This is a genomic window from Bradyrhizobium sp. STM 3557, from assembly GCF_045571465.1.
Classification (GTDB): domain Bacteria; phylum Pseudomonadota; class Alphaproteobacteria; order Rhizobiales; family Xanthobacteraceae; genus Bradyrhizobium.
The window spans coordinates 227,892-284,062 of the sequence record NZ_CP120697.1 but is presented as its reverse complement, the minus strand read 5'-3'; the positions used below and the strand labels follow the sequence as shown (position 1 = coordinate 284,062).

Genomic DNA, 56,171 nt, shown 5'->3' with positions numbered 1-56,171 from the left:
CGACCTCATCCGAAGTGCCGGGCCTGGCGGCGCGGCGGATCGCGGCCGACGTTGTCGACGGCGTCCTTCACAAGCGTCGCACCCTGGACGATCAGCTCGACGGCGCCGGCGCACATCCCGGGCTGAAGCAGCTTGCAGATCGCGACCGCGCGCTGATGCGCCGGCTGGTGGCGACAACCTTGCGTCGTCTCGGAACGCTCGGCCACGTGCTCTCGCGGTTGCTCGATCGTGGTGTTCCGACCGATGCGCCGCGGGCGCAGAGCGCACTCTTGATCGGCGCCGCACAGATTCTCTGGATGGACGTGCCGGACCATGCGGCGGTCGATCTGTCGGTGCGACTGGTGCAGGCTGATCGGCGTGCGGCGAAATATGCCGGGCTCGTCAACGCCGTGCTGCGCCGCTGCGCGCGCGAGGGCGCAAGCCTGGTCGAAGAGGTGAAGGGCCACGCGCTCGACATCCCTCCCTGGCTGCTCAAACGCTGGGTCGCCAACTACGGCGAGGCGACCGCGCAAGACATCGCCGCCGCGCTCGGCCATGAGCCGTCGCTCGATCTGACCGTCAAGTCCGAGCCCGCACAATGGGCGAGCCGCTTGCACGGCGAGGCATTGCCGACCGGAACCGTGCGGACGCTGCTGCACGGCTCGGTCACCATGCTGCCGGGCTTCGCCGAAGGCCAATGGTGGGTGCAGGACGCCGCCGCAGCCCTGCCGGCGCGGCTGTTCGGCGACATTGCGGGCAAGGCCGTCCTCGACCTCTGCGCGGCGCCCGGCGGAAAGACCGCGCAGCTCGCCCAGGCCGGCGCCCGCGTCACCGCTGTCGATCGCTCGCCGGCGCGCATGGCGCGGCTCAAGGACAACATGTCCCGGCTGCAGCTCGAGGTCGAAAGCGTCGTGTCCGACGCCGCCGAATGGCAGCCGGTGGAGAACGGCGGCTTTGACGGCATCCTGATCGACACCCCCTGCACCTCGACCGGCACCATCCGCCGCCATCCTGATGTCGGCTGGCTGCGGCAGGAAGCGGATGTCACCACGCTGGCGACGCTGCAGAAGCGGCTGGCGCGCAAGGCCATCTCGTTGCTGAAACCCGGCGGCATGCTGGTCTACTGCACCTGCTCGCTGGAGCCTGAGGAAGGCGAGCAGATCGTCGAGGGTCTGCTCGCAGACGAGATCGGTCTGCGGCGCGTTCCGGTCAGCGCAAGCGAGGTCGCAGGCCTGTCGGAGATCGTCACCGCGGCGGGCGATTTGCGCACCCTGCCCTGCCATCTGCCGCATCAGGATCCCCGCCTCGGCGGTCTCGATGGCTTTTATGCCGCCCGTTTGGTCCGGCAAGGCTGATTCCCGTATCACCCCGGGGATGACCGAGAAGCCGATGCCGCCGGTGAATAAGCCTTGCGCCGCGCTGGCGGTAACAAGGTGGGAGTGCTAGAGTGATCCCATTAGTTAATTCCTGATTTTACACCAGATTTTGCTCCGGGGCTGATGCTGCGCGGAGATTGAAAATGGTGTATCGGCGGCATTACCCGATTCACTTAAGGGTTCATTGGTGAACCCATCACAATCCAAGGCAAGGCGTGTCCGCCGCTCAACGCAGACGCATTTCGACGCTGGTCATGGGGCGCTTCGCGCGCTCTACGGTCGCGCATGTCAGCGGGGTCACCGTCTCGGCGGCCGGGCTGTGGCCGGGCCGCGCCGACCGGCTGGTGATCGCGCCGCACGACCTGCGAACCGCCGATGCCACCCGCGCAGCGGAGATCTATGCCGGCCGGTTCGTATTCGCTGGCAAGATCGTCACCTGCCACGGCCGCTCGATCTTCGATCTGGAGCCGCCTTCCGAGGACTGGGAGGTGGCGCTGCTCGGTTTCGGCTGGCTGCGACATCTGCGCGCCGCCGACACCGCCCTGACCCGCGCCAACGCCCGCGCGCTGGTCGATGATTGGATCACCAACCAGATCGGCCGCCATCCCATCAGTCGCCGCGCCGACGTGCTGGCGCGCCGCGTGATCTCGCTGTTGTCGCAGGCGCCGCTGGTGCTCGCTGATTCGGACGGCAAGTTCTACCGGCGCTATCTGCGCGGGCTGACGCGCGAGATCCGCTATCTGCGCTATGCGATGATCGACATTCCGGACGGCGTGCCGCGGCTGCAGGTGCTGATCGCGCTGTGTTATGCCGCGCTCTGCCTCGCCAACCAGACCAAGCATATCCGCAGCGCCAGCCGCAAATTGTCGGAAGAGCTGCAGCGCCAGATCCTGCCCGATGGCGGCCATGTCTCGCGCAACCCCGGCGCGCTGGTCGAGCTCTTGATCGACCTCTTGCCGCTGCGCCAGACCTTTGCCGCGCGCAACATCGCGCCGCCGCCTGCGCTGCTCAACGCGATCGACCGCATGATGCCGATGCTGCGCTTCTTCCGTCATGGCGACGGCGCGATGGCGCTGTTCAACGGCATGGGCAGCACGCCTTCCGATCTGCTGGCCACGTTGCTGGCCTATGACGACACCCACGGCACGCCGATGGCGAGCATGCCGCATTCCGGCTTCCAGCGGCTCGATGCCAACACCATGACCGTGATCATGGATACCGGTGCGCCGCCGCCGCCGCATTGGAGCCATGAGGCGCATGCCGGCTGCCTTGCCTTCGAGCTCTCCTCCGGCGCGTGCCGGATCGTGATCAATTGCGGCATGCCGTCGACCGGCCGCGACAATTGGCGCGCCTTCGCCCGCAGCACCGTCGCGCATTCGACGCTGACCTATCACAACACCTCCTCATGCCAGTTCGTCGAGATGTCGGCGATGAAGCGATTGCTGCACGGCGCGCCGATCGTCTCCGGGCCAAGCCGGGTGGAGAATTTTCGCGAAGTGGTCCCCGATGGCACCGTGCTCTCTACGTCGCATAATGGCTACGCATCGAAATTCGGGCTGATCCATCGTCGCATCCTGGTGGCCGCCAATGACGGCACGCGGCTCGACGGCGAAGACACCGTGACGCCGGCACAAGGCGCCCGGCTGCGTGGCGCAGGCTCCGACTACGCGCTGCGGTTTCATCTACATCCGGCGGTCAAGGCGAGCGCGCTCGGCGACGGGCGCGGGGCCATGCTGGTGCTGCCCAATCGCGAGGTGTGGACGTTCGAGACGCTCGACGACAAGGTCGATCTCGAGGACAGCGTGTTCCTGGCCGGCAATGACGGCCCGCGGCGAAGCACCCAGCTCGTGATCCGGCAGGATGCCCGTCAGGCCGCCTCGATCCGCTGGAGCTTCGTCCGCTCCTCGGCTGCGGATGCCAACAACCGGCGCAACCGGCGCGATTCCGAACCGCCGCCGTAAAGCGTTCACCCTGAGATATCGGTCAATATTGTAGCGTCCGCCAAAAGCTGCTAACCAGCGGCGGTCCGCGCGACTGGCGACGACTTGGATGGAGCACCATCGGGAAGCGCGGAATGATCCGCCGCGCGCCTGGGCATAGATTTCCCTTTTGAAAAGAGGACTCTGCCCGATGACCAATCAGCTACGCCACGTCACCCGCGCTTTGCTGTCCGTCTCCGACAAGACCGGCCTGGTCGAATTCGCCCGTTCGCTCGCCGCGCGCGGCGTCGAGCTGGTTTCGACCGGCGGCACCGCAAAGGCGATCGCGGCCGCCGGCCTCAAAGTAACCGATGTCTCCGATCTCACTGGCTTTCCCGAGATGATGGACGGCCGGGTCAAGACCCTGCATCCGAAGGTGCATGGCGGCCTGCTCGCGATCCGCAGCAATGCCGAACATGCGCAGGCGATGAAGACCCACGGCATCGCACCGATCGATCTGCTCGTGGTCAATCTTTACCCGTTCGAGGCGACCGTTGAGAAGGGCGGTGATTTCGACGATTGCATCGAGAATATCGATATCGGCGGCCCGGCGATGATCCGCGCCGCGGCGAAGAACCACGAAGACGTTGCCGTGGTCGTCGATGCGCAGGACTACCCAGCCGTGCTCGACGAGCTCGCCGCCCATGATGGCGCGACCACGCGGGCGCTGCGCCGCCGCCTCGCCGCCAAGGCCTACGCGCGCACGGCCGCCTATGACGCGGCGATCTCCAACTGGTTTGCCGATCAGCTCAAGACCGATGCCCCAGACTATCGAGCCTTCGGCGGCCGGCTGATCCAGGCGCTGCGCTATGGCGAGAACCCGCATCAGCATGCGGCGTTCTACGCTCTGCCCGGCCGCCGGCCCGGCGTCGCGACGGCCCGCCAGCTGCAGGGCAAGGAGCTGTCCTACAACAACATCAACGACACGGATGCGGCCTATGAGTGCATCGCCGAGTTCGACCCCTCGCGCACCGCGGCCTGCGTGATCGTCAAGCATGCCAACCCATGTGGCGTGGCCGAAGGACCTGATCTCGTCTCCGCCTATCAAAAGGCGCTGGCCTGCGATTCCACCTCGGCCTTTGGCGGTATCATCGCCATGAACCGGACGCTGGACGCCGACACCGCGCGCGCCATCACCGGGATCTTCACCGAAGTCATCATCGCGCCGGATGCGACCGAGGAGGCGATCGCGATCATCGCCGGCCGCAAGAATCTGCGCCTCCTGCTCGCAGGCTCGCTGCCCGACCCGCGCGCGCCAGGACTGACCGCGAAGACGGTCGCCGGCGGCCTGTTGGTGCAGAGCCGTGACAACGCCGTAGTCGACGATATGACGTTCAAGGTCGTGACCAAGCGTGCGCCGACCGATGCCGAGATGCGCGATTTGAAGTTCGCCTTCCGCGTCGCCAAGCATGTGAAGTCCAACACCATCGTCTACGCCAAGGATCTTGCGACCGTCGGCATCGGTGCCGGCCAGATGAGCCGGGTCGATTCGGCGCGGATCGCGGCGCGCAAGGCCGAGGACGCGGCCAAGGAGTTGAAGCTCGCCGAACCGCTCACGAAAGGCTCCGTTGTCGCATCCGACGCCTTCTTCCCATTCGCCGACGGCATGCTCGCCTGCATCGAGGCCGGCGCCACGGCCGTAGTGCAGCCCGGCGGCTCCATGCGTGATGACGAGGTGATCAAGGCCGCCGACGAGCACGGCATCGCCATGGTGTTGTCAGGCGTCAGGCATTTCAGGCATTGAATTAGTTCGCTGTCGCCCCGGCGAACGCCGGGGCCCATGGCCACCGGCCGTCGTTGTTACGAACAGCGTCTGCCATATGGGCCAATCGACAGATCACGCGGTATGGGTCCCGGCTCGCGCTCGTTTCACTCGCTTGGCCGGGACGACAGTGGAGTTTTCACCCGCGCCAGCAACATCAGTCCCACCACGAAGAACAACACCAGCACGGCCATGCCGGCCTTTTGGCTCGCGGTGATCGAGGTCACGACGCCGATCAGCAGCGGGCCGATGAAGGACGTGACTTTTCCGGTGAGTGCAAACAGTCCGAAATATTGCGCGATGCGATCCTTTGGGGCCATTCGCACCAGCAGCGAACGTGAGGCGGCCTGCAGCGGCGCGCCGCAGGCGCCGATGACGCAGCCGAGCACGAGATACGCGCGCTCGGCGCTGGAGGCGAACAGCGCGCCACCGGCTTGCGCCGGGGTCACTGGAATGAACAGGATCGAGTCCGTGTTCACCAGCAGGATCGCGATGATCGCAAGCAGCAACAGGGTCATGGTGCCAGCGATGACACGCTTCGGCCCGAAGGCATCGTCGAGCTTACCGCCGATCCAGCCGCCGAACGTGCCGGCGATCGCCAGGATGATGCCGAAGGTGCCGAGCTGAATCGTATTCCAGCCGAAGATGCCGGCAGCATAAATGCCGCCGAATGCATAGAGCGAGATCAGGCCGTCGGTGTAGATCATGTTGGCGATCAGGAACATCATGATGGATCGCTGCTCGGGCAGGCCACGCAGCGTCTCCTTCAGCTCGGCAAGTCCTTCGCGCAAGGCCGCGCCGAGCCGATGCCGTGCCGGGTAGTCCGGTGTGAACAAGAACATCGGCAGCACGAACACGATAAACCACAGGCCGGTGAGCGGCCCGGAGATGCGATCGCCTTCGTGCATGACAGGATCGAGCCCGAACAAGGGCGATAGGCCGAACAGCGTGCGGCCGCTGTCCGGGCTCGCCGCGAGAAAGCCGAGCACCAGGATTAGCGAGACAATGCCGCCGATATAGCCTGTCGCCCAGCCGGTGCCTGACAAGCGCCCGATCCGCTCAGGCGGCACCAGGGTCGGCATCATCGCATTGTTGAAAACGGTCGCGAATTCGACGCCGATGGTGGCGAGCACGTAAGATCCAAGCAGCGGCGCGATCAGTTCGGGGCGCTGCGGCGCGCCGATCCACATCAGACTCGAACCGATCACCAGCATGGCGCCGAACGCCGCGATCCACGGCTTACGGCGGCCGGTGGCGTCCGCGATGGCGCCGAGCACCGGCGAGAGTAGCGCGATGACGATGCCGGCCAACGCGGTGGCAAAGCCCCACAATGCCTGGCCGCTTGCCGCATCCGGCGCCACATGGGTGGCGAAATAGGGCGCAAACACGAAGGTCGCGATCAGGGTGAAATAGGGCTGCGCCGCCCAATCGAAGAAGATCCAGCTCACCACTGCGCGGCGTGGCGGATAGCTCCGCGGCACGACTGCGTCGCATGAGACAATCGATGTCACCGTCATTCCGAAATGTCCTTCACGATCACGCTGTCATGTTTGGCTTTCGAGCCTGCGCCCTATAGCATCCGATGCGCTCAACTTGATGTCGGTCACGGTGAATTTGATGAACCCGTCTCGCTTCACACGGCGGCAGCTCTTGGCCGTCCTCGCGCTGTCTGTCGCTGTGCTGCTGCCCGCGACCGCGCAGGATCTGCGGCGCGGCGGTTACACGCCACCGGCGCAGGAGAGCATCCATGCCATATCTGCCGAGCAGGGCATGGTGGTGGCGCAGGAGAAGCTCGCAGCCCGCATCGGGGCCGAGATCTTGCGGCAGGGCGGCAATGCGGTCGATGCAGCGGTCGCCACCGGCTTCGCGATGGCCGTCACCTATCCGCGCGCCGGCAATATCGGCGGCGGCGGCTTCATGGTGATCCATCTGCGGGAGCGCAACGAGGACATCGCGATCGATTATCGCGAGACCGCGCCCGCCGCGACCACGAAGGACATCTTCCTCGGCGCGGACGGCAAGCCCGATAGCGCCAAGTCGCGCAACTCCGCGCTGGCGGTCGGCGTGCCCGGCACGGTCGCAGGGCTGGCACTTGCGCTCGAGAAATACGGCTCCGGCCATTTCAGCCTCAGTCAAGTGTTACAGCCAGCGATCGGATTGGCGCGTGACGGCTTCGTGATGGCCGACGACATGGCCGACAGCCTGCCGGAATCCTACAAGCGGCTGGCGAAATGGCCGGTGAGCGCGCGACTCTTCTCGCGCGATGACGGCACGCCGCTGCACGAGGGCGACCGGCTGGTGCAGCCCGATCTCGCAGCCACATTGACCGCGATCGCGGAGCAGGGGCCGCGCGGCTTCTACGAGGGACCGGTCGCGGAGAAGCTGGCCAAGGGCATTCAGGACGCCGGCGGCATCATGACGACAGATGATCTGAAGTCCTATCAGCCGGTGATCCGCGCGCCGGTGCGCGGGACCTATCGCGGCTACGACATCGTCTCGATGCCGCTGCCCTCCTCCGGCGGCACGGTGCTCTTGGAGACGCTGAACATTCTCGAAGGCTATCAGCTCCGCGATCTCAGGCAGGGCAGCGCCGCCTCGCTGCATCTGTTGATCGAGGCGATGAAGCGCGCCTACGCCGACCGCGCCCGCTATCTCGGCGATCCCGCCTTCGTCGATGCGCCGGTCAATGTGATGCTGTCCAAAGATTACGCGGCGAAGCAGCGCGCCAGCATCGATCCCGACCGTGCCACCGCGGCCGCCGATGTGCTGCAGCTCAAGCCGCTGCGCGAAGGCAGCAACACGACACATTTCTCGGTCGTCGACAGCATGGGCAACGCCGTCAGCAACACCTACACTCTGAACTTTCCGTTCGGCGTCGGCCTGATTCCCGAGGGCACCGGCGTGCTGCTGAACAATGAGCTCGACGATTTCACCGCCGCGATCGGCGCGTCCAATGCATTCGACCTGGTCGGCTTCGAAGCCAATCTGCCCGGTCCGGGAAAGCGGCCGCTGTCGTCGATGTCGCCGACCATCGTGCTGAAGGACGGCAGGCCGGTGCTGGTGACGGGATCGCCGGGCGGCAGCCGCATCATCTCTACGGTGCTGCAGGTGATCGTCGACGTGCTCGACTATCGCATGGACATCGCGGCCGCGGTGGCGGCGCCGCGGCTGCACCACCAATGGATGCCGGATGAGGTGCGGATCGAGCGCGGCTTTCCGAGCGAGGTGCTGGCGGAGCTGAGCGCGAAGGGCCATCGCATCGTTCAGCCGATGGGCGAGACCTCCGCCAACTCCGTCCTGGTGACATCAAATGGACTGCTCGGAGCACCGGACCCGCGCACACGAGGTGCTGAGGCCGCGCCACAATGAGTTGACGAGAGGTTGCTTGTTGTCCCCACCGGAATAGATTGCACAGCATAGCAAGACGAGCTGCGGGCTTTGCCCGACAGCACGCATATTCCGGGAAGGAAACCAGATGTCCGCCGCCGAGCCTTCACAGGCCATCGAAACTGCTGCGATCGAAGACACCAGCCTGCTCGCCTTCTATCGCGACATGAGCCCGTCCGAACGGCACACCTTCTGGGCCTGCGCCGCCGGCTGGGCGCTCGACGGCATGGACTTCATGATCTACCCGCTGGTGATCGGCACCATCATCACGCTGTGGAAGGTCGATGCCGGCTTGGCCGGCCTTGCCGGCACGGTCACCCTGCTCTCCTCGGCGGTCGGCGGCTGGCTCGGCGGCTATCTCGCCGACCGCGTCGGACGGGTCCGGACGCTGCAGTTTACGATCCTGTGGTTCTCGTTCTTCTCGCTGCTCTGCGCGCTGGCGCAGAATTTCGATCAGCTCCTGATCGCACGCGCGGTGCTCGGCCTCGGTTTCGGTGGCGAATGGGCCGCTGGCGCGGTGCTGATGGGCGAGGCGATCCGGCCGCAATATCGCGGCCGCGCCGTCGGCTCGGTGCAGTCGGGCTGGGCGGTCGGCTGGGGCCTCGCCGTGCTGGCGCAGGCGATCCTGTTCTCGATACTCCCAGCCGAAAGCGCGTGGCGCTGGATGTTCGTGATCGGTGCGCTGCCGGCGCTGCTCGTGTTCTATCTCCGCCGCTATGTCAGAGAGCCCGAGATCGCGGCGGCCACCCGCGCGCAGCAGGCAGAAGCCGGCGACCGGCCGCAGCTCTGGGAAATTTTCTCAGGCCCGATCCTCAAGACCACGATCCTCGCCTCGCTGGTCGCGACCGGCTGCCAGGGCGGCTACTACGCCGTCACCTTCTGGGTGCCGCGCTTCCTCACCACCGAGCGCAAGCTGTCGATCGTCAGTTCCACCGGCTATCTCTCGACCCTGATCATCGGCTCCTTCGTCGGCTATCTCGTCGGCGCCTGGCTCGCCGACCGCATCGGCCGCCGCAATCTGTTCCTGATCTTCTCGCTCGGCGCCATCGCAGTGGTGCTGCTTTATACGCAGCTGCCGCTCTCGAATGAGATTCTTTGGGTGCTGGGCTTCCCGCTCGGCTTCTTCGCCTCGGGCTATTTCTCCGGCATGGGCGCGTTTCTCACCGAGCTCTATCCGACGCGGCTGCGCGGCTCGGGCCAGGGCTTCTGCTACAATTTCGGCCGCGGCATCGGCGCGCTGTTCCCCTATCTGGTCGGCGCGCTCTCGGTCTCGACCTCGCTGGCCAACGCGATCGCGATCTTCGCCGTCGTGGCCTATGCCGTGTTCTTCATTGCCGCCTATTCCCTGCCGGAAACCCGCGGCCGCGTGCTGCACGCAGGTGGGTGATGGTGCCGATACTTGCGGGTAAATTTGAATCTAGTGTGCCCGCGCCGACGCCGCTTTCACCCTCTCCCCTTGTGGGGAGAGGGTAAGACCGCTCTCACAGGTGCTCTCGTTGCCTCTCAACGGTTCACCGTATACGGGCCGCCCTTCTCCATCGCACGCTGATAGGCGGGCCGCTTGTCGATCCGTTCGAGAAAGTCCATCGCGCGCGGATGGCCCTGCTCGAGCCCGCCGCGCGCGGCAGCCGCCTGCAACGGAAAGCTCATCTGGATGTCGGCAGCGGTGAATTCATTCCCGGCAAACCAATCGCTCTTCTGCAACTCGCTTTCCCAGAACGCCATGTGCTGCTTGAGCTGCGGATTGACGAGCGCGGTCAGCGCCTGAGTCGACACCTTGCGCACCAGGGGGCGCAATAATCCGGGCGCACGCCGCGGCATGACGCTGAACAACAGCTTGAGCAGCAGAAGCGGCATCGCCGAGCCCTCGGCATAATGCAGCCAGTAGGTATAGCGCAGCCGCTCCGGCGTCCCCGGCGGCGGGATCAGCCGGCCGCCGCCATAGGTCTCGACCAGATATTCGATGATCGCGCCGGACTCGGCGATCACGTTGCCGCCATCGGTGATGACCGGCGATTTGCCAAGCGGATGGATCGCGCGCAGCTCCGGCGGCGCCCGCAAGTCCGGCTGCCGCTCATAACGAATGATCTCGTAGGGCACACCGAACTCCTCGAGCAGCCACAGCACGCGTTGAGAGCGGGAATTGTTGAGGTGATGAACGGTGAGCATTGGATCCCCTGCCCTGATCGATTGGGTCGCGCCATTCCGTAGCAGGCCGATCCTGGCCGCGCGATGCGGCCAAGACCACAACGGCGTTAAATATTTACCCGGACGATATAGACGAGCCAATAATATCCGGGTATAAACCGCACAATTGTACCGGAACTGTCGCTATGACCCAGACCTTCACTGCCTTTGCGGGCCCGCAGCGCTTGGCCAGCGGCGCGCTTGCTGATGTCGCGCTCGCGGTAAAGCGCGCCGGTATGATGCCTGAGCCGATCGCGATCTTCGACGACCGCACGGGGCGGGCGATCGACCTCGATTTGCGCGGCACCGATGCGGACATTCTGGCGCGGCTGCCGCAGCCGGCTGGCGGCAATACCCAGCCGGAGCCGCCGGTGAGCGAGCCTCGCGGCCGCGGCCGGCCAAAGCTCGGCGTCGTGGCGCGCGAGGTGACGCTGTTGCCGCGCCATTGGGAATGGCTGAACGCGCAGCCGGGCGGCGCTTCGGTGGCGCTGCGTAAGCTGGTTGACGAAGCCCGCCGCGCGAGCGGCGACCGGGATCGGACCCGCGAGGCCCGCGATGCTGCCTATCACTTCATGGCGGGAATGGCGGGCAACCGCCCCAATTTCGAAGAGGCGGTCCGTGCGCTGTTTGCGGACGACCGCCGCCGGTTTGCCGAGCTGATCGCCGACTGGCCGGTGGATATTCGCGATCACGCCATCGCGCTCGCCTATCGCGACCGCGCGGACTGAACGACCCGCGGACCGAGAATCAAGGCGTCCGCGCGCTCACCTCTGCTCTTTCAACGCAACCGCGCGCGACGCATGCATGCGCGCCGCGGCCGACAGGATGCAACTCGTGTCTACTCTCCCGCCGCTCCGCAAGCCGTTCCTAGCCTTCCTGACGCCGATGATGCTCAGCAACATCCTGCAGGCGCTGTTCGGCACGATCAACAACATCTATCTCGGCCAGATGATCGGCGTCGACGCGCTCGCCGCGGTTTCCGTGTTCTTTCCGGCCATGTTCTTCTTCATCTCCTTCGTGCTGGGTCTGGCGTCGGGCGCGGGCGTGCTGATCGGCCAAGCCTGGGGCGCACGCGAGATCGGCAAGGTCAAGACCATCGCCGGCACCACGTTGACGGTGACCCTGCTGATCAGCGCCGTGATCGCGGTGCTCGGCGGGTTGTTCAGTGACGAGCTCATGATCGTGCTCGCGACGCCGGACAACATTCGCGGCGCGGCCGCTGCTTATGCACGCATCATGATGCTGACGATGCCGCTGACATTCACCTTCATCCTGATCACCGCATTGATGCGTGGCGTCGGTGATACCGTGACGCCGCTGCTGGCGCTGGCTGTATCCACGGTTATTGGACTTGCGGTGACGCCGGCCCTGATCCGCGGCTGGTTCGGGCTGCCGCAGCTCGGCGTCGCCAGCGCAGCCTGCGCGTCCGCAGTCTCGAGCCTGCTGACGTTGATCTGGCTCCACGCGCATCTGCGCCGCCGCAAACATCCGCTTGCCTTCGATGCGGCGTTCCTGCACGGCATGCGCCTGGACGCGTATCTGCTGCGGACTGTGCTCCGCCTTGGCATTCCCGCGGCCATCAACATGATCGTGATGTCGACTGCCGAGATGGTGCTGCTTGGGCTGGTCAACAGCTTCGGTTCCGGCGCAACGGCAGCCTACGGCGCCGTCAACCAGGTGCTGAGCTATGTGCAGTTCCCGGCGATATCGATCGCGATCTCGGTCTCGATCTTCGGCGCCCAGGCGATCGGCCGCGGCGAAGCCAAACAGATCGGCCGCATCGTCCGCACCGGGCTCGAAATGAACGTGGTGCTCACCGGTGGGCTGGTGGCGATCGCCTACCTGTTCTCGCGCACGCTGATGGGCTTATTCATCACCGATCCGGCTGTGATCGAGCTTGCGCAGCGCTCGCTGCAGATCGTGCTGTGGAGCTCTGTCATGTTCGGCATGGCGACGACGTTCTCGGCGGCAATGCGGGCCAGTGGCACAGTCTGGGCGCCGCTCTCGATCTCGATACTCACGATCGCGCTCGTTGAGGTGCCCTCGGCGCTCGTGCTCAGTCACGTCTTCGGGATCGATGGCGTCTGGCTCGCCTACCCGATCACCTTCTCCGCCATGCTGCTGCTGCAGATGAGCTTCTACCTGCTGGTCTGGCGCAAGCGGACGATCGTGCGGCTGGTCTGACCGGGCCGCGCGGCTTGCCGCCGCGCGCAATATGATGACCATCATAAAGAACTGGACGCGGCTGCCGGGCTGGACCACAATGGAATGAAATTCCAGGGAGACCGCCCGTGAGCCCCGCCCCCGAGTTCCTGTTCGATTTCGGCAGCCCCAATGCCTTTCTCAGCCATGAGGCGATTCCGGCGATCGAGAAGCGCATCGGCGTGAAGTTCGTCTATGTGCCGGTGCTGCTCGGTGGCATCTTCAAGGCCACCAACAACAAGTCGCCAGCCGAGACGCTCGCCGGCGTCAAGAACAAGCGCGAGTTTCACGCCGTCGAGACCGAGCGCTTTATCAAGCGCTTCCAGGTCGAGCCCTACGTGTGGAACCCTTATTTTCCAGTCAACACGCTGAACTTGATGCGGGCCGCGGTCGCCGCACAGATGGAGGGTGTGTTCGAAGCCTATGTCGAGGCTGCCTTTCACCACATGTGGCGCGAGCCGAAGAAGATGGACGATCCGGAGGTCGCGATTTCAGCGCTCAACTCGTCCGGGCTGGACGGCGCCAAGCTGCTCGCGCGCGCGCAGGAGCCGGAGGTGAAGGCGAAGCTGCTGAACAACACACAAAGAGCAGTCGAGCGTGGCGCATTCGGCTCGCCCACCTTCTTCGTCGGCAACGAGATGTTCTTCGGCAAGGAGCAATTGCGCGACGTCGAGGAGATGGTGCTGGGCCAATCGAACGCGTCATTGCGAGGAGCGTAAGCGACGAAGCAATCCAGCCCGCTTTCAGGATTCTGGATTGCTTCGCTTCGCTCGCAATGACGATGTGGCGAGAAGGGAGACCACCGATGCAGAAGCGCAATGCCACCGTCGCAGTCGTCGGCGCCGGCGATTATATCGGCGCCGAGATCGTCAAGAAATTCGCCGCCGAGGGCTTCACGGTGTTCGCCGGCCGGCGCAATGGCGACAAGCTGGCGCCGCTGGTCAAGGAGGTCGAAGCCGCAGGCGGCAGCATCAACGCGCGTGCGCTCGATGCACGGAAAGAAGAGGAGACCACCGCCTTCCTCAACGAGGCCGACAAACACGCGCCGCTCGAGGTCGTGATCTTCAACGTCGGCGCCAACGTCAATTTCCCGATCCTGGAGACCACCGATCGCGTCTTCCGCAAGGTCTGGGAGATGGCCTGCTGGGCCGGCTTCGTCACCGGCCGCGAAGCGGCGCGGCTGATGCTGCCGCGGGGACAGGGCAACATCTTCTTTACCGGCGCCACCGCCTCGCTACGCGGCGGATCTGGCTTTGCCGCCTTTGCCTCTGCCAAGTTCGGCCTGCGCGCGGTCGCACAGTCGATGGCGCGCGAACTGATGCCGCAAAACATCCATGTCGCCCATCTCATCATCGATTCCGGGGTCGACACCGCCTGGGTGCGCGAGCGCCGCGAGCAGATGTGGGGCAAGGAGGCGCTGGACAATCCCGATCTGTTGATGCCGCCTGCCTCCGTTGCCGGTGCATATTGGCAGCTCTATCAGCAGCCGAAGAGCGCCTGGACGTTCGAGATGGAGATCCGACCGTTTGGTGAAAAGTGGTGAGCGGCGAATAGGGAGTAGCGAATAGCGAATGGGGGCCATCTCTATTCGCTACTCCCTATTCGCCATTCGCCGGCGCAGTATTCTGCTGCTCAGAACGATAGGATATTCAAATGCGCATTCTCGTGGTCGGCGCCGGCGCGATCGGCGGCTATTTCGGCGGCCGGCTGCTGCAATCCGGAGCCGACATCACCTTCCTGGTGCGGCCGCGACGTGCTGGCGAGCTCGCCTCTGCCGGCCTCGTGATCCGGAGCCCGACCGGCGACGTCACCCTGAAGGACCCGCCTACGGTGCAGGCCGCTACGCTGAAGGCGCATTTCGACGTCGTGCTGCTGAGCTGCAAGGCGTATGACCTCGACGATGCCATCGCCTCCTTCGCGCCGGCGGTCGGACCCAACACCGCGATCATCCCGCTGCTCAACGGCATGAAGCATCTCGACGTGCTCGACGCCAGGTTTGGCCGCGCGCGCGTGCTCGGCGGCCTCTGTGCCATCGCCGCCACCTTGAATGAAAAGCGCGAAGTGGTGCAGCTGCAGCCGATGCAGTCGCTGAGCTTCGGCGAGCGCGACGGCGGCAGCTCGGATCGCGTCCGCGCCATCTTCGAGATCTTCCAGCGTGGCAATTTCAATGCCGCGGCGAGCGAGCACATCATGCAGGAGATGTGGGAGAAATGGGTGTTCCTGGCCTCGCTCGCGGCCTCGACCACCCTGATGCGTGCGCCTGTCGGCGTGATCCTCGCTGCGCCCGGCGGCAAGGACTTTCTGCTCGGCATGCTCGACGAATGCAGCGCGACCGCCGCCGCGGCCGGCTATGCGCCGACGGGCCCATTCTTCCAGCGCGTCTCGGGCATGCTGACCACGGAGGGCTCCCCGATGACGGCCTCGATGTTCCGCGACCTCAAGCAGGGCATGCCCGTCGAGGCCGATCACGTCATCGGTGATCTGGTGGCGCGTGCAGACGCCGCGAAGGTGCCGGTGCCGAAGCTGCGCACGGCCTACACGCATCTGAAGACATATGAGGCGCAGCGAACGAAGAGCGTGTAGTACGCAGCCCGTTCTTGCTCCGGTGTCGTCCCCGCGAAAGCGGGGACCCATAACCACCGAATTTCATTTTGCGAAGGCTGGAGCAACAGCTCGCTCTTACAACACTCGCCTGTGGTTATGGGTCCCGGGTCGGCGCTCGCTCTGCTCGCTTGCCCGGGACGACAGCCGTTATTGCGGCTCGATCGACCACAACCAACTACAAATGCGCCAGATAATGCGCGAGCGCGGTGATCTCCTCCTCGCTGAGCGGATAGGCGACATCGGCCATTGCTGCCTGCCCCCCGCCGACACGCTGGCCGGCTTTGTAGTCATGCAGCGCCTTCACCAGATATTCCTCGCGTTGGCCTGCGATGCGCGGGACCGCCTTGGTGCCGGCGAAAGTATCGGTGTGGCATGAGGCGCAGCGCCGCCCGGCGGCCGCCTGCTTCCCCTTCTCCGACAGAGCCGGGTCGTCGTCCTTTGCGCCCGACGGCGGCGCGAGCTGTGCAAAGTAAGCACCGAGATTGCGGATGTCCTCGTTGGTGATCTGCTCGACGACCGGCTGCATCTGCTCGTTCTTGCGCGCGCCGGAGCGGAAATAGACCAGCTGCCACTGAATGTACTGATCGAGCTGGCCGGCGAGCGAGGGGATGTTCTCCATCTGGGAGATTCCGTTCTCGCCGTGGCAGCCGGCGCAGATCTCGCTCGCCTTGGCTTTGCCAGCGGCAATGTCGGCGGCCTGCGCGATCGAAGCGCCGGACAAGCATACCGCGAGCAAACTGCCGATCAGGATATTTCGCATCATTTCCTCTCCGGGCATCGTGGCCAGCCTCTGGCCGACAACGCTCTTATTGTTGATTGGAGGCATCACGATCAAAACACACGATCAAAACAAGGGGCTGCGGCCGCCATAGGGCAGCCGCAGCCCCTGTCACGTCATGTCATCACTTCTTGCTGTTGTTGCCGCTGCCGCTGTAGCTGATGCGATAGATCGCACCGGCCCAGTCGTCCGCCACCAGGATCGAGCCATCCTTGGCGAGAATAATGTCGTCGGGGCGGCCGAGATAGCCCTGGTCGCCTTGGATCCAGCCTTCAGCCAACACTTCCTGCTTGGGATTCTTTCCGTCAGGACCGACGATCACCCGCACGATCCGCGCACCCTGATATTTGTGCCGATTCCAGGAGCCGTGCTCGGCGATCAGGATGTTGTTCTTGTAGTCGGCGGGGAACTGGTCGCCGGTGTAGAACTTCATGCCGAGCGGCGCCACATGCGCTCCGAGATTGAGCACTGGCGGCGTGAACTCCGAGCATTTGTGGCCCATCGCGAATTTCGGATCCGGCATGTCACCTTCGTGGCAGTAGGGATAGCCGAAATGCTCGCCAATCTTATTGATCATGTTGAGCTTGTCGGAGGGCTTGTCGTCGCTGATCCAGTCGCGGGCGTTCTCGGTGAACCAGTACTTGCCCGTGCGCGGATCGACATCGCCGCCGACGCTGTTGCGAACGCCGAGCGCCCAGATTTCGGCATTGCCGGTCTTGGGATCGACGCGGCGGATCTGCGAGACCGAGGTCGGTGGAATGCCGATGTTGAAGGGCGGCCCGAACGGAAGAAAGAACCATCCGTCCTTATCGACTGCAATGTACTTCCAGCCATGCGCGGCATAAGACGGCATGTCGTCATAGACCACCTTGCCGTCACCGAGATGATCGAGATTGGCCTCGGCATTCTCATACTTGATCAGCTTGTCGACCGCGATCACGTAGAGCGAACCATCCTGGAAGGCGACGCCGGTCGGCATGTTCAGCCCCTTGAGGACGGTCTTGACCTCGCGCTTGCCGTCCTTGTCGGTGATCGCATAGACGTTGCCGAGACCGAACGAGCCGACGAACAAGGTGCCCTTGTCGCCCCAGGCCATCTGGCGCGCGGCCAATACGCCCGGCGCCCAGACCTCGATCTTGAAGCCGGCCGGCAGCTTGATCTTTTTGACGATGTCGGCGAGCTCGGATTCCGACGCGCCGGTCGGTGGACCGGACGGCGGCGCCAAGCCCTTCTGCTGCTCGGTCTCGTCGCCAAGGAACCAGTCGTCCGGCGGATGGGTCCAGAACTCCTTGTTGCCGGATTCGTATTTCTTCAGCGGCTTGTCGTTTTGCGGCTGCGGTTGCGCGCTGGCGATATTGGTTCCGGCAAGAAAGCCGATCGCTACGAGCGCAAGAATGCCTCGGTGGAAAACCGATTTCATCGCTTCACTCCCTGAGCAGCCTCGAGGCTGCGACTATTGTTTGTTGTCTTGTGGTCGCTGTTTTTGTTCGTTGTCGGAGTAGGCCGCCTTGCAACGGCCGTGGCCTGATCACGGCGATGAGCAGGCCAAAAAAAATGTTACCACATCTTCGGCGCGTGAGAAGCGGCGCGACGTCGCTTCATCGTGCTCGCGCCAACAAATCCTTGCGCCTGCAGGCGACCTGGCGCGCTTGCTTTGCAACGCAAAAGACCGGATATCGCCAAGCCGCGCCGATCGCATGACCGACCCGCGCTGATCTCACCGGCCTGCCCAAAGAGACGCCATCGCGCATGGCCGATGAGATGATAAGAGGAGATGTCGTGCGAGCGGCCATGTGTCGCCGCCTGGGTGATGTGAACCGAATGCTCATGATGTTTCGAGGACGCCGCAGATGGCCAATTTGTCCCAGCTCCCCATTCCTGCGGCCGGTGCCGGTGTGCTCGATCTGCTGCGGCAGTTCAGATATGACCCCGCAGCAGCGGCCGCCTATGGCGAGACCTGCCTGACGCGCACCAAGGCGATCGAACCAAGGCTGAAGGCGTTCGAATATCTGCCGACCGACGTCGCGCCCAAGCAGGGGCCGCTCGCCGGCATTCCCGTTGCGATCAAGGACATCATCGCCACGCACGACATGCCCACCACCAACGGCTCGCGGATCTACCGTGATCACGTGCCGGCCAACGACGCCTGGGTGGTGGAGCGGCTGCGCAATCTCGGCGCCACTATCTTCGGCAAGACGGTCTCGACCGAATTCGCCTGGCGCCATCCCGGCCCGACCGTCAATCCCTGGAATCCGGCGCACACCCCCGGCGGTTCGTCGTCGGGCTCGGCGGCTGCGGTCGCTGCCGGCCTAGTGCCGCTGGCGCTGGGAACGCAGACGCTCGGCTCGGTGATCCGTCCGGCCGCGTTCAACGGCGTGGTTGGCCTCAAGCCGAGCTTCGGCGCGATCCCGCGCGTCGGGGTGCATCCCCTGAGCTTCTCGCTCGATCATGTCGGCTTCTTCGCCCGCCGCGTCGACGACGTTGCGCTGGCGTTATCGCTGCTTGCCGGCAGCAATGATGGCGACCTTCACGGCCGGCCGCTGCCGGCCTTCACGATCGATCTCGACACCGGCGTGGCGCCGCTCGACAAGCCGCGGCTCGCGGTGGTGCGCTTCAAGTAATATGAGCGCGCCGAGCCTGAGCAGAAGCAGGTGTTCGAGGCTGCGGTCGCGACGCTGCGCAGCGCCGGTGCCGTCGTCGAGGACATGGAGCTGGCCACGCTCGATGCCGTCAATTGGAACGCGATCAACACCATCATGCTGAGTGAGGCGACGGTGATCTTTTCCGACCTGATCGCGCGTTTCCCGGATCGCGTCAGCGACGTGATGAAGGAGCACGTCGAGACCGGCAAGACCAAATCGGCGATGGAGTACCTTGCCGCCAAGGCGGCGCAGGAGATGCGGCGCGCGGCGCTCGGTGCCGAACTCGACGGCTTCGACGCAGTGCTGACCTTGCCGGCTTTCGGCGAGGCGCCCCGCGGGCTCGACTGGACCGGCGATGCCGAATATTGCGCGCCCTGGACCTTCCTGGGCGCACCGGCGGCGACGGTGCCGGCGGGCTTCGGCAAGAACGGACTGCCGCTTGGTGTGCAGATCGCGGGCCGGTATCGCGATGACGTCCGTGTTCTCAGGGTCGCGAAATGGGTGGAAACCACGCTCGCCTTCGACCCTGGTGTCCCGGCGCTCTCTTGCTAGTGCAACGCCCTTCGCGGCAAAACCCACTGGTTGCCCTTCGGCGAGCGCGGTAGAAAGCCGATATGACAGTTACGGACATTGCGAGCAGAACCTACAATCACGGCTGGCGGCTCGATCCGATCGTGCGCAGCCTGCTCGATACCGATTTCTATAAATTATTAATGATGCAGATGATTCGGGAGTTCTACCCGGATCAGCAGGTGACCTTTTCGGTCATCAATCGCACCAAGCGGGTGCGGCTTGGCGACATCATCGACGAAGGCGAGCTGCGCGCCCAGCTCGACCATGCCCGCACCATCCGCTTCACCAAGAAAGAGCTGATCTGGCTGGCCGGTAATACCTTCTACGGCAAGACCCATATGTTCGCGCCGGACTTCATCGCCTGGCTCGGCAATTTCCGGCTGCCTGAATATGAGCTGCGCAAGGCGGACGGCCAGTACGAGCTGCACTTCCACGGGCCGTGGACCCACACCACGATGTGGGAGATTCCGGCGCTGGCGATCGTCAACGAGCTGCGCTCGCGCCAGGCCATGAAGGGACAGGGGCGGTTTGCGCTCGACGTGCTGTTCGCCCGCGCCAAGGCCAAGCTGTGGGCCAAGGTCGAGCGGCTGCGCAAGCTCGATGGCCTGCGCCTGTCCGATTTCGGCACCCGCCGCCGTCACGGCTTCCTCTGGCAGCGCTGGTGCGTCGAGGCGGTGAAGGAAGGGCTCGGGCCATCCTTCACCGGCACGTCCAATGTGCTGCTCGCCATGGACAATGATCTCGAGGCGATCGGCACCAATGCGCATGAGCTGCCGATGGTCGCCGCCGCGCTCGCAAAAGACGATGACGAGCTGCGCTTTGCACCCTATCGCATCCTGGACCAGTGGCGGCAGACCTACGCCGGCAATCTCCTGATCGCGCTGCCCGACGCCTTCGGCACCAAGGCGTTTCTGCGCGATGCGCCGGACTGGGTGGCCGACTGGACCGGCTTCCGCCCCGATAGCGCGCCGCCGATCGAAGCCGGCGAGGAGATCATTGCCTGGTGGAAGGCGAGAGGTCGCGATCCCCGGCAGAAGCTCTTGGTGTTCTCCGACGCGATGGATGTCGAATCGATCGAGCAGATCCACCATCGCTTCGGCAACAGGGTCCGGCTCTCCTTCGGCTGGGGCACCAACCTGACCAATGATTTCGTCGGCTGCTCGCCGGACGGCTCGGTCGATCTCGATCCGATCTCGCTGGTCTGCAAGGTGACGTCGGTTGACGGCAGGCCGGCCGTCAAACTCTCCGATAATCCGGAGAAGGCGACCGGTGATCCCACTGAGATCGCGCGCTACATCCGCGTGTTCGGCAATGCCGGCCGGGTGAGGGCTCCGGTCTACGTCTGACCGCGAAGCGAATTGCACGCCGGTTGTGCAATCCCTACAATGAAACCGTCGTAATTCGGCGCAGGGGGCTGGTGCATATGACGGCGTTCGCTTGGATTAGGCGGCGATGGTGGGCTGTCGATCCGCTGTTGACGATTGCGATGACGCTGGTGATCGCGCTGGCGGCTGCACGGCCCGCCATGGCCGACAAGCGCGTCGCGTTGGTGATTGGAAACGCCACCTATCAGCACGCAAGGGGCCCTGAAGGCGCAGCCGGCGACGCACGTGTCATCGGTGCGGCGCTGCAAAGCGCGGGCTTCACGCTCGCTGGCGGCGCCGTGCAAATCGACCTCGACAAAGCGAGCCTCGATCGTGCCATACAGGATTTCGGCAAGCAGATCTCGGATGCCGATGTCGCGCTGGTCTACTACGCCGGGCATGCGATCCAGCTTCGCGCCTCCAATTTCCTGGTGCCGGTCGACGCCGATCCGAGCAAGGAGAGCGACGTCGATACACAGATGCTGCATGTCGGGCTGCTGCTGCACCAGCTGGAGGGATCGGCGAGGCGGCTCAATGTGGTGGTGCTCGATGCCTGCCACGATAATCCATTCCAGAGCCGCGGCCTGACCGAACCCGGGCTCGCGGCGATGCGCGCTCCGGAGGGCACGCTGGTGTCTTATCCGGCACAGCCCGATGCGGCCGTGCCCGGGACCTCTGACGCTAATAACCTGTTCGCGATGACGCTGGCCGAGACCATGCTGCGCCCAGGCCTCGGCCTGCTCGACGTCTTCAACGAGAGCGGCCTTGCCGTGAAACGCAAGACCAATGGAGCGCAGCAGCCGTTCGTCTCGTTCTCGCCGATCAATGCGCATTTCCTGTTTGTCGCGGCGCCGCCACCCACTGCAAGAGCGGCCATTGCGGCGCTTCCGGCCGCACCGAAGACCGCCACGGGGACATCGGAGCGCGCCGTGCTCTATGATGAGGATCCGAGCGATCCGAAGGGCAGGCAATATGCGGGCACGGCGGTCTGGCGCATCGAGCAGGTCAAGGCCAATGGCACCGAGAAGGCAGGCGTTGCCTTGCGCGCCGACGTCGAGATTCCCGATCGGCATTTGAAGATGGTGTTGACGCTACGCCGCAACAGCGACTCGTCGCTGCCGGCCAGCCATGTCGCCGAGCTGACCTTCATCGTGCCGCCCGATTTCGTAGGCGCTGGCATCGACAATGTGCCGGGCATGCTGATGAAAACCAGCGAGCAGGCCCGCGGCACGCCGATCGCGGGCCTTTCAGTCAGGGTGAAGGAGGATTTCTTCCTGGTCGGCTTTTCCAATGTCGAATCCGACCGGCAGCGCAATATGGAGTTGCTGAAGAGCCGGGAGTGGTTCGACGTGCCGCTCGTCTATGGCAACAAGCGGCGGGCCATCCTCGCGATCGACAAGGGTCCATCCGGCGATCGCGCCTTCGCGGACGCGCTCGCGGCTTGGGACCGAGGCCAGTGAATATGGGCTGGGAGGTCGGAAGGGGCTTTGGAGCGGGCGAAGGGGTTCGAACCCTCGACCCCGACCTTGGCAAGGTCGTGCTCTACCACTGAGCTACACCCGCATCCTGTTTTCCGGCACAGCACGCACCGGCGACGCGCAGACCTATGCCAAAACCGGCGGCCGAATGCAACAGGGGTGCGACACTGAAAACCGGACAATATTTTTCGGTTCCGGGTCTTGATCGCCTACGTGACGGCGATTCGAGGCCATACCCCCCATGTTGCGTCGATTTGAGGCATTCCGCGGGTCTCTGGCCCCAACCTGAACTGCTGCTGTCCCAGTCGCGGCGATCCGCGCGGTGGCCCCGGGCTAGAGCGTTTTCAAGCGAAGCGGACACCGGTTCGCGTCGAGAAAACGCGTCAAAACAAAAAGCTAGAGCCCGTTCCGATCCAATCGGAACGGAAAAGGCTCCAAACGCTACCTCGCTGGAACCCGATTGAAATTTCGCGGCCGACCGCCACTTAAGGAAGGCAAAACCGTGTATTGAAGCGCGGACGGCAGGCCGGCCAGGCCTGAGACCCATTTTCAGAAGCTTGGACGAGGACCCCCGTGACCATAGCAGAGCAGGGCGGCGGAGCGGCGCCGCTGGCGCCGGATCTGATCAAGGAAACCACCACCCAGGCCTTCGGCAAGGACGTCATCGAGGAGTCCAAGCGGCAGCCCGTCTTGATCGACTTCTGGGCGCCTTGGTGCGGCCCGTGCCGGCAGTTGACCCCGATCCTGGAAAAAGCGGTCCGCGCCGCCAAGGGCAAGGTCAAGCTGGTCAAGATGAACATCGACGAGCATCCGGCCATTCCGGGGCAGATGGGCATCCAATCCATCCCCGCCGTGGTCGCCTTCGTCGGCGGCCGGCCAGCCGACTATTTCATGGGAGCGGTGCCGGAGACCCAGGTCACAGCGTTCATCGAGAAGCTGACCAAAGGCATCGTGGGCGAAGGCGAGCCCGACATTGCCGAAATCCTCAAGGAGGCCGAGGCCGTGCTCGCCGAAGGCGATCCGGCTGCGGCCGCGCAAATTTATGCGGAGGTGCTGGCTGTCGACGCCACCAACATTGCGGCGCTTGCCGGCCTCGCCAAGTGCTATGTCACATCGGGCGCGATCGAGCAGGCCAAGCAGACGCTGGCGATGGTGCCAGAGTCCAAGCGCAGCGATGCGGCAATATCCGCGGTGCAGGCCGCGATCGATCTCGCCGAGCAGGCCCAGTCGCTCGGCCCCGTTGGCGAGCTGGAGCAGAAGGTCGCGGCCAACCCGCTCGACCATCAGGCGCGTTTCGATCTTGCCACGGCGCTGAACGCCGCAGGCAAGCGCCGGGAGGCGACCGACCAGTTGCTCGAGATCGTCAAACGCGACCGCAAATGGAACGATGATGGCGCGCGCAAGCAGCTCGTGCAGTTCTTCGAGGCGTGGGGCGGCGCTGACGAGGCCACCGTCGAGGGACGCAAGCGGCTCTCCACGATCCTGTTTTCGTGACAAAGCGCCGCGGGCGCGGCCATCGGACACGAGGCATCCCATGCCGATCAATGCGGAATATCGCGGTCCTGCCGAGTTGCCAGAGATCATCCCGGTGTTTCCGCTGCCGGGCGCGCTGTTGCTGCCACGCGGCCAGATGCCACTCAACATCTTCGAGCCGCGCTATCTCGCGATGGTCGACGACGCTTTTCGCGATGGCCATCGCCTGATCGGCATGATCCAGCCGGACGTTACGCATTCCCAGAATGAGGAGCGCCCGGTGCTGTTCCAGGTTGGCTGCGTCGGCCGCATCACCCAGCTCGCCGAATCCGGCGACGGCCGCTATATTCTCGAGCTCACGGGCGTCTCGCGGTTCAAGGTGGTCGAGGAAATGACCGTGCTGACCCCCTATCGGCAGTGCAAGGTGGACTACTTCCCCTTCATCGACGATTTCACCGCGCGCAAGGGCGAGGAGGACGTCGATCGCGAAGCGCTGCTGGCGGTGCTGACCGATTTCCTCAAAGCCAATAATCTCAAAGTCGACTGGGCCGGCATCGAGGCCGCGCCGAACGAGGCGCTGGTCAATGCGCTGGCGATGATGTCGCCCTACGGCTCGGCGGAAAAGCAGGCGATGCTGGAAGCGCCCGATCTCAAGACACGCGCAGAGATTCTGATCGCGGTGACCCAGATGGACCTGGCCAAGAAGCGGACGTCGGGCGATCCGCCGCTGCAATAGCGCGGCAGGTTCGACGCCTCGGCCCGTCAATAGCCGGCCAGCGCGAAAGCGGTCACGCCCGCGAAGACCACCCAGCCGAAATGTCGTCCGCGCGTGGCCCATGCATTGGCGCAGGCGGCAAAGCCGTACACGCAGGCGAGCGTGACGATGATCGCGTGGCGGGCCAGATCCGATTGCATCCAGGGCACGAGCAGCAGCAATACGCCGCCGCCGATCCAGGCGACCGTCCCGGCCTGCCACACCAGCCGGAGCAATGTGCGCAGCCGCTGCGGCTCGATCCGCGCGCGGGCGAACACCTTGGTCTCGCCGATGACACCGTGGATCAGCGACGCCGCGATGGCGCCGATGCCAGCACATTGCAGCAGAACATCCCGCATTGCGTCCTCCACCCATCCATACACTACTGTATGGAGGATGCCGCGCCGGCTGGCGGCCGTCAAGACACAAGTGTATGGTTAGCGCGAACATACGGGATGACATGACCGAGCAGCTCTCTGCAAAGGACTGGCTGGACCAGGGCCTGAAGGTACTGGCGGCGAAGGGGTTCACCGCGCTCAAGGCCGAACCGCTCGCCAAGGCGATGGGCGTATCGCGCGGAAGCTTTTACTGGCATTTCGCCGATATCGGCGCGTTCCACGCCGAACTGCTGGCTCGTTGGCGCGAGGTCGCCGCCGAGCAGGTGATCACGGGCGTCGAGGCGGCCGCAACGGATGAACCACCCCTCGCGGTGCTGCTGCGCCGGACGTTTTCGGGCCGGCTTGCGCTCGAAAAGGCGGTGCGCAGCTGGGCTGCAACGGACGCTGGCGCACGCAACGCGGTCCAGGCGATCGATCGGCGACGGCTGGATTATGTGGCGAGCCTGATCGCAGCGGAAGGCGTGGCGCCGGGCATCGCGCAGGCGCGGGCGCAGATCCTCTATTGGGCTTTTCTCGGCTTTGCGCTGTCGGACCGGCCGCTTCCGAGACCGCAGCATGAGGCCGTGATCGACGAGCTGATCCGAATCGCCCTCCACAAGCCGTGACGCAGGATGCGACACCCGCCTGCCGAATATGTTAGAGGGGCTGGCCTGACGCCGGAGATAGTCCCGCATGACCGCCGCATCCGATCGCCCCGCCAACACCGTCGACCCGAAACTTCTGGAAATATTGGTGTGCCCGATGACCAAGGGTCCGCTGGAATATGACGCAGGCCGGCAGGAGCTGATTTCGCGCAAGGCGAAGCTCGCTTATCCGATCCGCGATGGCATCCCGATCATGCTTCCGGAAGAAGCCCGCAAGATCGAGTGACGCATGTTCGCCAAGGTCTTCGCCCGTGCGCTTGTCGTCACCGCCCTCACCTGCGCATCCGCATTCGTCGCCTGCGCAGAGGAAAGCAGTATCCGCATCGGCCCGATTGATGCCGTGCTGACCACGCCGGCCAATGTCGAGCGACCGCCGGTGGCGCTTCTGATCGCCGGCTCCGGCTCGACCGACCGCGACGGCAACGGGCCGCAGCTCAAGCCCGCGACCTTGAAGAAGCTTGCCGAGGACCTTGCCGCGCATGGCATCGCCAGTCTCCGTTACGACAAGCGCGGCGCCAAGGGCTGGAAGCCGGCCTTCGGCAAGCCTGAAGACTTCCGCTTCAAGGATTATGTCGATGACGCGGCCTCGCTGGTCGATTTCCTGCGCGGCAAGTTCGCCCGCATCGTGCTGGTCGGGCATAGCGAGGGCGGCCTGGTCGCGATCCTGACCGCACGAAAGGTGCCGGTCGATCGTCTGGTCCTGCTTGTTACCTCCGCGCGGAAGCAGGGCGATCTGTTGAAGGCGCAGCTCGAGAAAAAGCTGCCGCCGCAGAAGTTCGAGCCGATCGCCAGGGCGATCGACAACATCATGGCCGGTCAGGTCGTCGACCCGCCACCGGAAGGATTGCCGATTTCGCCGGCGATGCAACCCAGCATCGCGTCCGCCTTCAACGAGGATCCGATCGACCCGTTGAAGCAGATCATCATCCCGACCTTGATCGTCGGCGGCGGCCGCGACCGCCAGCTGCCGCGGCTCGATCTCGTCGCGCTATCTGCCGCCGCGCCCGCGGCCAAGACGCTGTGGCTGCCGGACATGAATCACGTGCTGGTCGACGTCACCGACGATGGCGACGACCTCAAGTCCTATAACGATTCGGCGCGGCCGCTCGACCCTGACCTGATCGATGCGATCTCAGCCTTCATTATTGGCGCCGAAGGGCCGCGGAATTAAAGCGCCTCGCCGCGCAGCAGCCGCGGCACCTCGCCGGTCAGCCCCGCCGCCTGGCGGATGAACAGCTCCTTCAGCGGCGGCGCGCGGTCCACCAGGCCAAGGCCGATATCGCGCACGGTGCGCAGCAGGGTCGATTGGTTCGAGAACAGGAAGTTCAGCGAGTTGGTCGCAAGCCCCATCGCCATGGTGTCGAAGCGCCGCCATCGCTGGTAGCGCTCCAGCACGTCGATCTGCCCGGGATCGGTGCCGAGCCTCGCCGCATCGACGATCACCTCGGCCAGCGCAGCGACGTCCTTCAGGCCCAAATTGAGACCCTGCCCCGCGATCGGATGAATCACATGCGCAGCGTCGCCGACCAGGGCCAGACGCTGGGCGATGAACGAACGTGCGACGAAATAGGACAGCGGAAAGGCGCGCGGCTGGTCGAGCACCTTGATCTCGCCGAGATGCAGGCCGAAGCGCCGCTCCAGCTCGGCGTGGAATTCGTCCGCGCTCAAGGCGACAATGCGCTGCGCTTCGGACCGCCGCTCGGTCCAGACCAGCGAAGAGCGCCGCCCGCGCAGAGGCAGGATGGCGAACGGCCCGGCGGGCAGGAAGTGCTCCTCCGCCCTGCCCTCATGGTCGCGCTCGTGACCGACGGTCACCACGATGCCGGACTGATTATAGTCCCAGCCGTGAGTGACGATGCCGGCGCGCTCACGGAGTTTCGACCGCGCGCCGTCAGCGGCAACCAGCAGGCTGGCATCGATCCGGCTGCCGTCGGCGAGCGTCACCTCGATCCCGTCGGCAGTCGAATCATAGCTCGTCACCGCAGTGGCGCGCAGATCGACGCCTTCGGCCTCGGCGCGCTTGACCAGCGCATCGATCAGCAGGCGATTTTCGACCATATGCGCGAACGGCTCGCCCGGCTCGACCTGACCGGTGAAGGTCAGGAAGGCCGGCCTTGTCGCGTCTTCCAGCTTGGAGTCGGTGACCACCATGTCGAGGATCGGCTGCGCCTGATCTGCGACATCGCCCCACACCCCGACCACGTCAAACAACTTGCGGCAGGCGGCCACGATGGCGCTGGCACGCGGATCGCGGCTCGGACGGGTGCCGAGCGCCGGATCGGCCACAATCACCGGAACTTCGGCGCCCAGGCCCTGTTTGAGCGCGAGTGCCAGCGCGAGCCCGGCAAAGGCGCCGCCACCAATCACAATGCTTCGCTGTGCCGTCATGCCAACCTGCTTACCGTTGCCCTTGCAGACTGAGTATAGCTGGACCAAACAGGGCGGTGAACCTCATCTCGTTCCATCCGTATTTGAGCCAGCGAAGGCGCTATAGCCATGTCCAAGGGCCTGATCGATCTGATCTCGATCCTCGATATCGAGCCGCTCGAGGTGAATTTGTTCCGCGGCAACAGCCCGAAGACCAGCTGGCAGCGCGTGTTCGGCGGCCAAGTGATCGGTCAGGCGATGGTGGCGGCCTGCCGCACCGTCGAGGGCCGGCTGCCGCACTCGCTGCATTGCTATTTCATCCTGCCCGGCGACCCGCAGGTGCCGATCATCTACCAGGTCGAGCGGCTGCGCGACGGCAAGAGCTATGCGACGCGACGCGTCACCGCAATCCAGCACGGCAACGCCATCTTCTCGATCATGGTGTCGTTCCACAGCGACGAGGAGAGCAGCTTCGACCATCAGGACGTCATGCCCGACGTGCCGCCGCCGGAGAAATTGACCGCCGAGGAGGTGTCGAAGCAGCCGATGTTTCGCGAGATGCCGGATTTCATCCGCCGCTACTACGAGTCCGACCGGCCGATCGAATTGCGTCCGGTGGAGCTCGGCCGCTATTTCGGCCAGAAGATCGGCGATGGCCGCATCCATGTCTGGATCCGCACCGCGGCCAAGCTGCCGGACGATCCGGCGCTGCACATGTGCGCGCTGGCCTATGCCTCCGACTTCTCGCTGCTTGATGCTGTCATGGCCCGCTATGGCCGCACGCTGTTCGACAAGCGGATGATGCCGGCGAGCCTTGATCACGCGATGTGGTTTCACCGGCCGTTCCGCGCCGACGAATGGCTGCTTTATGAGCAGGATTCGCCGAGCGCGCAGGGCGGCCGCGGACTCACCCGCGGCCTCATCTTCAAGCCCGATGGCACGTTGGTGGCGTCCGTCGCGCAAGAAGGCTCGATCCGCGAGCGGCGACCTCAGCCTTAGGCCCGCTGCACCAGGGCAAATTGCGAGACATACCATTGGGTGTACCAGCGCAGCACCCACGGGATCGGAATGACAAAGGCGCAGCCGATCACGAACACGATGGTCCGCCACAGCACGTCCAGGCCACTGCCGTTGAACACGACCTCGCGCCGCGTGCCGGCGATATTGCGGCAGATCCACCGCATCCACGCCGTCAGCACCCAGGCCCAGCCGATGATGCTGATGGCGGAGACGATCGTGAACAAATACCAGCCGAAATAGATGAGCGGGCTGCCTTCGAAACGGATCGGCAGCGGTTGGCCGTTGGAGGCGATCTTGCTGACGGCCCAACGAATGATCATCCAGCCGAAGACGCCCTGCGCGACGAAGACCAGAAGGTGCAGGATGCCACTGTCGATCCTGTTGATATAGATCAGCGCGCCCATCCCCACGAAGACATACCAGATATCGAGCGGCTGGCCGATGAAGCTGATGTTGGGCCGGCCTGGCACACGGATGCGCTCGGCCACATAGCGATAGAAATAGACTGCCGCCCACGGCGTCGGCACGACCAGGATTTCGCCAATCACCAACAGCAGCGCCCGACCGAAATAGGGCCACAGCTCGAGTTTGGCCGACAACGGCACCATGCCGATCGCGCCCGTCATGTCGTTCGAGGGCGCCGGCGGCCGGCCTGGCGTTCGGCTGCCGAGACTGGCCATCAGCCCGGGAATCAGGCCCGCCTTCTCCCAGCCCGCCATGCCCTCGGTCCAGAGCAGCGTCTCCCCGGTGACGATGCCCCTGGATATGAGATCGCGAAGCTCGGTCTCGGGGATGGGGCCCTGCTGCGCCCCCTGCGCAGCATAGTACCAGGATCGATTCGACATTTCAGGTCCTTGGGAAAGTGGCATGAGCGCCGGTGCGGTTCTCCATTCTGTCGGCCCAGCGCGGTTTACGTTCAGTCGGTGACCCGTCGTCCGCGCGTTTTTCACTTAACGCTGCAGCTTTTTTGTGCCATCTGCCTAAGGGCAGACCACAGCGGCAAGGGCACGCCTGCCGCACGAACAGGCTGCCCGATCAGAGGAAACCAAGGCCGACACCCATGAAGCTCGTCGTCGCGATCATCAAACCCTTCAAGCTCGACGAGGTGCGCCATGGCCTCACCGCGATCGGCGTCCACGGCATGACGGTCACCGAAGTCAAGGGCTATGGCCGGCAGAAGGGCCACACCGAGATCTATCGCGGTGCGGAATATGTCGTGAACTTCTTGCCCAAGCTCAGGATCGAGATCGCGGTCTCGACAGAGCTCGCTGACAAGGCGGTCGAGGTCATCACCGCCACTGCCCGCACCGGGCAGATCGGCGACGGCAAGATCTTCGTCACGCCGATCGAGCAGGCCCGCCGTATCCGCACCGGCGAGACCGACAGCGACGCGCTGTAAGCCGTCCGCCACCTTCCATACGCGGCAACGGCGCCGCGACGCCTGTTCAATCACGACATGTTGGGGAATGTCATGGGGGCATCTTCGTCTCGCGGCCCGCGCTTGGCCGCAGTCGCCATCCTTGCCGGCGGCCTGACCTTCGCATCGCCTGCCCTCGCGGCGAGCTCCGAGATCAACGCTGCCGATACCGCCTGGATGATCATCGCCACCGCGCTGGTGCTGATGATGACGATCCCCGGGCTGGCGCTGTTCTACTCGGGCATGGTGCGCAAGAAGAACGTGCTGGCGACCATGGCGCAGAGCCTCGCCGCCGTGATGATCATCTCGCTGCTGTGGGTGGCGTTCGGCTATTCGCTGAGCTTTGTCGGCGACGGTCCCTGGCTCGGCTCGCTCGACCGCGCCTTTCTCGCCGGCCTTGGGATGGACAGCGTCCATCCGGCGGCGAAGACCATCCCCGAAGCGCTGTTCATGCTCTATCAGATGACTTTTGCGATCATCACGGTGGCGCTGGTGGCTGGCTCGGTCGCCGACCGCATGCGCTTCTCGGCCTATGTGATGTTCGCGGTCGGCTGGTTCGTGTTCGTCTATGTGCCGCTCGCGCACTGGATCTGGGGCGGCGGCTTCCTCGCCAGGATGGGCGTGATCGACTTCGCCGGCGGTCTCGTCGTGCACCTCTCGGCCGGCACCGGCGGGCTTGTCGCCGCCCTGGTGATGGGCCGCCGCCACGGCTATGGAACCGACAATTTGTCGCCTTTCGACCTGTCGCTCGCGGTGGTCGGCACCGGGCTGTTGTGGGTCGGCTGGTTCGGCTTCAACGGCGGGTCGGCGTTGGCCGTCAATTCGCATGCTGTCATGGCGATCCTCGCCACCCACCTTGCCGCCTGCGCCGGCGCCATCACCTGGGGCGCGATCGAATGGTCGGCCCGCCGTAAGCCCTCGGTGCTCGGCATGATCTCCGGAGCGGTCGCCGGCCTTGGCACCATCACCCCGGCCTCGGGGTTCGTCGCGCCTTGGCACGGCATCGTCATCGGCGTGCTTGCCGGGCTGATCTGCTATTGGGCCTGCACCTGGCTGAAGCACCGCTTCAACTACGACGACTCGCTCGACGTGTTCGGCGTCCATGGCATCGGTGGCCTGATCGGCACCCTGCTGGCCGGCGTGTTCGCGACCTCCTCGATCGGCGGCGTCGCGGGCCTTCTCGAAGGCCACCCGCAGCAGCTGCTCAGCCAGCTCTACGGCGTCGCGGTCACCCTGGTCTGGTCGGCCGGCGTGACCTATGGCCTGCTCAAGCTGGTCAGCGCCTTCGTGCCCTTGCGCGTCTCCCGCGAGCACGAGCTCGAGGGTCTCGACATCACCCAGCATGGCGAAGCGCTGCAGTAGTTGCAGTCATTGACATCATTTGACCAGATCCGTGCCTTGGAGACTGCCCTCCGAGTGAGCAGCTTGGCGCCCCAAGCCTCTCCTGCTTACATATTTTGCAACGATGCCCATTATTTAGGCGCGACCGAATAGCGCAGGTCGGCAGGCCCCGCCAAAACTGTGAAAAGCCTCGCGTTCACCGTTCGTTAGGCAGGTCCCGCCATCTGGCACGGCATTTGATTCTAGGGGTCCCGGCTGTGGCCGCGTCGTGAAGCTTCCCTCCGCGTGGTGAATCTCAGTCGAAATAACGCTCGGTAACGTCCGTGCCGGGCCCAAGCGGGGATAGGACCCATGAAAATTGTTATGGCGATCATCAAGCCATTCAAGCTCGAAGAAGTCCGTGATGCCCTGACCGCCATCGGCGTTCATGGTCTCACGGTGACGGAAGTCAAGGGATATGGCCGGCAGAAGGGCCACACGGAGATCTACCGCGGCGCCGAATACGCAGTGAGCTTCCTGCCCAAGATCAAGATCGAGGTCGCGATCCCAAGCGATCAGGTCGACAAGACCATCGACGCCATCACCACCGCAGCCAAGACCGGACAGATCGGCGACGGCAAGATCTTCGTCATCAGCCTCGAGCACGCCGTGCGCATCCGCACCGGCGAGGCCGACGCTGCCGCCCTTTGATTTCGCGCTCAACCTTCTCAATTCACGGAGTAGAATAAAATGACGTTTAAGCGTCCAACCAGCGCGGGGTGGATCACGCTCGCAATCGCAGGGCTCTGCGTCGCAGGCCTCGCGGACGTGGCGTTCGCGGAGGACGCGCCTGCCGCAGCCGCTGCAGCCGCTCCCGTTCCCAACAAGGGCGACGTCGCCTGGATGCTGGTGTCCAGCGCGCTCGTCCTGATGATGTCGGTGCCCGGCCTCGCGCTGTTCTATGGCGGCCTGGTCCGCACCAAGAACATGGCCTCGGTCCTCACCCAGGTGTTCGCGATTGTCGCCATGGTCGGCGTGGTCTGGGCCCTCTACGGCTATTCGCTCGCCTTCTCCGATGGCGGCGGCATGACCTCCTATATCGGCGGCTTCTCCAAGGCGTTCATGCACGGCATCGACGCCTCCTCGACCTCGGCGACCTTCTCCAACGGCGTCGTGATTCCGGAGCTCGCTTATTTCGTGTTCCAGATGACCTTTGCGATGATCACGCCGGCCCTGATCGTCGGCGCCTTCGCCGAGCGCATCAAGTTCTCGGCCGTGATGCTGTTCATCCTGCTCTGGGTGACCTTCATCTACTTCCCGATCGCGCACTGGGTCTGGTACGTCGCGGCTCCCGATGATGTCGCCAACGCCGCCAAGGCGGTGGCCGCTGCCACCGATGCCGCTGCCAAGACGGCTGCGCAGGCCAAGCTTGACGAAGTCACTGGCGCTGTGGGCTGGCTCGCCGGCGCCGGCGCGCTGGACTTCGCGGGTGGCACCGTGGTGCACATCAATGCCGGCATCGCGGGCCTCGTCGGCGCGCTGATCATCGGCAAGCGCACCGGCTACGGCAAGGACCTGATGGCGCCGCACTCGCTGACCATGACCATGATCGGCGCCTCGCTGCTGTGGGTCGGCTGGTTCGGCTTCAACGCCGGCTCCAACCTCGAAGCCAACGGGACCACCGCGCTGGCCTTCGTCAACACCATGCTCGCCACCGCCGGGGCGGCCTTCTCCTGGCTGCTCTGCGAATGGGCCGTGAAGGGCAAGCCCTCGCTGCTCGGCATCTGCTCGGGTGCGGTCGCCGGCCTCGTCGCCGTCACGCCGGCCTCCGGCTATGCCGGCCCGATCGGCGCGCTGGTACTCGGCCTGATCGTCTCGCCGGTCTGCCTGTTCTTCGTCTCCACGGTGAAGAACTCGTTCGGCTATGACGACGCGCTCGACGTGTTCGGCGTGCACTGCATCGGCGGCATCATCGGCGCGCTCGGCACCGGCATCCTGGTCAACCCCGCGCTCGGTGGCGTTGGGATCACCGACTACACCAACATCACCGGCAACAATGCCGGCACCTACGAGTTCGCCACGCAGATGCTGGCGCAGGGCAAGGCGGTGCTGGCGACGCTGGTCTGGTCGGGCGTCGGCTCGGCGATCCTCTACAAGGTCGTCGACGTGATCATCGGCCTGCGTCCGAGCGTGGAGCAGGAGCGCGAGGGTCTCGACATCACCGATCACGGCGAGCGGGCCTACAACTACTGAGTTCTCCCGGGGCCCGCCTCTCACGAGAGGCGGACCACAACTTCGGTTCGGGCAGATACCCGGCAATGCCCTGACCGTTGAGGGGCTCCGGCGCAAGCTGGGGCCCCTTTCTTTTTCTGCCGCGGAGCGTGGGCGCGAGCCATTGATATGCTCCGCTGTCATCGCCCGCGAAGGCGGGCGATCCAGTATCCCAGAGACGGCGGTGATTCATTGATACGCTGCGGCGTACTGGATGCCTCGCCTGCGCGGGGCATGACGGCAACATATAGCGCTGCACAGTCGCTTCCTTCGAGCACACAAAGACATCCCGCGGCGCGTTGCGTCCGAGTTATGCTGATCTCATCACCCTCTCCATACAGAGGGCGCAGGGAAGACCGGGTACCGACTGATACCCGCGGTCCGCGTGCAGCAAGAAAGCACGCGGCAGAACCACAGGATCAGCCAAATATCCGGCCTTCCCTGCGCGATGGTGTTACGACTTATACGTGATCTCCTCGGTGCACCGGGCTTTTTGGCCACCGTCGCCACGCCGATCATCGGCGCGGCTTGGCATCAGCTTCGGGATGCCGGGACCACACGACTTCGCCGTCCGCGCCATGTCGTTCGTCCATGCGTGAGACCACGCACGACGGCACGTCGCGTCCATCGCATCCCGCTTCCCACGTCTCGTGACGATCGCGATACGCCCCTCCATGTGGAGGCGGGACGGGCAGGATGATCGTCGTGATTTGCCCGACGACGCAAGCGCGCGCGCCTGCGACAAAGTAACCCGACGGGCAATCTGCGCATGGGGTGCATGCGCAAATCTTCGCGCCGTCATTGCGAGCGTAAGCGACGTGTCCGCCATAGCCCGAAGGGCGACGGAGGAAGCAATCCAGAGTGCTTTCGCAAGAACGTCTGGATTGCTTCGTCGCTATCGCTCCTCGCAAATGACGCCGATGCGCGAGCCAGCACTTCACTCGGTGGTCAACATGAGGCGTGCGACGCGAAGCGCCCCGGAACGACGGAGTGGAGTTAAAAGGACGTGCCGCCGCCGAAGCGGAATTCCTGGGTGACGTCGTATTTGCCCTTGGTGAGCGGCACTGCGTAGTCGAAGCGCAGTGGGCCGAAGGGCGAGGCCCAGATCAGGCCGACGCCGACCGACGAGCGCACCACCTGGCTGTCGTCATATTGCAGGCCGCATTTGCAGGCCGCGGAATTGACCTCGCCGGTCGCGGCCCAGGAGGTCGGGCCCTGATAGCCCCACAACGAGCCGGCATCGGCATAGACGGCTCCCTTGAGGCCGACCTCCTTGGGCAGGAACCAGAACGGCATCTGCAGCTCGGCCGACGCGCCCCAATATTTGGTGCCGCCGAGTGCATCGCCCGTAACACCGAGGCTGGCATAGGTGATGTCGCGCGGGCCGATGCCGTTCGAGGCGAAGCCGCGCACCAGGTTCGGCCCCATCTGGAACTGGTCGAGCATGCGAAGCTGCGTATTGCCCACCTGGTTCAACATGCCGGCCTGCAGGTGGACCACGCCGACGATCTCCGACACCAGCGGGGTGAAATATTTCGCGTCGATCGCGGTCTTCAGATAGGACACGTTGCCGCCGACGCCGGCAAAATCCTGCTTCCAGTCGATCAGGAGGCCGTCGGTCGGGTTCTTGTTGTTGTCGAGCGTATTGTAGTTCAGCGTGTAGCCGATCATCGAGGTCCAGGCCGCACCGTTCGCCAGCTCCATCCGCACCGGCAGGGTGGATTCGCCGTCCGCGTAGCAGCCCCAGCCGTAATAGCCCGAGCTGGTCGAGTTGGTCGGATCGACACCGCCGAGCACGTTTGCGATGTAGGCCGGCGTCGGGTTGAACGCGAGCAGGCTGTTGCTGGAGTTATTGTTGCAGTTCTGCAGATAGGACGGCAGCGAGATCTGCTGCTCATAGATCGAATAGCGGAGCTGCAGCGACAGATCCTCGCGGAGCTGGAAGCCGAGCCGCGGGCTGAAGCCGATCGTGGTCACGCCGTAGCTCGTGTAGCTGTTGGCGAGCTGCTGACGCCAATACAGGTCAAGGCCGAGCGCGACACGATAGTCGAGCAGATAGGGCTCGACGAACGACAGCGAGGCGCCTCGCGTGTACTGCCCGTAGGTCACCGATGCCTTGGCGTACAGGCCGCGGCCGAGGAAGTTGCGCTCGGAGATCGACACCTCCGCCAGCGCGCCGTCCGTGGTCGAGTAGCCGCCCGAGACCGAGAAGTCGCCGGTCGATTTCTCCTCCAGTTTGACCAGGAGGATGACGCGGTCGCTGGCCGAACCGGGCTCCGTGGTGATCTTCACCTCCTTGAAGAAGTCGAGATTCTTCAGCCGGCGCTCGGCGCGGTCGACCAGGGCGCGGTTGTAGGCATCGCCTTCGGAGATGTCGAACTCGCGGCGGATGACGTAATCACGGGTGCGGGTGTTGCCGACGATGTTGATCCGCTCGATATAGGTGCGCGGGCCCTCGTCGATCGAAAATACCACCGAGACGGTGTGCGCCTCGAAGTTGCGGTCGCCGGTGGGACGCACCACCGCGAATGAATAGCCGCGGCGCGAGGCTTCGATCTGCATCTCCTCGACGGACTTCTCGACCTGCTCGACATTATAGAGGGAGCCGATGCTGACATGCGAGAAGCCGCTCAGCGACGTAGCCTCGAGCGTCGCGATCGAGGACCGGAAGTCGACTGCGCCGACGCGATATTGCTGACCTTCCTCGATCTTGAACGTGACCAGAAAGCCCTTCTGCTCCGGGTCGTATTCGGTGAGCGCGGCCACCACCTGCACGTCGGCATAGCCGTGCTTGAGATAGAAGCGGCGGATCAGATCACGATCGGCCTCGACGCGATCGGCGTCATAGACGTCATTGCCGCCGAGGAAGCTGAGCAGATTGGACTCGTGGGTCTTGATCTGATCCTTCAGGCGGGAGGCCGAAAACGCATTGTTGCCGACGAAATTGACCGTCTTGACGCCGGTCTTCTGTCCCTCATCGACGGTGAAGACCAGATCGACGCGATTGTTCGGCTGCTCGATGATCTCGGGCGTGACGCGAACGTCATAGCGGCCGGAATGGCGATAGATCTCGGCGATGCGCTGGGCGTCCGACTGCACCAAGGGACGCGACAGCGTGCCGCGCGGCTTGGACTGAATCTCCTGCGAGAGCTGTTCGTCCTTGACCTTCTTGTTGCCTTCGAAGGCGACACGGCCGATGACGGGGTTCTCGACCACCCGCACGACCAGCCGGCCGCCCTGGCGATCGATCTTCACATCCGAGAACAGCCCGGTCTCGACCAGCGCCTTCAAGCCATCATCGACCGCTGCAGCGTCGAGCATTCCGTTCGCACCCGGCTTGAAGTAGGAGCGAACCGTCTCGGCCTCCACGCGCCGATTGCCTTCCACCGTGATGGCCGCGACGTTCCGCGCAGCCGCCGGCGCGGCAATGGCATCCCTCCACGTTGGCGCGATCACCGGAGTGGCGAGGATGATCAGGGCCAGCATGCCCTGCAAGGTCAGACGCATGATCGAGGTTCTTTCGGTCGTCTCATTCCCCGTGCGACAAACAGACAGACGCCGCCGACGCACGATCTCGTGCCCGCGTGATGCATGCGAAAGATGGTCAGTATGCGCCCAGTTTATTTCGCCAGATGTCGAATGATGCCGGGCTTGTCGGATTGTTTCCCGCTAGAAAACTTTCAGCACCGTCATGCAGACGGCGAGCGCAAGATCATCTGGAAGCTGCGCGTTTAGCGCGGTGTTGCGCGATGGCGACGATCAGCAGCGGTCCTTGCTTCGCCGCAATTTCCGAGCTTCGAAATCAAATTCTACAAATCTGCTGAAAGCGGCAACACGCCGAAAGAACCGCGCTGCTATGTTCCATCTCACCCGAACTGAGCCCCTAAGCAGTTCGGCCAGGGCCCGGTGCGTAAAGATTCCCAAAATCATTCCGACGCACCGGGCCGCCCTTCATTCGCACGCACAGATGCATCATGAGAGTTGTTCGCCAGCGCTCGCGCGGCAGGCGATGCGAAGCATCGTCCGGGCGACGGCGCCATTCGGCGCCATTCGGCGCCCGCTCACCATGAGGCTTGAGACTTTCGTCGCGGAAAGACCCTCATCTTGAGGAGGCCGCTTGAGGCGGCCGTCTCGAAGGATGGCCGCACAAGGACTGCCCGCCCGGCCTCTTCAGGCATATGACATGGCCCTGCCGCAAGCGCGCGAGGTTGCAGAGAGCGCGCTGAAACGATCCTGCACCCAGGCTAACGGTCTGAGCGGCCGATCACCGCCATCAGCTCCGCGATCTTCTGCCGCTGGTCGGCCTTGTCGCCTGATGCGATCGCGTGCTCGACGCAATGGGCGACGTGATCGCGCAGAATCTCCTCCTCCACCCGCCGCAGCGCCGCTCGCACGGCCGAGATCTGGGTGACGATATCGATGCAATAGCGATCGTCCTCGACCATCTTGGACAGGCCGCGGACCTGACCTTCGATCCGGCTCAGGCGTTTCTGGCATGACGACTTGATGTCTTTCCGCATCCCGCTTATATACCCCTACCGGGTATAGGTTACAAGTGCGGAGCAGGACACGATGCCGGAAACCGAACACACGCGCGGGGCCGGTCGGGCCGATTCTGGCGGTTGCGGCTGCGGATCAAAGGCAGCGGAGCCGCCCAAGGTGGCAAAGGCGGCATCGGAAGCTGGTTCTGAATCCTGTTGCAGCTCGCATGCCACGTCCGCCGCCTTGGATCCGCCGTCCGCCTGCTGCGGCGGCCATGCTCACGGCCACGGTTCGCACGCCCCTCATGGCTCCGGCGACAGGCCCGCGGAACTCGATCCCGTCTGCGGCATGACGGTCGATCCGGCCGGCTCGAAGCATCGCTTCGATCATCATGGCCGAACCTTCCATTTCTGCTCGGCTGGTTGCCGCACCAAATTCGCGGCCGATCCGGCAAAATATCTGGAGAAGAAAGAACCACCGCCGACGATGCCGGCTGGCACGATCTACACCTGCCCGATGCATCCCCAAATCCGCCAGGAAGGCCCCGGCACCTGCCCGATCTGCGGCATGGCGCTGGAGCCGGAAGTTGTCAGCCTCGACGACGCGCCGAACCCCGAGCTCTCCGACATGACGCGCCGATTCTGGATCGGCGCCCTGCTCGCCATCCCCGTGGTGGTGCTGGAGATGGGCGGCCACCTGATCGGCCACGGCCCGGTCGAGCCCATGCTTTCGAACTGGGTCCAGTTCGCGTTCTCGACGCCAGTCGTGCTGTGGGCCGGATGGCCGTTCTTCGTGCGCGGCTGGCAATCGCTGCAGACGCGCAATCTCAACATGTTCACGCTGATCGCGATGGGCACCGGCGTGGCCTATGCCTACAGCGTGATCGCGACAGTCGCGCCGCAAGTCTTCCCGGCGACCTTTCGCGGCCATGGCGGCGAGGTGGCCAGCTACTTCGAAGCGGCGGCCGTGATCACCGTCCTTGTGCTGCTTGGCCAGGTGCTGGAGCTGCGAGCGCGCGAGGCGACCTCAGGCGCGATCAAGGCGCTATTGCAGCTCGCGCCGAAGACCGCGCGCCGCGTCGGTGACGACGGCCACGACCACGAAGTCGAGATCAATCAGCTCGCCGTCGGCGATCGCTTGCGCGTTCGGCCCGGCGAGAAGGTGCCGGTCGATGGCATCATCCTGGAAGGCCGCTCGTCGCTCGACGAGTCGCTGGTCACGGGCGAATCGATGCCCATCGCCAAGGAACAGGGCGCGCGCGTCATCGCCGGCACGTTGAACCAGTCCGGCGGCTTCGTCATGCGCGCCGACAAGGTCGGCCGCGACACGCTGCTGTCGCAGATCGTGCAGATGGTCGCAGATGCGCAGCGCTCACGCGCGCCCATTCAGCGACTTGCAGATCAGGTCGCCGGCTGGTTCGTGCCGGCGGTGATCGCAGCGGCGATCGTCGCGTTCGTCGCGTGGTACGCATTCGGACCCGAACCGCGGCTGGCCTACGGCCTCGTTGCAGCGGTCAGCGTGCTGATCATCGCCTGCCCCTGCGCGCTCGGGCTGGCAACGCCCATGTCGATCATGGTCGGCGTCGGCCGCGGCGCACAGGCTGGCGTGCTGATCAAGAACGCCGAAGCGCTGGAGCGGATGGAGAAGGTGGATACGCTCGTGGTCGACAAGACCGGCACCCTGACCGAGGGCAAGCCGAAGGTCACCGCGATCGTTACCGCAAGCGGTTTTGATGAGGCCTGGGTACTGCGGCTCGCCGCCAGTGTCGAGCGCGCCAGCGAGCATCCGCTGGCGGATGCGATCGTGCGTCATGCGAAGGAGCGCAGCGTCCCGCTTGGCGACGTCGCCGGCTTCGATGCGCCGACCGGCAAGGGTGCGCGCGGCACCGTCGATGGCAAAGCCGTCTCGCTTGGCAACGCGCGCTTCCTCGCCTCGCTCGGCATCGTCACCGACACGCTCGGCGCCGAGAGCAACCGGCTGCGCGCCGACGGCGCGACCGTCATCGCGATGGCGGTCGACGACAGGATTGCCGCGCTGTTCGCCATATCGGATCCCGTCAAGGCGTCGACACCGGAGGCGTTGAAGGCGCTCGCCGAGGACGGCATCAAAGTTATCATGCTGACCGGCGACAACCGCACCACGGCCAATGCGGTGGCGCGCAAGATCGGCATCACCGAGGTCGAGGCCGAGGTGCTGCCGGATCAGAAGAGCGCGGTCGTCGCGCGCCTGCGCGCATCGGGCAAGATCGTCGCCATGGCCGGCGATGGTGTCAACGATGCGCCGGCGCTGGCCGCCGCCGATGTCGGCATCGCCATGGGCACCGGCACCGACGTCGCGATGGAGAGTGCGGGCGTCACGCTTCTGAGGGGCGATCTCGGCGGCATCGCGCGCGCGCGCAAATTGTCGGCGGCGACGATGCGCAACATCCGCCAGAACCTGTTCTTCGCCTTCATCTACAACGCCGCAGGCATCCCGATCGCCGCCGGCGTCCTCTATCCGACGTTCGGCATCCTGCTGTCGCCGATCATTGCGGCAGCGGCGATGTCACTGTCCTCGGTCAGCGTGGTCGGCAACGCGCTGCGGCTGCGGGTCGCAAAGCTATAGCGAGCTCAAGCGGCCCTCGGGGCGCGGCAGCCCAGCGCGAGCGAGCCCGCCATAAAGCGGCTCGTCCGGCATCGCCTCACGCAGGATCTGCCGAACCGCGACCAGCCGCGCGATGTCGATGCCGGTCGCAAAGCCTTTGCTCTCGCACAGGAAGACGAGGTCCTCGAACACGACATTGCCGGTCGTCCCTGGCGCGAACGGGCACCCGCCGAGCCCGCCGAGCGAGCCATCGAGGATACGGGCGCCGGCATCGAGGGCGGCGGACGCGTTCGCGATGCCCATGCCGCGGGTGTCATGCAGATGCACGCAGATCGGCTTCGATCCGGCAAGCTTGACCGCAGCCGCCGTCAATTCGCCGACCTGCTTCGGTCCGGCATAGCCCACCGTATCGGCAATCCCCACGGCATCGGCACCGGCCGAAAAGCATTGCTCGACCAGCCGCAGCACCTCGTCCGGATCGACCGCGCCTGAGATCGAGCAGCCCAGCGCCATCGAGATCCCCGCTTGAACGATCGGCTTGTGCGCGCTGGCATCGCGCAGCTCGCAGAGCCGCCTGATGTTCTCGATTGCGGAGGCGCGCGAGCGGTGCGCATTGGCTTGGCTGTGCTCCTCGGTCGCGGACACGACCGAAGCGATCTCGGCGACGCCGGAGGCGAGCGCATCATTAACGCCACGCTCGTTCAGAACCAGCGCGATGCCGTGCGCGCCGGGCAGAGCAGCAACGGTCGCCACCATCTCGCCGACATCGGCAAATTGCGGAAAGGTCTTGGCCGGCAGGAACGAGCCGACCTCGAAGCAGCGCACGCCCGCGGCATATTCCTCGCGCAACCAGCGCTGCTTGGCTGCCGTCGATGGAAACGTCGTCACGAGCTGCAGGCCGTCGCGCAGGCCGACCTCGCGCAACGTCACCTGCCCTTGCGGATAAACCTGCCGCACCCGGGTCATGCGCGGCCTCCCGCGAGCTTGTTGTTTGTTACCGGCGCGCTGTCGAGCTCGGCACGGAGCGCCGCGGTGTCGGCGCCGAGCGCAGGCACAAGCAGCCCCTCGCCCAGATGGGCGCCGTTCCATTCGACCGGCAGCGCCGGCGCGCGGAACGGCTTGCCCTCCACATCGACATTTTTCACGAGACCGCCCGGCCGCAGCACATGCAGATCGTCGAACAGGTCCTCCGGACGATTGATCGGCGAGAAGCAGATGTTGAGCGCGTCGAGCTTCGCCGACAATTCAGCCGCGTTCCATTGTTTGACGACATCGGCGACGCGCGGAAGGATGCGCGCCCGCGCCAGGATGCGATCGGTCGTGGTGCGCAGGGCCGGATCGTCGAGGAATTCGCAAAGACCGAATTCGCGGCAGAAGCTCTGCCAGTGCCCTTCGGTGACGACGCCGATGAAGATGCGCTCACCGCCTGCGGTCTCGAAGATGTCGTAGATCGGCCAGGCATGCTCGCGCTCCGGCATCGACGGCGGCTTCACGCCGGTCATCTCGTACTGGACCATGTGCTGCGCCACCAGGAACAGGCAGTTTTCGAACAGCCCGATGCGGATGTTGGCGCCCTGCCCGGCTCCGGCGCGCTTCTGATAGAGCGCCGCGAGGATCGAGATGGCCCCGAACATGCCGCCCATGATGTCGTTGGCCGAGGAGCCGACGCGCTGCGGCTTCTCCTTGGTGCCGGTCATGGTGGCGAGCCCCGACAGCATCTGCACGACCTCGTCGAGCGCCGGCCGATGCTCATAGGGACCCGACAGGAAGCCCTTGTGGCCGGCGATGATCAGATGCGGATGACGCCGCCGCAGCTCATCGGCGCCCAACCCCTGCTTCTCCAGCTGGCCGTCGCGGAAATTCTCCAGAAAGACATCGGCGGTCGCGAGCAAACGGTGCATGGTCTCGCGATCCTCGGGCTTGGCGAGATCGAGCACCACGCTGCGCTTGCCGCGATTGAACAGCGGAAAGAACGAGATGCCCATCCCGCCCAGCGACCGCGTCTTGTCGCCGGTGGGCGGCTCGACCTTGATCACCTCGGCGCCGAGCTGCGCCAGGATCATGCCGCAGGTCGGACCCATGACCATGTGAGTCATTTCAACGACTCGGACGCCGTCGAGCGGCAGGCCGGATTCCGCCATTGCACGTTCCCTCAGTTTTTCGATGCTCCGGAAGTTAGGCTTCCTGCTGCGATCTGAAAATTATAAAGTCCTGAACGATACATTCGACGTTCTAGAACGCACTGCAGCAAATGGATTCCCGCCAGCTCCGCTATTTCATCGCGGTCTATGAGCAGCGCAACCTGTCGCGGGCGGCGGACCAGACCAGCGTCGCGCAATCCGCGCTCAGCCATCACATCTCCAATCTAGAGGCCGAGTTCGCAACGCCGCTATTCGAACGCAAGCCGCGCGGCATGGAGCCGACGGCGGCCGGCGAGCGGCTCTATGAACACGCACGCATCATCCTGCGCGCGATGGCCGCGGCCGAACGAGAGATCAAGGAGGGCCAGGCCAGCATCGCCGGCGACATCTCGATCGGCATGGCCAATTCGGGGATGAAGGCGATCGGCGTGCCGCTGATGAAAACGGTGCTGACGAAATATCCCAATCTCCGGCTCTCCCTCACCGAGAGCCTGTCGGGCGCAACGCTGTTGCACCTGATGGCCTCCGAGGTCGATCTGGCACTGGTCTACAATCCTCCGTCGGACAAGGATCTCATTGCCGAACCGGTGCTGGAAGAGCAGATGTTCTGCGTCGGCACGGCCAAGCTGATCGGCAAGAGCAAGGCGCCGATCAGCTTCGACGAGCTGGTCAAGCTGCCGCAGATCATGCTGCTGCACGGCCTGTCCTCGCGCGCATTGCTCGATGACCCCGTGCTGCTGAAGCGGCTGGAAGCCAACGCCATTCTGCATCTCAACTCGATCAGTGGCACGACCGGCGCGCTGCTCGCCGGTCTCGGCTGCGCGGTCGCGACCAAGCTGTTCGTGCGGGAGCAACTCGCGGCCGGGCAACTCGTGGCACGCGAGGTCGTGCAGCCGACGTTGACGCGTACGCTCTATCTCTGCCGGTTGCGTAACCGGCCCATGACCTATGCGATGGAAGCGATGAGGCGTCTGATCGTGAGCCTGATTGCCGATCAGGTCGAGCAAGGCAACTGGAAGGCCAGGCTGCTGTCCTGAGCCCGACACCGAGATGGTGCGAGCCTTCGATTTTATCGAACGTGTCCTTCGATATGTTCGTCTGGATTTCGAGCGACCCTGCGCACAAACATGATGAGCCTGTCCGTCCTCACCAAGATTGGGCGGCCGGCAACGCCAGCAGCATAAAGCCGCGGCGCCTTCAGGGAGGATCATCATGAGCGCCGTCGGGCTCGATACGAACCTTGATCTTTCGGCATCTCCGGCCGGGCCCAGCGAGATCTCGCGGCGCCTGGAGAGCCTGCCCACCTCATCGTACCTCTGGCGCCTGGTCGTGCTGCTGTCGCTCGGCGGCTGGTTCGAGGTCTACGACCTGTTCTTCACCGGCTACATCGCACCCGGGCTCAACCGCAGCGGACTGCTGACCACGACGACCCAGGCGTTCTTCGGCTTTTCCGGGATCGGTGCCTTCATCGCGGCGACCTTCGCCGGCCTGTTCGTCGGCACCTTCTTTCTCGGCTTCATGGCTGACCGCTTCGGCCGGCGAGCGATCTTCACCTGGGCCCTGCTCGCCTATAGCGCCGCGTCGGTGGTGATGGCGTGCCAAACCACCTCGGCTGGCGTGCTGTTCTGGCGTTTCCTCGCCGGGATCGGCATCGGCGTCGAGGTCATCACGATCGACGTCTATCTCACCGAGCTGATGCCGAGCCGGATCCGCGGCCGGGCGTTCGCGATCAACCAGGCCGTGATGTTAACGGCCGTTCCGACCGTCGCAGCGCTGTCCTGGTGGCTGGTGCCGACGTCGCTCTATGGCGTCGATGGCTGGCGCTGGGTGGTCCTGATCGGTGCAGCGGCGAGCATGGTGATCTGGGTGCTGCGGCTGTTCGTGCCGGAAAGTCCGCTCTGGCTCGCCCGTCAGGGACGCGAGGCCGAAGCGATCGCCGTGCTGCGCAAGCTCGAAGCCGCGAGCGGCGCAGCAACATCGCCTCTGATCCTCGCCGAAGGACGACCGTCGGCGATGGTCCGCCCCGCCGGCCTGAGCAGCCTGTTCAGCGCAGCTCACGCGCCGCTCATCATCCTGTTCATGGTGTTCAACCTCTGCCAGGCCTTCGGCGTCTACGGCTTCGCCAACTGGGTGCCGGCTCTGCTGCTGGAAAAAGGCATCACCGTCACCAAGAGCCTGCAATATTCCTTCATCATCGCCTTCGCCTATCCGATCGCACCCCTGCTCGCTGCGACCTTCGCCGATCGCTTCGAGCGCAAATGGATCATCTGCGGCGCCGCGGCCGGGATCTCGCTGTTCGGCATCGCCTTCTCGCAGTTCGTCGAGCCGGCGCTGCTGATCGCGAGCGGCGTGCTGGTCACGGCATCGAACATGACGATGTCCTATGCCTATCACGCCTACCAGACCGAGGTCTTCCCGACCGCGATCCGCGCCCGCGCGTCCGGGCTGGTCTATTCGATGAGCAGGGTGAGCGCGATGTTCTCCGGCTTCATCGTCGCCTACGCGCTGCGTGAGGCGGGCGTCGGCGGCGTGTTCGGCCTGATCACCGTTGCGATGATCATCGTGGTGCTGACGATGTCCGTGTTCGGTCCCAATGTGCGGGGCAAGCCGCTGGCGGCGTGAGGTCGCAGCCCTTGCCGAAACAGGTCAGTATCGCTACCTCTCCCGAAGCTTTTAGAGAGGTCGTTCCTAATGATCGATGCCGCCATCAAGGCGCTGTCGCAGATGCTGTCGCCGCCGGTGCGCTCGATCCTGTGGCGATCGATCGGTGTCGCGCTGGTCCTGATCACGGTGCTCGCCATCGGGCTGCAGCGGCTGCTGAGCTGGCTCGCGACCGCTGGCGAAGGCTGGGCCGAGACCATGCTCGGCCCGAACTTCCACACCCCGCTCGACGTCCTGACCTGGATCATCTCGATCGCAGCCGGCCTTGGTGTCGTGTTCGGCGGCATCATGCTGATGCCGGCAGTCACTTCCCTGGTGGCGAGTCTGTTTGTCGATGACGTCGCCGACCATGTCGAGCGCGAATATTATCCGGCCGAACGCCCCGGCATTGCCCTGCCCTTCACGATCGCGATGCGCGAAGGCTTCAAAGCCGCGGGTCTCACCATCCTCGTCTATCTGATCGCCCTGCCCTTCGTATTCCTGGCCGGCGCAGGCTTCCTGATCTTCTTCATCGCCACCGCATGGCTGCTGGGGCGTGAGTATTTCGAGCTCGCCGCGATGCGCTTCCGCTCGCCGGCAGAAGCCAAGGCGATGCGCCGCGACAATGCCGCCACCGTCTTCACCGCGGGTCTGGTCATCGCGGCCTTCGTCTCGATTCCGATCGTGAATCTGGCAACGCCGATATTCGGCATGGCCTTCATGGTCCACATGCACAAGCGCATGTCCGGCTCACGACCCCACCTTGTCGAGCCGCTGCGGGACCGGATGAGGAGTTTCTAGCGCGATTAGCTGCGGCACGTCATCCTCCGCCGCCGTGCGGGTGAGCAGCACCAGCGTCATCCCGATCGCGGCGACCGCCGCGAGCAGCGCCCAGGCTTCGTTGACGCACAACGCGAGCGACGCCTTCTCGACCAGCGGCCGCACATAGGCGATCGCGGCCGCATCCGGCGGCCCCGGCGGCTGGCTGAGCAAGAGCTGAGGGTCCAGCCCGATGGCCTGCGCCGCTGTGATGTCGCGCGCCAGCAAGCGAACCTGAAAGTCCGCCGCATAGCCCTCGACACGGCCGTAGAGGATGGTGTCGATCAGCGCGATGCCGATGGCGCCGCCAAGATTGCGCATCAGATTGAACATGCCGCTGGCATCCGCGACCTCCGCTTCCGGGAGGTCGCCGAGTGCGATCCGCATCGGCGGCAGCAGGCAGAACATGATGGCGATGCCGCGCACCATCTGCGGTGCGAACATCTCGGCAAAATCCGCCGTGCGCGGCTCGAACACGCTCATCGCGAGCCCGGCCGCGAACAGGCCGAAGCCGATCGCGGTCAGGGCGCGCGCATCGACCTGGCTTTCCAGCAAGGTCACGCAGGGTGCGGCGACGAGCTGCGCCACGCCCGTGACCAGCATGATGGTGCCGATCTCGAACGCGCTATGTTGGCGGACGAACGCGAGGAACACCGGCATCAGATAGACCGAGCCGAACAGGCAGACGCCGAGACAAAAGCTCAAGCCGCAGCCGGCGGCAAAGCAGCGTCGCCGCAGGCTGTTCAGCCGCAGGACCGGATGTCGGGAGAGCAGGGTGCGCTGGACCAGCAGGATGAGACTGCACGCGCTGATCACGAGCAATGCGATGCAATTCACCGAGAGCCAGCCCTGCTGCGGTGCTTCCTTCAGGCCGATCTCGAGACTTGCGAGCGCGGCGGCAAGCAGCGCCAACGCGCGCCAATCGAGCTTGAAGATCTCGGCGAGATCCGTGCGCTGGCGTGGCAGCAGGGCAGGGGCCGCACCTGCTGCGACCAGGCCTGGAAGGACGTTGATCAGGAACAGCCAGGGCCACGACCAGGTGTCGGTGATGTAGCCGCCGACGATCGGTCCGATGGTCGGCGCCAACACGGCGAGGACGCCGCCGATCGTGGTCGCAACGCCGTGGAGGCGCGGCGGAAACAGCAGAAACACCGCGGAGAATACCGCTGGAATCAGCACGCCGCCCGCAAATCCCTGCACGATCCGGCAGACGATCAGCAACGTGAAGCCGCCGCTGATCGCGCAGCCGATCGAGGCAAATGTGAACACGCTGACCGCAATGACGAACAGCCAGCGCAGGCTCAGCACGCGTGTCAGGAGGCCCGTGAGCGGAATGGCGATGATTTCTGCGATCAGATAGGCGGTCTGGATCCAGCTCATCGCCTCGGGCGAGATGTCGAGCGCCTCGCGGATGGTCGGCAGCGAAGTCGCGACCACCTGGATGTCCAGGATCGCCATGAACATGCCGATGCACATCAGAAGGAAGCCGAGCCAGGTGGCCACCATCCCTCTCGCCTGCGGCGCTGGCGCGATGCTCATGCAGGCCTGCCGCTGGTGGCGAGCGCGGGCTGCTCGGCGCGGATGCGGATCGCGAGCACCACGGCATTGAGCGCGGAGAAGATCAGCGCCAGCAACGGCAGATGCAGCGCCAGCGGCAGCAGCGCGATCTCGGCGGCGACCACCACGTAATTCGGATGCGCGATGTAGCGATAGGGGCCGTGCGTGACCAACGGCGCGCCAGGTAGCACGATGATGCGCGTGGTCCAGCGCGGGCCCAGGGTCGCAAGCACCCAGCAACGCAGGCCCTGCAGACCGATGAACACGATGAGCGGAATCAAATCGACCGGCTGGTCATAGCCATTGATCCACAGCGCGATCAACCACGCCGCATGCATCGCGACCAGCAGCGGATAGTGACCGGCGCCGACCTCGACCGCCCCTCGCGCCAGCAGCCGTTGCGTGTTGCGGCGAGCCAGCACCAGCTCACCAAGCCGCTGCATGGTGACCAGCGCGAGGATGATCGAAGCGGCGCTCATGCGGCGTGCCGGAGCGAGACGCAGCTCGCGGTGAAGCCGGGGCCGAGCGCCGTCAGCACCGAGCGGGCGGGCAGGCCGGCGCGGCGGGCGCGTTCGAGCACGAACAGCACTGTCGGCGCCGACATGTTGCCGTAGTCGGCGATGATTTCGCGCTCATGATCGAGCGTGCCTTGATCGAGCGAGAGCGCACGCTCCAGCGCCGAGATCACCTTGGAGCCGCCGGGATGGCAGACGAAGCGATCGACATCGCCTGGCGTGAGCTCCATGCGTGCGAGAATCTCCGACACGGCCGGCCCCATATGCTCGGTGACGAAATCCGGAATCGTGCGCTGGAAGATCACGCCGAAACCTTCGGGATCGACGCTCCAGCCCATCACGTCGAGCGTGTCGGGCCACAGCTTCTCGCCGGTGGCCTCGACCTGCGTCGCACCGCCATCGCCGGCCCGCAGGACAGCCGCCGCGGCGCCATCGCCGAACAGACTGATCGCAACGATGTTGGCCTTGGTCAGTTCGTCATGACGGACCGCGAGCGTGCAGAGCTCGAAAGTCACGAGCAGCACGTTTCTGCCCGGTCGCGCCTGTGCCAGCCGCGCGGCGATCGACAGGCCGGAAACGCCGCCAGCGCAGCCGAGCCCGAACACGGGCACACGCGACACATCACCGCGAAAACCCATTCTCTTTGCAACGCGCGCCTCCAGCGTCGGGGTGGCGATGCCGGTGGAGCTGACGGTCACCACAGTATCGATCTCGTCAGCGGCGAGATCGGCGTGCGCCAATGCATTGCGTGCGACATCGACGAACAGCGCTTCGGCGCCTTCGAGATAGGCCTTCGTGCGTTCCGGCCAGCCGCGGCGTTCGAGATACCATTCCATAGGCATCACGCCATAGCGATGACGAATGCCGGTGTTGGAGAACAAGCTGGCCAGCGTGTCGAATTGCGGATAGCGCGGCGCCAGCACCTCGCGGGCGGCTTCCATCACGCGCGCCTGATGAAATCGATGCGGCGGAACGGCGGTTGCCAGCGACAGCAGCGCGGCGTCGTGGTTCATGCGGCTGATCCCCATTCGATCATGTGAAACCGCCCGCAACGGCGGATATTTCGCACGCCATTCCCGTCAGCCGGTCCTATGACGTCACTATATGTTGAATGGGGGCGGCGGTGTGGCCCGGCCGTGGTGACACCGCGCCGGTCGTGGCGCAAAGGTGACGCTGTTCCCGATCAGAGCGCGAGCTCAGACCGTCTTTTCCGGCCAGCGGCAGAGATCATTGATCAGGCAGACCTCGCAGCGCGGCTTGCGTGCGAGACAGGTGTAGCGGCCGTGCAGAATCAGCCAGTGATGAGCGTGCAGCATGAACTCGGCCGGAATCACCTTCTCCAGGCCGAGCTCGACCTCGAGCGGCGTCTTGCCTGGTGCGAGCCCGGTGCGATTGCCGACCCGGAATACGTGGGTGTCGACGGCAAGCGTGTGCTCGCCGAACGCCATGTTGAGCACGACATTCGCGGTCTTGCGGCCGGCGCCCGGCAGCGACTCGATCTTGCCCCGGGTGCGCGGCACCTCGCCGCCGAACTCGGAGATCAGCTTCTGCGAGAGCGCGATGACGTTCTTGGCCTTGGTTCGATAGAGGCCGATGGTCTTGATGTAGTCGCGCAACCTGTCCTCGCCGAGCGCGACCATCTTCTGCGGCGTATCGGCAACCTCGAACAATGGCCGCGTCGCCTTGTTGACGCCGGCATCGGTCGCCTGCGCCGATAGCACTACAGCGACCAGCAGCGTGAACGGGTTGAGATGCTCGAGCTCACCTTTCGGCTCCGGATTGGCCTTGGCGAAGCGCGTGAAGGCCTCGCGGACCTCGGCGGGTGTCCAGGGCTTCGACGCCTTGATGGATCTCTTCGCCGGGCGGGCAGGGGCTGCTTGGGCCTTGGGCGAGGGTTTGGCCTTCGCCGGAGCTTTTTTCTTGGAGGTCTTCTTGGGAGCTGTGCGAACCGGGGCCGGCTTGGAGCGTTGGGGTCGGATGATTTTGGCCATGTTCCGGGTATACTGAGGCACCATGACAACAGGCAATGCCTTTGCACCCGCGGAGAGCGAGCCAGACCCGGCCGATGCCGAGCTGTTCTCGGCGTTGCTGACGCCGCATCGCTCGCTCAATCGCACCGGTTTTCTGGTGCTGATGAGCGTCGTCTGCGTGGTCAGCTTCGTGGGCGGCATCGCCTCTGCGATCATGGGCGCCTGGCCGATCCTTGGCTTCTTCGGCCTCGACGCGCTGGCGATCTACTGGGCCTTCAAGGTCAATTTCCGCCGTGCCCGCGCCTATGAAGAAATCTCGATCACGGTATCCGAACTGAAGCTGCGGCGGGTCAGCCATCGCGGCCATGTCTTGGAGTGGAGCTTCAATCCGCGCTGGGTTCGGCTCGACCAGGTCGCGCATCAGGAGTTCGGGATCGAGAACCTTTACCTGGTATCGGGCGGCCGCAGCATCGGCATTGGCGGATTCCTGAGCCCCGACGAAAAGGCGAGCTTTGCCAAGGCGTTGCTGGCCGCACTGCAGGCCGCCAAGCGCGGGCCGATCCTCAATCCGACCTAGCGGCGCAATCAGAAATCGGGTGGAGGTGGGGCAGGGCGCGCCTTACATTCCCCTCCATGATGACCCTAGCCATCCATGATCAGAGCCTGGCGAGGCCAGGACCGCAACAATCGGCCGCGATGCGCGACTATGATTCGGTGCGTCGGGCGATCGCATTCATCTCGGAGCGTTGGCGCCAGCAACCGACCATCGAGGAGATGGCGGACGCCGCCTCGCTCACCCCGGACGAGCTGCACCATTTGTTCCGCCGCTGGGCCGGGCTGACGCCCAAGGCCTTCATGCAGGCGCTGACGCTCGATCACGCCAAGGCCCTGCTGAAGGGGTCCGCCAGCGTGCTCGACGCCGCGCTCGACTCCGGCCTATCGGGGCCGGGGCGGCTACACGATTTGTTCGTCACCCACGAGGCCATGTCGCCGGGCGAATGGAAGACCGGCGGCGCCGGCATGATCATCACCTACGGGTTCCATCCCTCACCGTTCGGCACTGCGCTGGTCATGGCGACCGGTCGCGGGCTCGCGGGGCTGGCGTTTGCCGATGCCGGCGAGGAATCCTCGGCGCTGTCGGACATGAAGAGCCGGTGGCCGCGTGCCACCTATGTCGAGGATGTCGCGGGCACGGCCGGACTCGCGCAGCGCATCTTCGACACCAGGCTGTGGCGGCCGGACCAGCCGCTACGCGTGGTGCTGATCGGCACCGATTTCGAGGTGCGGGTCTGGGAGACGCTTTTGAAAATCCCGATGGGCCGCGCGGTCTGCTATTCCGACATCGCGAGCAAGCTGCAGGCGCCGAAGGCGTCGCGCGCGGTCGGCGCAGCGGTCGGCAAGAACCCGATCTCGTTCGTGGTGCCCTGCCATCGCGCACTCGGCAAAAGCGGCGCGCTCACCGGCTATCACTGGGGCCTGACCCGCAAGCAGGCCATGCTCGGCTGGGAAGCCGGGCAGGTGGGGATGGCGTAGTTGAATCTGATGGCGATTGAGCCGAAGCAGCATCAACGGGTTCGGTTACCTCTCCCCAGCGGGGAGAGGTCGCGCCGACAGGCGCGGGTGAGGGGGCGCCACTCCCTCGATAGACCTTAATCCCTCACCCGATTTGCTCCGTCGATGCTTCGCATCACCGGAAGCAAATCGACCTCTCCCAATGGGAGAGGTGGACTTCCGCTGCCGCACAAGATCGATCTGATCTCACGATCAACACGCCACTGCTTACGACGCCAGATCGAGCTTCGAGGCCACCGTCGAGTCCGCGTTGAGGCGATAGATGATCGGCACGCCGGTGGCGAGCTCGCGCTTCAAAATGCCTTCCGGCGACAGCTTCTCCAACACCATGATCAGCGCGCGCAGCGAGTTGCCGTGGGCGGCGACGAGCGTGCGCTCACCGCGGAGCACGCCGGGCAGGATCTCCTGGACGTAATAGGGCAGGGCGCGCGCCAGCGTTTCCTTCAGGCTTTCGCCGCCCGGCGGAGGCACGTCGTAGGAGCGGCGCCAGATATGCACCTGCTCCTCGCCCCATTTCTTGCGCGCATCATCCTTGTTGAGGCCGGAGAGATCGCCATAGTCGCGCTCGTTGAGCGCGAGGTCCTTCTGCGTCTTGAGGCCGGTCTGCCCGATCTGGTCAAGGATCAGGTCGAGCGTATGCTGGGCCCGCTGCAGCACCGAGGTGAAGGCGATATCGAACGACAGGCCCTGCGCCTTGAGCTTGCGCCCGGCCTCCTTGGCCTCCGCGATACCCTGCTCGGTCAGACCAGGGTCCTTCCAGCCGGTGAAGAGGTTCTTCAGATTCCACTCGCTCTGGCCGTGGCGCACGAGCACCAGGAGACGTTCGCTCATTGCTCAATTCCGTCGACGTTGCACTTATTTGAAGAGATCCTTGAGGCCGAGCACGTCAGCCATCGAATAGTAGCCGGGCGGCTTGCCCTTGGCCCACAGCGCTGCCTTGAGCGCACCATGCGCGAACAGCATGCGATCTTCGGCGTGGTGCGACAGCACCAGCCGCTCGGAGGGCCCCGCGAAGATTACGCTGTGATCGCCGGCCGCGGTACCGCCGCGCAACGAGGCAAAGCCGATGTCGCCGGTGTTGCGTGCCCCGGTCAGACCGTCACGGCCGCGGACCGAATGGTCATCCAGCGAGATGCCCCGACCGGCAGCGGCGGCCTGGCCCAGCATCAGCGCGGTGCCGGAGGGCGCATCGACCTTGGCCTTGTGATGCATCTCGAGGATCTCGATGTCGAAGGTCTCATCGAGCGACTTCGCGACCTGCTTCACCAAGGCCGCGAGCAGATTGACGCCAAGGCTCATATTGCCGGACTGCACCACGACAGCGCGCTTGGTCACGCTCTGGATGACGGCGTTGTCGGAGGCCGACAGGCCCGTGGTGCCGATGATGTGGACGATGCCGCGCTGAGCCGCGATCGCAACATTGGCGATGGTCGCGGCCGGCGCGGTGAAATCGAGAATGCCGTCGGCCTCCGCGGACATTGTCCAGAGATCGGCCGACAGCTTGACGCAATTGGCCGGCAGCCCGGCCAGCACACCGGCATCCTCGCCGATGCGCTCCGAGCCCGGCGCCTCCAGCGCGCCGACCAGCACAGCGCCTTCGGTCTCGGCGATCGCGCGCACCAAGGCCCGGCCCATTCGGCCGCCGGCTCCTGCAACAATCAGGCGCATGTCGGACATGTCAGCTTCCTCGCTTATAAGGGCCTATAGCCGGAGCAGGCTGCGGCGGCAACCGGAGGCACCGGAGGTCAGGGCTGCGGCCCGTCATAGCCTTCCACGATGATGAGATCGGCGATGGAATGCGGCTGGCGAACCCTGATATTCGCCTGGTACTCCGGCGACTGATAGCAGGCCATTGCCGTGTCGTAGTCGGCGAATTCGATCACCACGTTGCGCGACCGGCTCTCGCCTTCGACGCTGGTGAACCTGCCGCCGCGCACGACATAACGGCCGCCGAACTTCTTGAAGATCGCCGGGTTCGCGGCGGCATAGGCCTTGTAGCCATCCTCATTGTGAACATCGACACGCCCGATCCAGTAGCCTTTCGCCGTCACGTCGTTCTCCCTTTACCTGTTCAGCGCCTGTGCGATCTCGGCATGAATGGCCTCCGCGGCCAGCTTGGGGTCATCAGCCGCCAGCACCGGGCGCCCGACCACCAGATAGTCGCTGCCGGCCGCGATCGCACGGGCCGGCGTCATGATTCGCTTCTGGTCGCCGCTCGCGGAACCCGCGGGGCGAATGCCCGGCGTGACCAGGCACAGCTTGGGCGCCACGATTCCGCGCAACGTGCCCACCTCCTCCGCGGAGCAGACCAGCCCGTCAACGCCGAGCCCTTCGGCCTGTTTCGCGCGCATCTGCACCAGATCGGAAACTCCGAGCCGATAACCGGCCGTGACGAGATCGGCCTCGTCATAGGAGGTCAGCACGGTCACCGCGAGGATCTGCAGTGACGAGCCGGCGCGCCCCTCGACCGCGGCCTTCATGGTCTGCGGATAGGCATGCACGGTGAGGAAGGTCGCGCCCAAGCGGGCGATGCTTTCAACCCCGCGCGACACCGTGTTGCCGATGTCGTGCAGCTTCAGATCGATGAACACCTTCTTGCCTGAGCCGGCGAGCGTCGGCACGAGTGCCAGACCACCGGCAAAAGCGAGCTGATAGCCGATCTTGTAGAAGCTCACGCTGTCGCCAAGCCGGGCGATCAACGCTTCGGCCTGCGCGATGTCGGGAAGATCGAGCGCCACGATCAGGCGGTCGCGGGGAGCAATGTCGGTCGTCGGCATGTCACCTCATGTCATCCGTTGCGAAACGTCGATCAATTGCCGCACCAGCGCGTCGAGTGCTTCGATATCGCCCGGCTGCTTCAGGCGGTCGAGATCGTCATAGGCCTGATCGGCAAAGGAGAGCGCAAGCTGGTTCGGAATCACCAGGGCCTGGCATGCCGACAGGATCAGGCGCAGCGACGCCAATGCGCGAGCCCCGCCGAGCCGGCCTTCGGAGGCCGCGGCGATCGCGAAGGGCCTGGTCCGGAAGATCTGGCCGCGGCGCTCATTGGGGTCCTGCACCCGGCTGACCCAATCGATCGCGTTCTTCAGCAGCGGAGGGATCGCGCCATTATATTCAGGCGTGACGATGAGCACGCCATGATGAGACCCCATCATCCGCTTCAGATCGATCGCATGCTTCGGCACGCCGGACGTGGCCTGCAGGTCGCCGTCATATATCGGCAAGGGGAAATCGGCGAGCGAGATGCGGGTGACGTCGGCACCGGCTTGCGCGAAGTGATAGGCCGCAGCCGCCGCGAGCCGGACATTGCGTGATCCTGATCGTGTCGAGCCGGGAATGACGAGGATTTTCAGCGCGGCCATGATGTGAAACGCGTGGGATGACCCGCCACGCGATCTTCGCGGCCGTCGGTCGTTCGATCAGGGCTTGCGATACACCCAGACGCGCGCCGGCGGAAGATTCATCCAGATCCGCTCGGAAGCCTCCGTGGTCACGCCCGGCAGCGATTTCGGGATCGGCGGCACCACGGAATAGGTGAACTGCACGAAGGGAGCGCCCGGCGCCAGCGCGGCGAAGGCATCGCGGACCAGCCTCAGCCGCGTCAGCATCGGCTTGGTGACGAGCGGCAGGCCGGAGACGACCGCGACCGCTGGTGCGCCCAGCACATTCCAGAGCGTGTCGCGGAGCCGATAGGCGTCGCCCTGCACCACCTTGGCCTGCGGATAGCGGTCGCGGAGCAGGGCGCAGAAGCCCGGATTGTATTCGACCAGCACGAGACGCTTCTGATCGACGCCGCGCTCGATCAGCGCGCTGGTGATCGCCCCGGTGCCGGGCCCCAATTCGACCACAGGTCCTGTGCCATGCACGTCGACATAATGGGCCATGGTGCGGGCCAGCAGCCGGCCGGACGGCATCAC

The 56,171-nt window shown here is 64.9% G+C and carries 50 protein-coding genes, 1 tRNA gene, 1 pseudogene and 1 riboswitch (2 of these 53 cut by a window edge); of the genes and pseudogenes, 30 read left to right on the top strand and 22 right to left on the bottom strand.

What is annotated here, in order from left to right:
- The 3 genes from P6U24_RS01285 to purH form a co-directional block, all read left to right on the top strand.
- On the top strand, positions 1-1,334 hold the 3' portion of the coding sequence (locus tag P6U24_RS01285) for an RsmB/NOP family class I SAM-dependent RNA methyltransferase (RefSeq protein ID WP_407157416.1). The gene continues 19 nt to the left of window position 1, outside the view; 1,334 of the gene's 1,353 nt are visible here — the last part of the coding sequence; the start codon falls outside the window, past its left edge; its stop codon occupies positions 1,332-1,334.
- 275 nt (positions 1,335-1,609) lie between these two features.
- Entirely contained in the window at positions 1,610-3,316 is a 1,707-nt protein-coding gene (locus tag P6U24_RS01280; RefSeq protein ID WP_407157415.1) for a heparinase II/III family protein, read from the top strand.
- A gap of 59 nt (positions 3,317-3,375) precedes the next feature.
- Positions 3,376-3,458: riboswitch (ZMP/ZTP riboswitch) on the top strand.
- A 27-nt stretch (positions 3,459-3,485) separates the two neighbouring features.
- The gene (gene purH / locus P6U24_RS01275) at positions 3,486-5,078 is read left to right on the top strand and encodes a bifunctional phosphoribosylaminoimidazolecarboxamide formyltransferase/IMP cyclohydrolase (RefSeq protein ID WP_407157414.1); all 1,593 of its coding nucleotides are present in this window, start codon (positions 3,486-3,488) and stop codon (positions 5,076-5,078) included.
- A 125-nt stretch (positions 5,079-5,203) separates the two neighbouring features.
- On the opposite strand, the gene P6U24_RS01270 is transcribed toward purH, so the two are convergent.
- Positions 5,204-6,613: an MFS transporter gene (locus P6U24_RS01270; RefSeq protein ID WP_407157413.1), complete on the bottom strand. Its 1,410-nt coding sequence runs from the start codon at positions 6,611-6,613 to the stop codon at positions 5,204-5,206.
- Between the two features lie 100 nt (positions 6,614-6,713).
- On the opposite strand from P6U24_RS01270, the gene ggt reads away from it, so the two are divergent.
- Positions 6,714-8,465 (top strand): gamma-glutamyltransferase, encoded by a 1,752-nt coding sequence (ggt, locus tag P6U24_RS01265; RefSeq protein WP_407157412.1) that lies wholly within the window; start codon positions 6,714-6,716, stop codon positions 8,463-8,465.
- 106 nt (positions 8,466-8,571) lie between these two features.
- Entirely contained in the window at positions 8,572-9,870 is a 1,299-nt protein-coding gene (locus P6U24_RS01260) for an MFS transporter (RefSeq protein WP_407157411.1), read from the top strand.
- Positions 9,871-9,986: 116 nt separating this feature from the next.
- Here the strand turns inward: P6U24_RS01260 and P6U24_RS01255 are convergent, their stop codons facing one another.
- A complete protein-coding gene (locus P6U24_RS01255) occupies positions 9,987-10,652 on the bottom strand; it encodes a glutathione S-transferase family protein (RefSeq protein ID WP_407157410.1) in 666 nt (221 codons plus the stop codon).
- 164 nt (positions 10,653-10,816) lie between these two features.
- Here P6U24_RS01255 and P6U24_RS01250 point away from each other — a divergent pair, with 164 nt between their 5' ends.
- The 5 genes from P6U24_RS01250 (at position 10,817) to panE (ending at position 15,455) form a co-directional block, all read left to right on the top strand.
- Complete coding sequence (locus tag P6U24_RS01250; RefSeq protein ID WP_407157409.1) at positions 10,817-11,398, top strand: DUF2239 family protein; 582 nt, start codon at positions 10,817-10,819, stop codon at positions 11,396-11,398.
- A gap of 97 nt (positions 11,399-11,495) precedes the next feature.
- On the top strand, positions 11,496-12,854 hold the full coding sequence (locus P6U24_RS01245) for an MATE family efflux transporter (protein WP_407157408.1): 1,359 nt from the start codon (positions 11,496-11,498) through the stop codon (positions 12,852-12,854).
- Positions 12,855-12,961: 107 nt separating this feature from the next.
- On the top strand, positions 12,962-13,591 hold the full coding sequence (locus P6U24_RS01240) for a 2-hydroxychromene-2-carboxylate isomerase (protein ID WP_407157407.1): 630 nt from the start codon (positions 12,962-12,964) through the stop codon (positions 13,589-13,591).
- An 86-nt stretch (positions 13,592-13,677) separates the two neighbouring features.
- Complete coding sequence (locus P6U24_RS01235) at positions 13,678-14,415, top strand: SDR family oxidoreductase (protein WP_407157406.1); 738 nt, start codon at positions 13,678-13,680, stop codon at positions 14,413-14,415.
- Between the two features lie 110 nt (positions 14,416-14,525).
- Positions 14,526-15,455: a 2-dehydropantoate 2-reductase gene (gene panE, locus P6U24_RS01230; RefSeq protein WP_407157405.1), complete on the top strand. Its 930-nt coding sequence runs from the start codon at positions 14,526-14,528 to the stop codon at positions 15,453-15,455.
- A gap of 196 nt (positions 15,456-15,651) precedes the next feature.
- Here the strand turns inward: panE and P6U24_RS01225 are convergent, their stop codons facing one another.
- Positions 15,652-16,197: a c-type cytochrome gene (locus tag P6U24_RS01225; protein WP_407160729.1), complete on the bottom strand. Its 546-nt coding sequence runs from the start codon at positions 16,195-16,197 to the stop codon at positions 15,652-15,654.
- Here P6U24_RS01225 and P6U24_RS01220 point away from each other — a divergent pair.
- Positions 16,085-16,348: a hypothetical protein gene (locus P6U24_RS01220; protein WP_407160816.1), complete on the top strand. Its 264-nt coding sequence runs from the start codon at positions 16,085-16,087 to the stop codon at positions 16,346-16,348. The genes P6U24_RS01225 and P6U24_RS01220 overlap by 113 nt on opposite strands.
- A 30-nt stretch (positions 16,349-16,378) precedes the next feature.
- Here the strand turns inward: P6U24_RS01220 and P6U24_RS01215 are convergent, their stop codons facing one another.
- The gene (locus tag P6U24_RS01215; protein ID WP_407157404.1) at positions 16,379-17,674 is read right to left on the bottom strand and encodes a PQQ-dependent sugar dehydrogenase; all 1,296 of its coding nucleotides are present in this window, start codon (positions 17,672-17,674) and stop codon (positions 16,379-16,381) included.
- 430 nt (positions 17,675-18,104) lie between these two features.
- On the opposite strand from P6U24_RS01215, the pseudogene P6U24_RS01210 reads away from it, so the two are divergent.
- The 3 genes and pseudogenes from P6U24_RS01210 (at position 18,105) to P6U24_RS01200 (ending at position 22,293) form a co-directional block, all read left to right on the top strand.
- Positions 18,105-19,448, top strand: a pseudogene (locus P6U24_RS01210) (amidase).
- A gap of 62 nt (positions 19,449-19,510) precedes the next feature.
- Positions 19,511-20,815: a nicotinate phosphoribosyltransferase gene (gene pncB / locus P6U24_RS01205; protein ID WP_407157403.1), complete on the top strand. Its 1,305-nt coding sequence runs from the start codon at positions 19,511-19,513 to the stop codon at positions 20,813-20,815.
- A 77-nt stretch (positions 20,816-20,892) separates the two neighbouring features.
- The gene (locus P6U24_RS01200) at positions 20,893-22,293 is read left to right on the top strand and encodes a caspase domain-containing protein (protein ID WP_407157402.1); all 1,401 of its coding nucleotides are present in this window, start codon (positions 20,893-20,895) and stop codon (positions 22,291-22,293) included.
- Positions 22,294-22,321: 28 nt separating this feature from the next.
- Here the strand turns inward: P6U24_RS01200 and P6U24_RS01195 are convergent.
- Positions 22,322-22,396, bottom strand: a tRNA-Gly gene (locus P6U24_RS01195).
- Between the two features lie 488 nt (positions 22,397-22,884).
- Here P6U24_RS01195 and trxA point away from each other — a divergent pair.
- Positions 22,885-23,805 carry a thioredoxin gene (gene trxA / locus P6U24_RS01190; protein ID WP_407157401.1) on the top strand — a complete coding sequence of 307 codons (921 nt, stop codon included), beginning with the start codon at positions 22,885-22,887 and terminating at the stop codon, positions 23,803-23,805.
- 40 nt (positions 23,806-23,845) lie between these two features.
- Positions 23,846-24,520, top strand: a complete 675-nt coding sequence (locus tag P6U24_RS01185) for an LON peptidase substrate-binding domain-containing protein (RefSeq protein ID WP_407157400.1) — start codon at positions 23,846-23,848, stop codon at positions 24,518-24,520.
- A gap of 26 nt (positions 24,521-24,546) precedes the next feature.
- Here the strand turns inward: P6U24_RS01185 and P6U24_RS01180 are convergent, their stop codons facing one another.
- Complete coding sequence (locus P6U24_RS01180; RefSeq protein WP_407157399.1) at positions 24,547-24,897, bottom strand: hypothetical protein; 351 nt, start codon at positions 24,895-24,897, stop codon at positions 24,547-24,549.
- A 101-nt stretch (positions 24,898-24,998) separates the two neighbouring features.
- Between P6U24_RS01180 and P6U24_RS01175 the strand changes: the two genes are divergently transcribed.
- From P6U24_RS01175 to P6U24_RS01165, 3 genes are all read left to right on the top strand, one after another.
- A complete protein-coding gene (locus tag P6U24_RS01175) occupies positions 24,999-25,541 on the top strand; it encodes a TetR/AcrR family transcriptional regulator (RefSeq protein ID WP_407157398.1) in 543 nt (180 codons plus the stop codon).
- A 67-nt stretch (positions 25,542-25,608) separates the two neighbouring features.
- Positions 25,609-25,806 (top strand): Trm112 family protein, encoded by a 198-nt coding sequence (locus P6U24_RS01170; protein WP_407157397.1) that lies wholly within the window; start codon positions 25,609-25,611, stop codon positions 25,804-25,806.
- A gap of 3 nt (positions 25,807-25,809) precedes the next feature.
- Positions 25,810-26,751 carry an alpha/beta hydrolase gene (locus P6U24_RS01165; protein ID WP_407157396.1) on the top strand — a complete coding sequence of 314 codons (942 nt, stop codon included), beginning with the start codon at positions 25,810-25,812 and terminating at the stop codon, positions 26,749-26,751.
- Here the strand turns inward: P6U24_RS01165 and P6U24_RS01160 are convergent.
- Complete coding sequence (locus P6U24_RS01160; RefSeq protein WP_407157395.1) at positions 26,748-27,968, bottom strand: ubiquinone biosynthesis hydroxylase; 1,221 nt, start codon at positions 27,966-27,968, stop codon at positions 26,748-26,750. The two genes, P6U24_RS01165 and P6U24_RS01160, sit on opposite strands and share 4 nt — an antisense overlap.
- A gap of 108 nt (positions 27,969-28,076) precedes the next feature.
- On the opposite strand from P6U24_RS01160, the gene tesB reads away from it, so the two are divergent.
- A complete protein-coding gene (gene tesB, locus P6U24_RS01155) occupies positions 28,077-28,946 on the top strand; it encodes an acyl-CoA thioesterase II (RefSeq protein WP_407157394.1) in 870 nt (289 codons plus the stop codon).
- Here the strand turns inward: tesB and P6U24_RS01150 are convergent.
- The gene (locus P6U24_RS01150) at positions 28,943-29,812 is read right to left on the bottom strand and encodes a DUF4339 domain-containing protein (protein WP_407157393.1); all 870 of its coding nucleotides are present in this window, start codon (positions 29,810-29,812) and stop codon (positions 28,943-28,945) included. The genes tesB and P6U24_RS01150 overlap by 4 nt on opposite strands.
- Positions 29,813-30,027: 215 nt before the next feature.
- Here P6U24_RS01150 and P6U24_RS01145 point away from each other — a divergent pair, with 215 nt between their 5' ends.
- The 4 genes from P6U24_RS01145 to P6U24_RS01130 all read left to right on the top strand — a co-directional run bounded on the left by P6U24_RS01145 (position 30,028) and on the right by P6U24_RS01130 (position 33,957).
- Positions 30,028-30,366 (top strand): P-II family nitrogen regulator, encoded by a 339-nt coding sequence (locus tag P6U24_RS01145; RefSeq protein WP_407157392.1) that lies wholly within the window; start codon positions 30,028-30,030, stop codon positions 30,364-30,366.
- 72 nt (positions 30,367-30,438) lie between these two features.
- Positions 30,439-31,746 carry an ammonium transporter gene (locus tag P6U24_RS01140; RefSeq protein WP_407157391.1) on the top strand — a complete coding sequence of 436 codons (1,308 nt, stop codon included), beginning with the start codon at positions 30,439-30,441 and terminating at the stop codon, positions 31,744-31,746.
- A 330-nt stretch (positions 31,747-32,076) separates the two neighbouring features.
- Positions 32,077-32,415 (top strand): P-II family nitrogen regulator, encoded by a 339-nt coding sequence (locus tag P6U24_RS01135; RefSeq protein ID WP_407157390.1) that lies wholly within the window; start codon positions 32,077-32,079, stop codon positions 32,413-32,415.
- 39 nt (positions 32,416-32,454) lie between these two features.
- The gene (locus P6U24_RS01130; RefSeq protein WP_407157389.1) at positions 32,455-33,957 is read left to right on the top strand and encodes an ammonium transporter; all 1,503 of its coding nucleotides are present in this window, start codon (positions 32,455-32,457) and stop codon (positions 33,955-33,957) included.
- Between the two features lie 1,014 nt (positions 33,958-34,971).
- Here P6U24_RS01130 and bamA read toward each other — a convergent pair.
- Both bamA and P6U24_RS01120 read right to left on the bottom strand, forming a co-directional pair.
- Positions 34,972-37,485, bottom strand: a complete 2,514-nt coding sequence (gene bamA, locus P6U24_RS01125; RefSeq protein WP_407160728.1) for an outer membrane protein assembly factor BamA — start codon at positions 37,483-37,485, stop codon at positions 34,972-34,974.
- A gap of 734 nt (positions 37,486-38,219) precedes the next feature.
- The gene (locus P6U24_RS01120) at positions 38,220-38,495 is read right to left on the bottom strand and encodes a metal-sensitive transcriptional regulator (RefSeq protein ID WP_407157388.1); all 276 of its coding nucleotides are present in this window, start codon (positions 38,493-38,495) and stop codon (positions 38,220-38,222) included.
- 52 nt (positions 38,496-38,547) lie between these two features.
- On the opposite strand from P6U24_RS01120, the gene P6U24_RS01115 reads away from it, so the two are divergent.
- A complete protein-coding gene (locus tag P6U24_RS01115; protein WP_407157387.1) occupies positions 38,548-41,061 on the top strand; it encodes a heavy metal translocating P-type ATPase in 2,514 nt (837 codons plus the stop codon).
- Here the strand turns inward: P6U24_RS01115 and P6U24_RS01110 are convergent.
- Together P6U24_RS01110 and P6U24_RS01105 are read right to left on the bottom strand one after the other, a co-directional pair.
- Positions 41,056-42,006 carry a hydroxymethylglutaryl-CoA lyase gene (locus P6U24_RS01110; protein WP_407157386.1) on the bottom strand — a complete coding sequence of 317 codons (951 nt, stop codon included), beginning with the start codon at positions 42,004-42,006 and terminating at the stop codon, positions 41,056-41,058. The two genes, P6U24_RS01115 and P6U24_RS01110, sit on opposite strands and share 6 nt — an antisense overlap.
- A complete protein-coding gene (locus tag P6U24_RS01105) occupies positions 42,003-43,181 on the bottom strand; it encodes a CaiB/BaiF CoA transferase family protein (RefSeq protein ID WP_407157385.1) in 1,179 nt (392 codons plus the stop codon). The genes P6U24_RS01110 and P6U24_RS01105 overlap by 4 nt, the downstream gene beginning before the upstream one ends.
- A 110-nt stretch (positions 43,182-43,291) precedes the next feature.
- Here P6U24_RS01105 and P6U24_RS01100 point away from each other — a divergent pair, with 110 nt between their 5' ends.
- From P6U24_RS01100 to P6U24_RS01090, 3 genes are all read left to right on the top strand, one after another.
- On the top strand, positions 43,292-44,218 hold the full coding sequence (locus tag P6U24_RS01100; RefSeq protein ID WP_407157384.1) for a LysR family transcriptional regulator: 927 nt from the start codon (positions 43,292-43,294) through the stop codon (positions 44,216-44,218).
- Positions 44,219-44,393: 175 nt separating this feature from the next.
- Positions 44,394-45,803, top strand: coding sequence for an MFS transporter (locus tag P6U24_RS01095; RefSeq protein ID WP_407157383.1), 1,410 nt, complete (start codon positions 44,394-44,396; stop codon positions 45,801-45,803).
- Between the two features lie 69 nt (positions 45,804-45,872).
- The gene (locus tag P6U24_RS01090) at positions 45,873-46,622 is read left to right on the top strand and encodes a sulfate transporter family protein (protein ID WP_407157382.1); all 750 of its coding nucleotides are present in this window, start codon (positions 45,873-45,875) and stop codon (positions 46,620-46,622) included.
- Here P6U24_RS01090 and P6U24_RS01085 read toward each other — a convergent pair.
- The 4 genes from P6U24_RS01085 to nth form a co-directional block, all read right to left on the bottom strand.
- Positions 46,572-48,179, bottom strand: coding sequence for a DHA2 family efflux MFS transporter permease subunit (locus P6U24_RS01085; protein ID WP_407157381.1), 1,608 nt, complete (start codon positions 48,177-48,179; stop codon positions 46,572-46,574). The genes P6U24_RS01090 and P6U24_RS01085 overlap by 51 nt on opposite strands.
- Positions 48,176-48,676, bottom strand: a complete 501-nt coding sequence (locus P6U24_RS01080; RefSeq protein ID WP_407157380.1) for an isoprenylcysteine carboxyl methyltransferase family protein — start codon at positions 48,674-48,676, stop codon at positions 48,176-48,178. The genes P6U24_RS01085 and P6U24_RS01080 overlap by 4 nt, the downstream gene beginning before the upstream one ends.
- A complete protein-coding gene (locus P6U24_RS01075) occupies positions 48,673-49,725 on the bottom strand; it encodes a type III polyketide synthase (protein WP_407157379.1) in 1,053 nt (350 codons plus the stop codon). The genes P6U24_RS01080 and P6U24_RS01075 overlap by 4 nt, the downstream gene beginning before the upstream one ends.
- A 183-nt stretch (positions 49,726-49,908) precedes the next feature.
- Entirely contained in the window at positions 49,909-50,703 is a 795-nt protein-coding gene (gene nth / locus P6U24_RS01070; protein WP_407157378.1) for an endonuclease III, read from the bottom strand.
- A gap of 22 nt (positions 50,704-50,725) precedes the next feature.
- Between nth and P6U24_RS01065 the strand changes: the two genes are divergently transcribed.
- Together P6U24_RS01065 and P6U24_RS01060 are read left to right on the top strand one after the other, a co-directional pair.
- Positions 50,726-51,259: a DUF2244 domain-containing protein gene (locus tag P6U24_RS01065; RefSeq protein ID WP_407157377.1), complete on the top strand. Its 534-nt coding sequence runs from the start codon at positions 50,726-50,728 to the stop codon at positions 51,257-51,259.
- A gap of 56 nt (positions 51,260-51,315) precedes the next feature.
- Complete coding sequence (locus tag P6U24_RS01060; RefSeq protein ID WP_407157376.1) at positions 51,316-52,215, top strand: methylated-DNA--[protein]-cysteine S-methyltransferase; 900 nt, start codon at positions 51,316-51,318, stop codon at positions 52,213-52,215.
- Between the two features lie 246 nt (positions 52,216-52,461).
- Here the strand turns inward: P6U24_RS01060 and P6U24_RS01055 are convergent, their stop codons facing one another.
- The 6 genes from P6U24_RS01055 to P6U24_RS01030 all read right to left on the bottom strand — a co-directional run.
- On the bottom strand, positions 52,462-53,085 hold the full coding sequence (locus P6U24_RS01055; protein ID WP_407157375.1) for a 2,3-bisphosphoglycerate-dependent phosphoglycerate mutase: 624 nt from the start codon (positions 53,083-53,085) through the stop codon (positions 52,462-52,464).
- A 24-nt stretch (positions 53,086-53,109) separates the two neighbouring features.
- The gene (gene dapB, locus P6U24_RS01050) at positions 53,110-53,931 is read right to left on the bottom strand and encodes a 4-hydroxy-tetrahydrodipicolinate reductase (protein ID WP_407157374.1); all 822 of its coding nucleotides are present in this window, start codon (positions 53,929-53,931) and stop codon (positions 53,110-53,112) included.
- A 68-nt stretch (positions 53,932-53,999) separates the two neighbouring features.
- Positions 54,000-54,305, bottom strand: coding sequence for a DUF1330 domain-containing protein (locus P6U24_RS01045; RefSeq protein WP_407157373.1), 306 nt, complete (start codon positions 54,303-54,305; stop codon positions 54,000-54,002).
- Positions 54,306-54,317: 12 nt separating this feature from the next.
- Positions 54,318-55,031: an orotidine-5'-phosphate decarboxylase gene (gene pyrF, locus P6U24_RS01040; RefSeq protein ID WP_407157372.1), complete on the bottom strand. Its 714-nt coding sequence runs from the start codon at positions 55,029-55,031 to the stop codon at positions 54,318-54,320.
- A gap of 6 nt (positions 55,032-55,037) precedes the next feature.
- Positions 55,038-55,616: an NADPH-dependent FMN reductase gene (locus P6U24_RS01035; protein WP_407157371.1), complete on the bottom strand. Its 579-nt coding sequence runs from the start codon at positions 55,614-55,616 to the stop codon at positions 55,038-55,040.
- A gap of 57 nt (positions 55,617-55,673) precedes the next feature.
- A protein-coding gene (locus tag P6U24_RS01030) for a class I SAM-dependent methyltransferase (protein ID WP_407157370.1) crosses the window boundary here: on the bottom strand, positions 55,674-56,171 show its 3' portion. The gene runs 105 nt beyond the window's last position; only the last 498 of its 603 coding nucleotides appear in the window; its start codon lies off the right edge, out of view; it ends in the stop codon at positions 55,674-55,676.

Excerpts from the sequence above, each read along its gene's own strand:
- P6U24_RS01280 (WP_407157415.1), top strand. The coding sequence starts at position 1,610 with ATGGGGCGCTTCGCGCGCTCTACGGTCGCGCATGTCAGCGGGGTCACC.
- purH (WP_407157414.1), top strand. The coding sequence starts at position 3,486 with ATGACCAATCAGCTACGCCACGTCACCCGCGCTTTGCTGTCCGTCTCC.
- P6U24_RS01270 (WP_407157413.1), bottom strand. The coding sequence starts at position 6,613 with ATGACGGTGACATCGATTGTCTCATGCGACGCAGTCGTGCCGCGGAGC.
- ggt (WP_407157412.1), top strand. The coding sequence starts at position 6,714 with ATGAACCCGTCTCGCTTCACACGGCGGCAGCTCTTGGCCGTCCTCGCG.
- P6U24_RS01260 (WP_407157411.1), top strand. The coding sequence starts at position 8,572 with ATGTCCGCCGCCGAGCCTTCACAGGCCATCGAAACTGCTGCGATCGAA.
- P6U24_RS01255 (WP_407157410.1), bottom strand. The coding sequence starts at position 10,652 with ATGCTCACCGTTCATCACCTCAACAATTCCCGCTCTCAACGCGTGCTG.
- P6U24_RS01250 (WP_407157409.1), top strand. The coding sequence starts at position 10,817 with ATGACCCAGACCTTCACTGCCTTTGCGGGCCCGCAGCGCTTGGCCAGC.
- P6U24_RS01245 (WP_407157408.1), top strand. The coding sequence starts at position 11,496 with ATGCAACTCGTGTCTACTCTCCCGCCGCTCCGCAAGCCGTTCCTAGCC.
- P6U24_RS01235 (WP_407157406.1), top strand. The coding sequence starts at position 13,678 with ATGCAGAAGCGCAATGCCACCGTCGCAGTCGTCGGCGCCGGCGATTAT.
- panE (WP_407157405.1), top strand. The coding sequence starts at position 14,526 with ATGCGCATTCTCGTGGTCGGCGCCGGCGCGATCGGCGGCTATTTCGGC.
- P6U24_RS01220 (WP_407160816.1), top strand. The coding sequence starts at position 16,085 with ATGTTCTCCATCTGGGAGATTCCGTTCTCGCCGTGGCAGCCGGCGCAG.
- P6U24_RS01215 (WP_407157404.1), bottom strand. The coding sequence starts at position 17,674 with ATGAAATCGGTTTTCCACCGAGGCATTCTTGCGCTCGTAGCGATCGGC.
- pncB (WP_407157403.1), top strand. The coding sequence starts at position 19,511 with ATGACAGTTACGGACATTGCGAGCAGAACCTACAATCACGGCTGGCGG.
- P6U24_RS01200 (WP_407157402.1), top strand. The coding sequence starts at position 20,893 with ATGACGGCGTTCGCTTGGATTAGGCGGCGATGGTGGGCTGTCGATCCG.
- P6U24_RS01185 (WP_407157400.1), top strand. The coding sequence starts at position 23,846 with ATGCCGATCAATGCGGAATATCGCGGTCCTGCCGAGTTGCCAGAGATC.
- P6U24_RS01180 (WP_407157399.1), bottom strand. The coding sequence starts at position 24,897 with ATGCGGGATGTTCTGCTGCAATGTGCTGGCATCGGCGCCATCGCGGCG.
- P6U24_RS01175 (WP_407157398.1), top strand. The coding sequence starts at position 24,999 with ATGACCGAGCAGCTCTCTGCAAAGGACTGGCTGGACCAGGGCCTGAAG.
- P6U24_RS01170 (WP_407157397.1), top strand. The coding sequence starts at position 25,609 with ATGACCGCCGCATCCGATCGCCCCGCCAACACCGTCGACCCGAAACTT.
- P6U24_RS01165 (WP_407157396.1), top strand. The coding sequence starts at position 25,810 with ATGTTCGCCAAGGTCTTCGCCCGTGCGCTTGTCGTCACCGCCCTCACC.
- P6U24_RS01160 (WP_407157395.1), bottom strand. The coding sequence starts at position 27,968 with ATGACGGCACAGCGAAGCATTGTGATTGGTGGCGGCGCCTTTGCCGGG.
- tesB (WP_407157394.1), top strand. The coding sequence starts at position 28,077 with ATGTCCAAGGGCCTGATCGATCTGATCTCGATCCTCGATATCGAGCCG.
- P6U24_RS01150 (WP_407157393.1), bottom strand. The coding sequence starts at position 29,812 with ATGTCGAATCGATCCTGGTACTATGCTGCGCAGGGGGCGCAGCAGGGC.
- P6U24_RS01145 (WP_407157392.1), top strand. The coding sequence starts at position 30,028 with ATGAAGCTCGTCGTCGCGATCATCAAACCCTTCAAGCTCGACGAGGTG.
- P6U24_RS01140 (WP_407157391.1), top strand. The coding sequence starts at position 30,439 with ATGGGGGCATCTTCGTCTCGCGGCCCGCGCTTGGCCGCAGTCGCCATC.
- P6U24_RS01135 (WP_407157390.1), top strand. The coding sequence starts at position 32,077 with ATGAAAATTGTTATGGCGATCATCAAGCCATTCAAGCTCGAAGAAGTC.
- P6U24_RS01130 (WP_407157389.1), top strand. The coding sequence starts at position 32,455 with ATGACGTTTAAGCGTCCAACCAGCGCGGGGTGGATCACGCTCGCAATC.
- P6U24_RS01120 (WP_407157388.1), bottom strand. The coding sequence starts at position 38,495 with ATGCGGAAAGACATCAAGTCGTCATGCCAGAAACGCCTGAGCCGGATC.
- P6U24_RS01115 (WP_407157387.1), top strand. The coding sequence starts at position 38,548 with ATGCCGGAAACCGAACACACGCGCGGGGCCGGTCGGGCCGATTCTGGC.
- P6U24_RS01110 (WP_407157386.1), bottom strand. The coding sequence starts at position 42,006 with ATGACCCGGGTGCGGCAGGTTTATCCGCAAGGGCAGGTGACGTTGCGC.
- P6U24_RS01105 (WP_407157385.1), bottom strand. The coding sequence starts at position 43,181 with ATGGCGGAATCCGGCCTGCCGCTCGACGGCGTCCGAGTCGTTGAAATG.
- P6U24_RS01100 (WP_407157384.1), top strand. The coding sequence starts at position 43,292 with ATGGATTCCCGCCAGCTCCGCTATTTCATCGCGGTCTATGAGCAGCGC.
- P6U24_RS01095 (WP_407157383.1), top strand. The coding sequence starts at position 44,394 with ATGAGCGCCGTCGGGCTCGATACGAACCTTGATCTTTCGGCATCTCCG.
- P6U24_RS01090 (WP_407157382.1), top strand. The coding sequence starts at position 45,873 with ATGATCGATGCCGCCATCAAGGCGCTGTCGCAGATGCTGTCGCCGCCG.
- P6U24_RS01085 (WP_407157381.1), bottom strand. The coding sequence starts at position 48,179 with ATGAGCATCGCGCCAGCGCCGCAGGCGAGAGGGATGGTGGCCACCTGG.
- P6U24_RS01080 (WP_407157380.1), bottom strand. The coding sequence starts at position 48,676 with ATGAGCGCCGCTTCGATCATCCTCGCGCTGGTCACCATGCAGCGGCTT.
- P6U24_RS01075 (WP_407157379.1), bottom strand. The coding sequence starts at position 49,725 with ATGAACCACGACGCCGCGCTGCTGTCGCTGGCAACCGCCGTTCCGCCG.
- nth (WP_407157378.1), bottom strand. The coding sequence starts at position 50,703 with ATGGCCAAAATCATCCGACCCCAACGCTCCAAGCCGGCCCCGGTTCGC.
- P6U24_RS01065 (WP_407157377.1), top strand. The coding sequence starts at position 50,726 with ATGACAACAGGCAATGCCTTTGCACCCGCGGAGAGCGAGCCAGACCCG.
- P6U24_RS01060 (WP_407157376.1), top strand. The coding sequence starts at position 51,316 with ATGATGACCCTAGCCATCCATGATCAGAGCCTGGCGAGGCCAGGACCG.
- P6U24_RS01055 (WP_407157375.1), bottom strand. The coding sequence starts at position 53,085 with ATGAGCGAACGTCTCCTGGTGCTCGTGCGCCACGGCCAGAGCGAGTGG.
- dapB (WP_407157374.1), bottom strand. The coding sequence starts at position 53,931 with ATGTCCGACATGCGCCTGATTGTTGCAGGAGCCGGCGGCCGAATGGGC.
- pyrF (WP_407157372.1), bottom strand. The coding sequence starts at position 55,031 with ATGCCGACGACCGACATTGCTCCCCGCGACCGCCTGATCGTGGCGCTC.
- P6U24_RS01035 (WP_407157371.1), bottom strand. The coding sequence starts at position 55,616 with ATGGCCGCGCTGAAAATCCTCGTCATTCCCGGCTCGACACGATCAGGA.